Origin of the sequence: Undibacterium sp. 5I2, from assembly GCF_035019605.1 — a bacterium.
Classification (GTDB): Bacteria; Pseudomonadota; Gammaproteobacteria; order Burkholderiales; family Burkholderiaceae_D; genus Undibacterium.
The window spans coordinates 1-57,671 of record NZ_JASJVS010000008.1; the positions used below are offsets into that span (position 1 = coordinate 1).

50 protein-coding genes (1 of these 50 running past the window's edge) are annotated in these 57,671 nt (G+C 54.4%); 32 read left to right on the forward strand and 18 right to left on the reverse strand.

From position 1 onward, the window contains the following. Positions 1-314: 314 nt before the first annotated feature. Together serB and mfd are read right to left on the reverse strand one after the other, a co-directional pair. Complete coding sequence (gene serB / locus QN359_RS04725; RefSeq protein WP_322248519.1) at positions 315-1,172, reverse strand: phosphoserine phosphatase SerB; 858 nt, start codon at positions 1,170-1,172, stop codon at positions 315-317. Continuing rightward, the gene (gene mfd, locus QN359_RS04730) at positions 1,169-4,603 is read right to left on the reverse strand and encodes a transcription-repair coupling factor (RefSeq protein WP_322248518.1); all 3,435 of its coding nucleotides are present in this window, start codon (positions 4,601-4,603) and stop codon (positions 1,169-1,171) included. Before mfd ends, serB begins: the two co-directional genes overlap by 4 nt. 133 nt (positions 4,604-4,736) lie before the next feature. Between mfd and ispD the strand changes: the two genes are divergently transcribed. Genes ispD through QN359_RS04745 form a run of 3 tightly spaced genes read left to right on the forward strand, consistent with a single transcriptional unit; the run spans position 4,737 to position 6,257 of the window. Next, on the forward strand, positions 4,737-5,453 hold the full coding sequence (gene ispD, locus QN359_RS04735; RefSeq protein WP_322248517.1) for a 2-C-methyl-D-erythritol 4-phosphate cytidylyltransferase: 717 nt from the start codon (positions 4,737-4,739) through the stop codon (positions 5,451-5,453). After that, a complete protein-coding gene (gene ispF, locus QN359_RS04740) occupies positions 5,443-5,943 on the forward strand; it encodes a 2-C-methyl-D-erythritol 2,4-cyclodiphosphate synthase (RefSeq protein WP_322248516.1) in 501 nt (166 codons plus the stop codon). Before ispD ends, ispF begins: the two co-directional genes overlap by 11 nt. Positions 5,944-5,984: 41 nt before the next feature. Further along, positions 5,985-6,257 (forward strand): DUF4404 family protein, encoded by a 273-nt coding sequence (locus tag QN359_RS04745; protein WP_322248515.1) that lies wholly within the window; start codon positions 5,985-5,987, stop codon positions 6,255-6,257. 6 nt (positions 6,258-6,263) lie between these two features. Here QN359_RS04745 and QN359_RS04750 read toward each other — a convergent pair whose 3' ends face one another. Further along, the gene (locus QN359_RS04750) at positions 6,264-6,839 is read right to left on the reverse strand and encodes an SAM-dependent methyltransferase (RefSeq protein ID WP_322248514.1); all 576 of its coding nucleotides are present in this window, start codon (positions 6,837-6,839) and stop codon (positions 6,264-6,266) included. Positions 6,840-7,052: 213 nt separating this feature from the next. Between QN359_RS04750 and QN359_RS04755 the strand changes: the two genes are divergently transcribed. From QN359_RS04755 to QN359_RS04775, 5 genes are all read left to right on the forward strand, one after another. Then, positions 7,053-7,532: a peptidylprolyl isomerase gene (locus QN359_RS04755; RefSeq protein ID WP_322248513.1), complete on the forward strand. Its 480-nt coding sequence runs from the start codon at positions 7,053-7,055 to the stop codon at positions 7,530-7,532. 72 nt (positions 7,533-7,604) lie between these two features. Beyond that, positions 7,605-7,883, forward strand: a complete 279-nt coding sequence (locus QN359_RS04760; protein ID WP_322248512.1) for a DnaJ domain-containing protein — start codon at positions 7,605-7,607, stop codon at positions 7,881-7,883. After that, the gene (locus QN359_RS04765) at positions 7,880-8,476 is read left to right on the forward strand and encodes a hypothetical protein (protein ID WP_322248511.1); all 597 of its coding nucleotides are present in this window, start codon (positions 7,880-7,882) and stop codon (positions 8,474-8,476) included. Before QN359_RS04760 ends, QN359_RS04765 begins: the two co-directional genes overlap by 4 nt. A gap of 9 nt (positions 8,477-8,485) precedes the next feature. Next, complete coding sequence (locus QN359_RS04770; RefSeq protein ID WP_322248510.1) at positions 8,486-9,250, forward strand: hypothetical protein; 765 nt, start codon at positions 8,486-8,488, stop codon at positions 9,248-9,250. Positions 9,251-9,337: 87 nt separating this feature from the next. Next, positions 9,338-10,558: a hypothetical protein gene (locus QN359_RS04775; RefSeq protein ID WP_322248509.1), complete on the forward strand. Its 1,221-nt coding sequence runs from the start codon at positions 9,338-9,340 to the stop codon at positions 10,556-10,558. 54 nt (positions 10,559-10,612) lie between these two features. Here QN359_RS04775 and QN359_RS04780 read toward each other — a convergent pair whose 3' ends face one another. The 4 genes from QN359_RS04780 to QN359_RS04795 form a co-directional block, all read right to left on the reverse strand. Then, positions 10,613-11,491 carry a PhzF family phenazine biosynthesis protein gene (locus QN359_RS04780; protein WP_322248508.1) on the reverse strand — a complete coding sequence of 293 codons (879 nt, stop codon included), beginning with the start codon at positions 11,489-11,491 and terminating at the stop codon, positions 10,613-10,615. A gap of 103 nt (positions 11,492-11,594) precedes the next feature. Beyond that, positions 11,595-12,755, reverse strand: coding sequence for an iron-containing alcohol dehydrogenase (locus QN359_RS04785; RefSeq protein ID WP_322248507.1), 1,161 nt, complete (start codon positions 12,753-12,755; stop codon positions 11,595-11,597). A gap of 66 nt (positions 12,756-12,821) precedes the next feature. Beyond that, on the reverse strand, positions 12,822-13,574 hold the full coding sequence (locus QN359_RS04790; RefSeq protein ID WP_322248506.1) for an SAM-dependent methyltransferase: 753 nt from the start codon (positions 13,572-13,574) through the stop codon (positions 12,822-12,824). Positions 13,575-13,586: 12 nt separating this feature from the next. Beyond that, positions 13,587-14,216 carry a Maf-like protein gene (locus QN359_RS04795; protein WP_322248505.1) on the reverse strand — a complete coding sequence of 210 codons (630 nt, stop codon included), beginning with the start codon at positions 14,214-14,216 and terminating at the stop codon, positions 13,587-13,589. A 125-nt stretch (positions 14,217-14,341) separates the two neighbouring features. Here QN359_RS04795 and QN359_RS04800 point away from each other — a divergent pair, with 125 nt between their 5' ends. The 13 genes from QN359_RS04800 (at position 14,342) to QN359_RS04860 (ending at position 25,501) form a co-directional block, all read left to right on the forward strand. Continuing rightward, entirely contained in the window at positions 14,342-14,869 is a 528-nt protein-coding gene (locus tag QN359_RS04800) for a YceD family protein (protein WP_322248504.1), read from the forward strand. A gap of 120 nt (positions 14,870-14,989) precedes the next feature. Beyond that, a complete protein-coding gene (gene rpmF, locus QN359_RS04805; RefSeq protein WP_322248503.1) occupies positions 14,990-15,172 on the forward strand; it encodes a 50S ribosomal protein L32 in 183 nt (60 codons plus the stop codon). A 257-nt stretch (positions 15,173-15,429) separates the two neighbouring features. Next, the gene (gene plsX, locus QN359_RS04810) at positions 15,430-16,500 is read left to right on the forward strand and encodes a phosphate acyltransferase PlsX (RefSeq protein ID WP_322248502.1); all 1,071 of its coding nucleotides are present in this window, start codon (positions 15,430-15,432) and stop codon (positions 16,498-16,500) included. Further along, entirely contained in the window at positions 16,497-17,483 is a 987-nt protein-coding gene (locus QN359_RS04815; protein ID WP_322248501.1) for a beta-ketoacyl-ACP synthase III, read from the forward strand. The genes plsX and QN359_RS04815 overlap by 4 nt, the downstream gene beginning before the upstream one ends. 84 nt (positions 17,484-17,567) lie before the next feature. Continuing rightward, positions 17,568-18,500, forward strand: a complete 933-nt coding sequence (fabD, locus tag QN359_RS04820; RefSeq protein WP_322248500.1) for an ACP S-malonyltransferase — start codon at positions 17,568-17,570, stop codon at positions 18,498-18,500. Then, a complete protein-coding gene (gene fabG / locus QN359_RS04825) occupies positions 18,497-19,249 on the forward strand; it encodes a 3-oxoacyl-ACP reductase FabG (protein ID WP_322248499.1) in 753 nt (250 codons plus the stop codon). Before fabD ends, fabG begins: the two co-directional genes overlap by 4 nt. A 150-nt stretch (positions 19,250-19,399) precedes the next feature. Next, positions 19,400-19,639 (forward strand): acyl carrier protein, encoded by a 240-nt coding sequence (gene acpP, locus QN359_RS04830; protein WP_322248498.1) that lies wholly within the window; start codon positions 19,400-19,402, stop codon positions 19,637-19,639. A gap of 35 nt (positions 19,640-19,674) precedes the next feature. Continuing rightward, entirely contained in the window at positions 19,675-20,916 is a 1,242-nt protein-coding gene (fabF, locus tag QN359_RS04835; protein ID WP_322248497.1) for a beta-ketoacyl-ACP synthase II, read from the forward strand. Between the two features lie 87 nt (positions 20,917-21,003). Then, the gene (locus QN359_RS04840) at positions 21,004-21,474 is read left to right on the forward strand and encodes a hypothetical protein (RefSeq protein ID WP_322248496.1); all 471 of its coding nucleotides are present in this window, start codon (positions 21,004-21,006) and stop codon (positions 21,472-21,474) included. A 176-nt stretch (positions 21,475-21,650) separates the two neighbouring features. Next, positions 21,651-22,253, forward strand: coding sequence for an RNA polymerase sigma factor RpoE (gene rpoE / locus QN359_RS04845; protein ID WP_322248495.1), 603 nt, complete (start codon positions 21,651-21,653; stop codon positions 22,251-22,253). Between the two features lie 24 nt (positions 22,254-22,277). Further along, positions 22,278-22,934 carry a sigma-E factor negative regulatory protein gene (locus tag QN359_RS04850; protein WP_322248494.1) on the forward strand — a complete coding sequence of 219 codons (657 nt, stop codon included), beginning with the start codon at positions 22,278-22,280 and terminating at the stop codon, positions 22,932-22,934. Between the two features lie 5 nt (positions 22,935-22,939). After that, the gene (locus QN359_RS04855) at positions 22,940-23,944 is read left to right on the forward strand and encodes a MucB/RseB C-terminal domain-containing protein (RefSeq protein WP_322248493.1); all 1,005 of its coding nucleotides are present in this window, start codon (positions 22,940-22,942) and stop codon (positions 23,942-23,944) included. 93 nt (positions 23,945-24,037) lie between these two features. Beyond that, positions 24,038-25,501, forward strand: coding sequence for a DegQ family serine endoprotease (locus QN359_RS04860; protein WP_322248491.1), 1,464 nt, complete (start codon positions 24,038-24,040; stop codon positions 25,499-25,501). A 98-nt stretch (positions 25,502-25,599) separates the two neighbouring features. Here QN359_RS04860 and QN359_RS04865 read toward each other — a convergent pair whose 3' ends face one another. Next, positions 25,600-34,962: a hypothetical protein gene (locus QN359_RS04865; protein WP_322248489.1), complete on the reverse strand. Its 9,363-nt coding sequence runs from the start codon at positions 34,960-34,962 to the stop codon at positions 25,600-25,602. A 312-nt stretch (positions 34,963-35,274) separates the two neighbouring features. Between QN359_RS04865 and QN359_RS04870 the strand changes: the two genes are divergently transcribed. Genes QN359_RS04870 through QN359_RS04880 form a run of 3 tightly spaced genes read left to right on the forward strand, consistent with a single transcriptional unit; the run spans position 35,275 to position 36,941 of the window. Further along, on the forward strand, positions 35,275-35,526 hold the full coding sequence (locus tag QN359_RS04870) for a glutaredoxin family protein (protein ID WP_322248487.1): 252 nt from the start codon (positions 35,275-35,277) through the stop codon (positions 35,524-35,526). A 15-nt stretch (positions 35,527-35,541) separates the two neighbouring features. Continuing rightward, the gene (gene rnhB / locus QN359_RS04875) at positions 35,542-36,138 is read left to right on the forward strand and encodes a ribonuclease HII (protein WP_322248486.1); all 597 of its coding nucleotides are present in this window, start codon (positions 35,542-35,544) and stop codon (positions 36,136-36,138) included. Next, complete coding sequence (locus QN359_RS04880) at positions 36,135-36,941, forward strand: RNA methyltransferase (RefSeq protein WP_322248485.1); 807 nt, start codon at positions 36,135-36,137, stop codon at positions 36,939-36,941. Before rnhB ends, QN359_RS04880 begins: the two co-directional genes overlap by 4 nt. 75 nt (positions 36,942-37,016) lie before the next feature. Here the strand turns inward: QN359_RS04880 and QN359_RS04885 are convergent, their stop codons facing one another. Both QN359_RS04885 and QN359_RS04890 read right to left on the reverse strand, forming a co-directional pair. Beyond that, entirely contained in the window at positions 37,017-38,264 is a 1,248-nt protein-coding gene (locus tag QN359_RS04885; protein ID WP_322248484.1) for a hypothetical protein, read from the reverse strand. Between the two features lie 594 nt (positions 38,265-38,858). After that, entirely contained in the window at positions 38,859-39,701 is an 843-nt protein-coding gene (locus tag QN359_RS04890) for a pyruvate, water dikinase regulatory protein (RefSeq protein ID WP_322248483.1), read from the reverse strand. Between the two features lie 229 nt (positions 39,702-39,930). Here QN359_RS04890 and ppsA point away from each other — a divergent pair, with 229 nt between their 5' ends. The 3 genes from ppsA (at position 39,931) to QN359_RS04905 (ending at position 44,044) form a co-directional block, all read left to right on the forward strand. Then, on the forward strand, positions 39,931-42,348 hold the full coding sequence (gene ppsA, locus QN359_RS04895; RefSeq protein ID WP_322248482.1) for a phosphoenolpyruvate synthase: 2,418 nt from the start codon (positions 39,931-39,933) through the stop codon (positions 42,346-42,348). 259 nt (positions 42,349-42,607) lie between these two features. Then, the gene (locus QN359_RS04900) at positions 42,608-43,042 is read left to right on the forward strand and encodes an NfeD family protein (RefSeq protein ID WP_322248481.1); all 435 of its coding nucleotides are present in this window, start codon (positions 42,608-42,610) and stop codon (positions 43,040-43,042) included. A 51-nt stretch (positions 43,043-43,093) separates the two neighbouring features. Beyond that, positions 43,094-44,044 carry a stomatin-like protein gene (locus QN359_RS04905; protein ID WP_322248480.1) on the forward strand — a complete coding sequence of 317 codons (951 nt, stop codon included), beginning with the start codon at positions 43,094-43,096 and terminating at the stop codon, positions 44,042-44,044. 417 nt (positions 44,045-44,461) lie between these two features. Here the strand turns inward: QN359_RS04905 and QN359_RS04910 are convergent, their stop codons facing one another. Then, positions 44,462-45,574 (reverse strand): NADH:flavin oxidoreductase/NADH oxidase, encoded by a 1,113-nt coding sequence (locus tag QN359_RS04910; RefSeq protein ID WP_322248479.1) that lies wholly within the window; start codon positions 45,572-45,574, stop codon positions 44,462-44,464. A gap of 202 nt (positions 45,575-45,776) precedes the next feature. Here QN359_RS04910 and QN359_RS04915 point away from each other — a divergent pair, with 202 nt between their 5' ends. The 4 genes from QN359_RS04915 to QN359_RS04930 all read left to right on the forward strand — a co-directional run bounded on the left by QN359_RS04915 (position 45,777) and on the right by QN359_RS04930 (position 49,222). Beyond that, a complete protein-coding gene (locus QN359_RS04915; RefSeq protein WP_322248478.1) occupies positions 45,777-46,664 on the forward strand; it encodes a hypothetical protein in 888 nt (295 codons plus the stop codon). Positions 46,665-46,778: 114 nt separating this feature from the next. Next, positions 46,779-47,231, forward strand: a complete 453-nt coding sequence (locus QN359_RS04920; RefSeq protein WP_322248477.1) for a MarR family winged helix-turn-helix transcriptional regulator — start codon at positions 46,779-46,781, stop codon at positions 47,229-47,231. Then, positions 47,224-48,516: an MFS transporter gene (locus QN359_RS04925; protein ID WP_322248476.1), complete on the forward strand. Its 1,293-nt coding sequence runs from the start codon at positions 47,224-47,226 to the stop codon at positions 48,514-48,516. Before QN359_RS04920 ends, QN359_RS04925 begins: the two co-directional genes overlap by 8 nt. 67 nt (positions 48,517-48,583) lie before the next feature. Beyond that, the gene (locus QN359_RS04930; protein ID WP_322248475.1) at positions 48,584-49,222 is read left to right on the forward strand and encodes an NAD(P)H-dependent oxidoreductase; all 639 of its coding nucleotides are present in this window, start codon (positions 48,584-48,586) and stop codon (positions 49,220-49,222) included. A 72-nt stretch (positions 49,223-49,294) separates the two neighbouring features. Here the strand turns inward: QN359_RS04930 and QN359_RS04935 are convergent, their stop codons facing one another. The 7 genes from QN359_RS04935 to dapC form a co-directional block, all read right to left on the reverse strand. Then, positions 49,295-51,283 (reverse strand): ATP-binding cassette domain-containing protein, encoded by a 1,989-nt coding sequence (locus QN359_RS04935; RefSeq protein ID WP_322248474.1) that lies wholly within the window; start codon positions 51,281-51,283, stop codon positions 49,295-49,297. A gap of 124 nt (positions 51,284-51,407) precedes the next feature. Further along, entirely contained in the window at positions 51,408-52,310 is a 903-nt protein-coding gene (prmB, locus tag QN359_RS04940) for a 50S ribosomal protein L3 N(5)-glutamine methyltransferase (RefSeq protein ID WP_322248473.1), read from the reverse strand. Between the two features lie 7 nt (positions 52,311-52,317). After that, the gene (gene dapE, locus QN359_RS04945; RefSeq protein WP_322248472.1) at positions 52,318-53,445 is read right to left on the reverse strand and encodes a succinyl-diaminopimelate desuccinylase; all 1,128 of its coding nucleotides are present in this window, start codon (positions 53,443-53,445) and stop codon (positions 52,318-52,320) included. Then, on the reverse strand, positions 53,442-53,840 hold the full coding sequence (locus QN359_RS04950; protein WP_322248471.1) for a Spx/MgsR family RNA polymerase-binding regulatory protein: 399 nt from the start codon (positions 53,838-53,840) through the stop codon (positions 53,442-53,444). Before QN359_RS04950 ends, dapE begins: the two co-directional genes overlap by 4 nt. A 2-nt stretch (positions 53,841-53,842) precedes the next feature. Then, positions 53,843-54,985, reverse strand: a complete 1,143-nt coding sequence (locus QN359_RS04955) for a PilT/PilU family type 4a pilus ATPase (protein WP_322248470.1) — start codon at positions 54,983-54,985, stop codon at positions 53,843-53,845. A gap of 64 nt (positions 54,986-55,049) precedes the next feature. Further along, positions 55,050-55,877, reverse strand: coding sequence for a 2,3,4,5-tetrahydropyridine-2,6-dicarboxylate N-succinyltransferase (dapD, locus tag QN359_RS04960; RefSeq protein ID WP_322248469.1), 828 nt, complete (start codon positions 55,875-55,877; stop codon positions 55,050-55,052). Between the two features lie 65 nt (positions 55,878-55,942). Continuing rightward, positions 55,943-57,169, reverse strand: a complete 1,227-nt coding sequence (dapC, locus tag QN359_RS04965; protein ID WP_322248468.1) for a succinyldiaminopimelate transaminase — start codon at positions 57,167-57,169, stop codon at positions 55,943-55,945. A gap of 328 nt (positions 57,170-57,497) precedes the next feature. Here dapC and QN359_RS04970 point away from each other — a divergent pair, with 328 nt between their 5' ends. Continuing rightward, positions 57,498-57,671, forward strand: partial view of a hypothetical protein gene (locus QN359_RS04970; RefSeq protein WP_322248467.1) — the beginning only. Its footprint extends 423 nt past the window's final position; 174 of the gene's 597 nt are visible here — the first part of the coding sequence; its start codon is at positions 57,498-57,500; its stop codon lies beyond the right edge, outside the window.

Consider the following 57,671-nt stretch of genomic DNA (forward strand, 5'->3'; position numbering starts at 1 on the left):
TCTGCTGCTTGCAGAGCTTGGAACTGAGGAAGCATTCCAAGCTGCGTCTTGTACTTCGTTGCAACGTAGCGCGATGCTTTGCGCTCAGTCTGGTCAAACGAGCTTTTTCAAGCTCCGGCCTTGAGGCCGGGGTAATTGACGGCAGGCGTCCTGGTTAATGTGTGCACGCAATAGCTGGTCTGATGCTGCGGTGTCGCACTTCTCTTTCGCGCGCTGTGGCATTCAGTCTCACACAGATTGTGGACTGCTCGAAGTAAAAATAACATTCAAAAAATAACCGCGGTCATCATTGCCGAGCTTGCCGACGCTGTAGATTACTGCAAATTAAGCAAGCCATCGAGGCCGACGAAATTGAACGCCAGATCGGCCCGGGCGCGCACCACCGGTTTGGCGCGGAAGGCCAGTGACAAACCGGCGATGCCCATCATCTGCAAATCATTGGCCCCGTCGCCCATGACGATGGCAGCGCTGCTCGGCACCCCAAGTTCAGCACAGATGCGCGCCACGGTCGCCTGTTTTTCTTGGGCGTCGACGATACTGCCGATGACGCGGCCGGTCAGCTTGCCATCGGCAATTTCGAGCACATTGGCGTGCGTGAAATCGAGCCCCAGGCGCGCTTGTATGCGTTCGGTAAAGAAGGTGAAGCCTCCCGATACCAGTAAAGTTTTCAAGCCGGCTTGGCGCGCCGCGGCGAGCAGGGTTTCGGCGCCAAGCGAGAGCTGCAGACGTTCATCGTAGACACGTTGCAGGGCCGTGGCATCGAGACCTTTGAGCAGGGCGACGCGACGGATCAAACTTTCTTGAAACTCCAATTCGCCACGCATGGCGGCTTCGGTAATTTCTGCCACTTGCGGCTTCAAGCCCTGCATGTCGGCGATTTCATCGATGCACTCTATCGTGATGAGGGTGGAATCCATGTCCATGGCCAGCAGTTTGAACTCGCTCAGTACCAGCGGCTGCTGCAATACACTCAGATCGACCGCCGCCGCATGGCAGCGTTGCTCGATGTCGGCGCGCAGTGCTGCAGTCAGTTGCACGCCATGCAGACGCATCGCGTAGTCATTGAGTACTTCGCAGCGGCTCGCGGCGCACTCAGTGGCAATGGCCGCTGTCAGTGCGCTGTAGTTGCGGTGCGGCTGTAAGGATTGCAGAGTCAGTTGGCTGGTAGTCATGAATGTAAAGCTTTAAGGGTGAGTTTGAGTTGCGCGACGCGGCTGGCCAGATCGGGCATGTTGGCGGTGATGCGCAATTTATCCTGGCCGTTGAGTCGAATATGTTTATTTTTTTGTACCAGCTCGATGATGCGCATCGCATCAATCGGTGGTTGTGCTTCAAATTGCAGCGTCGCGGCCTCGCCATGGGCATCGATTTTCAGGATGCCCAAGGGTTTCGCGGCCACGCGCAGTCGGTGCGTTTCCAGTAAGGCCTTGACTTGCTCCGGTAATTTGCCGAAGCGGTCGATCATCTCTTCTTGCATGTCATCGATGGCGGCGGCTTTGCTGCAGTTAGCCAGACGCTTATAGATCGATAAGCGTTCATGGACGTCACCGCAAAAGTCGTTCGGCAGCAGTGCTGGAATATGCAAATTAATTTCAGTGGTGCTGGCCAGCGGCGCGGCGAGATCGGGTTCTTTGCCATTTTTCAGGCACCGCACCGCTTCGCTGAGCATGTCGGAATACATTTGAAAGCCAATTTCATGCATTTCCCCCGATTGATTGTCGCCCAAGACTTCACCGGCACCGCGGATTTCCAAGTCATGCATGGCGAGGTAAAAGCCGCTGCCGAGTTCTTCCATTTGTTGAATCGCTTCGAGTCGACGACCGGCTTGTTTGGTCAAACTTTGCACATCGTGAACCAACAAGTAGGCATAGGCCTGATGATGCGAACGACCGACGCGGCCGCGCAGTTGGTGTAACTGTGCAAGACCGAACTTATCGGCGCGGTGCATGATGATGGTATTCGCGGTAGGGACGTCGATACCGGTTTCGATGATGGTGGTGCAGAGTAAAATATTATGACGCTGGGCGACGAAGTCACGCATGACTTTTTCCAGATCACGCTCATGCATCTGACCATGTGCGACCACCACGCGCGCTTCCGGCAGCAAGGCTTCCAGCATGGCTTTGCGGTTTTGTATAGTCTCGACTTCATTGTGCAAGAAATACACTTGGCCGCCGCGTTTGAGTTCGCGCAGACAGGCTTCACGAATGACCGAGTTGTCTTCGCTGCGCACGAAGGTTTTAATGGCCAAGCGTTTCTGCGGTGCCGTGGCGATGATGGAAAAATCGCGCAAGCCTTCCAGCGCCATGCCCAGCGTGCGCGGAATCGGCGTGGCGGTGAGCGTCAGGACATCGACTTCGGCACGCAAAGACTTGAGCGCTTCCTTCTGACGCACGCCGAAACGGTGTTCTTCATCGATGATGACTAAGCCTAGACGCGAAAATTTGACGTCGGCCGACAGCAATTTATGCGTGCCGATGACGATGTCGACGGTGCCGTCGCCCATGCCCTTGATGGCCAGATTGATTTCCTTACCGCTGCGGAAACGTGATAACTCGGCGATTTTGACCGGCCAATTGGCAAAGCGATCGGCAAAAGTTTGCGCATGCTGCTCGGCCAGCAGCGTGGTCGGGGCCAGAATCGCTACCTGTTTGCCGCCCATGACGGCGACGAAGGCGGCGCGCAGCGCCACTTCGGTCTTGCCGAAACCGACGTCGCCGCAGATCAGCCTATCCATAGGCTTACCAGACACCATGTCATCGATGACGGCGCGAATCGCAGCAGCTTGATCGGGCGTTTCTTCGAAGCCGAAACTATCGGCAAAGGCTTGGTAATCTTTGACTGAATAATCGAAGGCATGCCCAAGGCGCGCCGCGCGCCGGGCATAGAGATTGAGCAGTTCGGCGGCGGTATCGCGAATTTGTTGCGCCGCCTTGCGCTTGGCTTTTTCCCACTGACCGGAACCGAGACTGTGCAAGGGCGCGTCTTCCGGGGCGGCACCGGAATAGCGCGATATGACGTGCAATTGCGCTACCGGTACGTAGAGTTTGGTATCTTTGGCATATTCCAGATACAGGAATTCGGTATCGCCTTCACCCAGATCCATGCTGATCAAACCCATGTAACGGCCGATACCGTGGTTGCTGTGTACCACCGGGTCGCCGATCTTGAGTTCCGACAGGTCGCGCACCATATGCTCGACTTCGGTGGGCGCTTCTTGTTTTTTACGGCCGATGCGCTTGCCGCTGCCGGCATACAATTCGGCTTCGGTAATGAAGATGCTGCTCTGGCCCAGTTGGAAGCCGCTGTGCAGTGGCGCGACGCCGAGCATGAGTTTGGCGTCGCCGGTGATGAAATCAGCATAGCCCTCGCACAGCGTGGGCTGGAGATTGAATTCATTGAAATACTGTTGCAGCGTTTCGCGGCGGCCCAGGGTTTCGGCACAGATCAGCACGCGCGCGGCATTCCCGAGCAGGAAGGCGCGTAAATTTGTCAGCGGATCATCGGCGCGGCGGTTGACGGCGATGTCCGGTAAAAATGCCGAGATCTCTGAGGCTGCTGCGCCTTTTTCTACTGCTGCGACGGCCCAGCGTGCACGGCCTTTGAGTGCCGTGAAAAAATCTTCATCGCGTAAGAACACGGTTTCCGGTGCCAAGACCGGACGTTCGCGGTCGGCTTTGAGAAATTGGTAGCGCGAACGGGTATCGGTCCAGAAGCGCGCAATCGCATCATCGACATTGCCGATCAGCGCAAAATGCGGTTCGGCCGGTAAATAATCGAACAAGCTGGCGGTGTCATCAAAAAACAGTGGCAAGTAATATTCGATGCCGGCCGAAGGAATGCCATTGCTGATGTCTTTGTAAATCGATGAGCGCGACGGGTCGCCCTCAAAACGCTCGCGCCAGCGACTGCGAAAGGCCGTGCGCGCCGCTTCATCCATCGGGAATTCGCGACCTGGCAGCAACCGCACTTCCGGTACCGGATACAGTGAGCGCTGGGTATCGGCGTCGAAAGTGCGGATCGATTCGATGGTGTCGCCGAACAGATCAAGCCGGTAAGGCAGTGGCGAACCCATGGGGAACAGATCGATCAAGCCACCGCGTACCGAATATTCACCGGGTGACATGACTTGATGGACGTGGCCGTAACCGGCTAAAGTCAGTTGGGTTTTCAGTTTGGCTTCGTCGAGCGTGTCACCTTTTTTGAAAAAGAAGGTGTAAGCGGCCAGAAACGCCGGTGGTGCCATGCGCAAGAGCGCGGTGGTGGCCGGTGCCAGCAAGACATCGCAATTACCGTTTTGAATTTCATACAGACTGGCCAAACGTTCCGACACCAAATCCTGATGTGGAGAAAAAGCATCGTAGGGCAGGGTTTCCCAGTCCGGCAGCAAATGACAGCGCAATTCAGCATTGAACCACGGTATTTCTGCCAGTAAACGCTGGGCGTCGCCTGGGTTGGCGACGAACACCGTGAGCATGCGCTGCTGGGCTTTCAATGCTGCCGCCGCTGTCGCTAAAGCGTAGGCGTCGGCAGAGCCGTGCAGCAGGGGAAGGGCCAAGCGTTGGCCTGGTTTGGCGAGAGATTGATTGAAATCGTATGACATTGCGTCTGAAAATGGGGTCCGGTGACAGTGGCGAGGTGCGTAACAGGCTCAGCAAGGCAATACGCGGTTAAAATGATGGTCTCATTATAAACGAAGGGGCTGTTGGCGTTGCGCCAGCCTTGATAACTGATTCATGACACCAGCTTTGCCCTCAGCGGCCCGCTATATCGCCCTCATTCCAGCCGCCGGCGTCGGTGCTCGGATGGCTGCGGCATGCCCCAAGCAATACCTCGATATCGCCGGTCAAAGCATGTTGCAGCATACGGTCAATGCCTTCTTGGCCAGTCCGGAGATCAGCCATACCTATGTCGTGGTCAGTCCCGGCGATGCGTATGTTGACACGCAGTTGGCCCCCGCCGAACACTTGACGTTGCTGCGCTGTGGCGGGGCCACGCGCCGCGATACCGTCAGTAACGGCCTCGCGGCCATCCAGGCGGCCGCTGCCGATTGGATACTCGTGCACGATGCCGCCCGCCCCGGTGTGCACCGTGGCTTATTGAAAAAATTAATCGACGCCGTCGGTAATCATGCCGTCGGCGGTTTGCTGGCTTTGCCGGTGGTCGATACCGTCAAGCGCGTGCGCGACGGCCGGGTCGAAACGATTGCGCGCGACGGCTTGTGGCTGGCGCAAACGCCGCAGATGTTCCGTTGCGCTTTGTTGCAGCAAGCGCTGGCGCAGGTCGAACAGGTCACCGACGAAGCCAGTGCGCTCGAAGCGGCCGGCTATACGCCGCTGCTGATTGCAGGGCATGCCTGCAATCTGAAGGTGACGGTGCCGAGCGATTTGCTGCTGGCGACAGAATATTTGAAATTACACCGTGAAAACGAAGGAATGTTTGATGAAAAATAAGATGCTGCCGTTTCGTATAGGGCAAGGTTACGATTGCCACGCTTTGGTTGGCGGACGCCGCCTGATTATCGGCGGGGTGGATATTCCACATAGCACCGGTTTGCTCGGGCACTCCGATGCCGATGTGCTGTTACATGCGATTACCGATGCGATTTTCGGCTCGGCCGGTCTCGGTGATATCGGTCGTCATTTTCCTGATACCGATGCAAATTTTGCCGGGGCCGATTCACGCGTTTTGCTGCGCGCAGCAGTGCAGCGTTTGCATGCGGCCGGTTATGTGATCGGTAATCTCGACGCCACCATCATTGCCCAGGCGCCGAAAATGGCCCCGCATATTCCGACCATGGTGGCCAAGATTGCAGCCGATTTGCAAGTTGAGCCGGAACAGGTCAATATCAAGGCTAAGACCAATGAAAAGCTCGGCTATCTCGGGCGCGAAGAGGGCATTGCTGCCGAGGCGGTCGTGTTGGTGTTGCGCGCCACCGAGTGAGGCGTGACGAATTGGATGATCAACGGTAATCGGAGAAAAAAATGGAACGAGAAAGCTTAAAACAATTACTGAGCCAATTGCATGCAGAATTGGCCGATGGGGCGGCGGTTGACGGTGAACTCCAAGCTTTGCTGGTCAAGCTCAATAAAGACATTGTCGACGTGATCAATGCCACGCGCATTCCCGATGATCCGGTGTATTCGGCCTTGAGCGAACGTTCGATCGCCTTGTCGGCGCAATTCGCCGCCGAGCATCCTAAGTTGGAGCCGGCCTTGCGCGAGTTGGCGGCGATGCTGGCGAAAATTGGCGTCTGAAGAGGCTCAATCGAACTGAAATTCCACCGGCGGTTCGTCACCGGCCAGTGCGCCTGAATTGACTGGCAAGCCTTCGCCGGCGCGTACCAGCGGGTCGGCGTGTTCATACACATTCGGGCAGCCGGTGGCAGCGATCAGGGCTTTGACGATGCTGACTTTCCAGGCGTCGACGGCGGCTGACTGAAATTGACAAACCAAATAACCGGGGGTGCTGCCGTAATGATCGACCAGTAAGCCGGGCAAGTGGTCGGCTTCGGCATGGATCAAACGTTGCGCTGCCAAGGCGCCGCTTTTCGGTGCGCGCGGTTTGGCCAAGGCGGCTTGGACACGGCGCTTGATCATGGCATGGTCGATCGCTTCCTTTTCATCGAGACTCCAGATGCGCGCGCGGATCTGCGATTTCGGGCTCCAGCCGGCACGTGCCAGGAATTGGCCTGAAGAAGAGCGCACCAGAGCGGTACCGCCCGGTTTGATTCTTTCTTCGAATTTACCATCGATGCGCGCGATCGCGGAGAGGTAAATCCACGGCTGTCCGGCCAGCACTGCCTTCTCTTTGCCTTGTTGAATAGTAATGATCAGCATTGCTGCTCCTGTCTGGGGTGGGGAGGAAGGCTGCGGAATATACGCTGTTTGCTCAAAACATGCTCGAAAATTTTTCATTTCAGTGCGGTTTTGAGCCGATATTGTGGCGCTCATGCTGCAGTTTCGGCGCGCTCTGTTACAATGCGGCTTCAGGCCAGCAGGCCCGATGTATCCCTGCGCCGCTCCTATGCTCATTACTTATCTTACATTGCCATGCAAATTACTCCTAATTCCGTTGTCAGCCTGAATTACTCTATGTTCAATGCCGAAGGCGCAATCATCGATCAGAACCACGAGCCTATCGTGTATCTGCATGGTGGTTACGATAACATTCTGCCAGCCGTCGAAGCTGCCTTGGATGGCAAGCAAGTTGGTGACAAAGTGTCGGTTACACTGACGCCGGAACAAGGCTTCGGTGAAATCGATCCGACTGCCGTGCGCGAAGAGGAAATCGGCGTGTTTCCACCCGATATCGAAGTCGGCATGATGTTTGAAACACGTGATCCGGAAACCGAAGAAACCATGCAGTTCCGGGTTATTTCCATCGACGCCGGCATCGTTACTGTCGACAGTAATCATCCGCTGGCCGGCATGACCATCCGTTTCGATGCTGAAGTGCTCGAAATTCGTGCGGCCAGTGATGAAGAAGTGGTACACGGCCACGTCCACGGCGAACACGGTCATCAGCACTAATTTTTTCCGGCGGCAGCACGCTGCTGTCGCCGGCTTTGCTGCATGGCATCGGCATGGCCGGAGAAAAAGCCCATGAAAGATCATTATTTAATTCTTGGCATTGCGCCCAATGCGACGCTGGCCGATATCAAAAAAGCGTTTCGCATCAAGGCGGCTGAATTTCATCCCGACCGCAACGCTTCCGAGCTCGCCCCCGAGAAATTCCATGCCGTCCGTCAGGCCTACGAAGTGTTGTCGGATGATGCGGCGCGTGCTGCCTACGATGAAAACCGACGCCGCAACCTGCTCGATGACCCGTTGGCGACGGCGGGCGAAATTTGGCAGCATTATTTATCAGGAGTATTGCAGTGAAATTATCGCGTTTTTTTGAAGATTTGATGTCGGTGTACAACGCTGAAATCGAAGATCTCAAGACTGATTCCGAAGGCAAGAACGTTCTCAAGACCAGATTGCGCGAAAAAGGCGAGCAATTGCCTTTGTTGCTGCCGATGATGAGCACGAATCCGGAAATGCTGGCCTCGGCCTTCCATCTCGGTTTCATCTTCATGAACCCGCTGGCACTCGAGGCCCTGACTGCCAAAGAAGGCAATCAATTGCCGAGCTGGAAAAGCTTGGCGGCGGCGGTCAAGCTCGAACCTTGGGCCGAAAATTTGGCCACTGTCGTGCTCAAACATGTAGGTGGCGACCAATTCCTCGTCATCGCGGCGGCGCTGGAATATCTGCAACGCGGCCATCAGGCACGCAAACACAGTCCCACCAATACTCTGGAAGATGACGAAGATCAGGATGCCCATGATGCCGATGGCGAACTGAAAGAAAACGGCGACCTCGATGGGAATTACGGGCGTCATGGCCGCGACGATGGCGACGATGGTGATGACTACGATCTTGATGAAGCCGGGGCCGACTGGCTGGCTGAGCAAGGCTTTGACCGTAAAGAATAAGGACACGCGATGAGCTTGTTACCCGCATTAATTGAAGCACAAAGTCTGATTCAAGCCGGCGACATCGCCGCTGCCGAATCAGCGCTGGCGAATATCGCCGAAACCGAAGGCGATAAGGCCTTGGTGGCAGCACTCGATAGTTTTCCACCGAAAGATTTATTGGCGATCATCCGCGAATATGACGCCTCGAAAGAATCCTTGGTCAATCTGGTGGTAACACCGGAGCAGTTTGCCCAAGCCGTGGTGCTGGAGCGCCGTTACGGTGATCAAACCCACGAACAATTGCGTGGCATGGTCAATTCCGTGATCTTCCGCGATGGTGCTGATCCGGCTGAATTTCTGTATGAAATCGCCGAAGTTGAAGGCGGCTACGATGCCTTGGTTGATTATCTGCTCGATCGCACGCAAATGGTCGAGCACTTCTATCGCTATGCTACCTTTGACCTCTACGAGTACGGCGATGGTGCCAAGACCGAGGCCTTGGAAGACGATTTGATGACGATCGGTCGTGATCGTAACGAGGAAAGCGGCCCGCCTTCGGATATGGCGAATCTGGAAGACCGCGACTGGATGCAGGTTACGTATATCCTGCGTTACGAATTGCCGGAAATTTTCCGCGAAGTGTTAATGAAGCTGCGCGCGCGCTATCAAGCTTATCTGGCTAATTTACAGCAGGATGAGCTTGAGAGCTTGGTCGCTGAGCCGGAAGAAGATGAGCGTCCGAAGAATAATGACGATGGTGACGACAAGGATGATGAGGAATCAGCGCTGTAAGCTGCCGCACTTGTGCCACATTGTGTTTGATCATGCCGGGTGCGTACTGCTTTGCCCGGCATTTTTTTTGAGATTTGTAAAGCGACTATGGCCGACACTACTTACGACCTTGCACTCAGTGATCAACGGCCGTTTTTCGAAACGGCCCTGCGCCACGGCGTGCGCCAAGCGATCATTCCCAGCAGTAAGCTGACCGCCATGCAGAGCGAAGCGCCCAAGGGCATCGTGCAAATTGCCACTGCCTTCGGCAGTCCGTATCTGCGGCCGGAAATTGAAGCAGCGCGTAAGCGCATCGTCAATCTGGCCAGCTTGTACCTGATCGAAACCAGTGGCGGCGAGCTCGATGTCGCGGCCAAACTGATCCGTGACAACACCTTCCTCACGCTTTCGCGCGGTGGTTCCGGCTTGCTGAAAGCTTTGTTTGCTTTACCTGAATATGCCTTGCTCGGGCGTGCAACCAAGGGGCCAGTCGAAGACTTTTTGGAAGTCTGGTCGCTGCGTGATAAACCGTTTGATTATCGTCAGGCGTTGAAACAGCGCCGTCTGAATGCGCTCGAAATCGAAGCCGGCTTCTGGTTCGGCGAATTTCTCGGGGCCACGCGCGAGCAATTGCGCGAAGAAGATGTCGAGGCTTCCTCGGTAGTGCGTTCCGGTTTGCTGCTGCTGATTTACGGTAATGATGAAACCCGGCTCGACAATCAAGTCGAATTCGCCACCCTGCTCGAAACCATCCGCAACTTGCCGGCCATCCGGCGCAAGCAGGCTTTGGCGACGGTGGATCTGAGTGATATTCCAGCCGCGTTTGCGGAGCTGGTCGCGAGCATGCTGGCAGAAATCAAGGCGCACGATTTACCCTTGTTACAAGATAAAAAAATTCCGCTCGACAAATTGGTGTTCGCCTTAAAAGATCAATACTACTTCGGCCATCACGATATCGATGATACCTCGGCGTATGATGCCTTAGTCTCGAAGGAGTGGACTCGCCTGACTAAGGGGCAGACCGATGTCGACTCGCTGATGACACTGTTTCTGTGCATCGCTGCTGGCGTTGCACCAAAAACCAGTATCAGCGAACGCGCTGCCAAAGCCTTGGTCAAGCAATTGCGCGAACAAGGCTTCGAGCCGGCGCGTACCAGTGCTTGGATCGCTGCGTCGGCACCACATGAAAAGCAAGAAGGCTTGCTGGAAGATTGGAATAACTTCATCGAGGAAGCGAATAATTATCTGCTCGATGATTGGGATGTCAATTACAGCGGTGCGATGCGCTTTTTGTCGCTGCATTGTCATTTGCTCAGAGCCGCAAAATAAGCCGGTAAGGAAGGCGCGTAGTGTATCTGCGCCTCCTATCCCTGAGCGCAAATTTCAGACCAACAAGCTGCCGTCTATGCAAGTCACGGCTTGGCCGCCGACGGTGATGCGCTCGCCAGTGATTTGCAAGCGTATCTGGCCGGCCCGGCCCAAGATCGCCCCTTGGCTGGCACGCAGTGCGCTGCCACCTGCTGGTACTTGGCCAGTGTGGCGCAGATACACGGCGACGCCGCCATTGCCGCTGCCGCAGACCGGATCTTCATTGACGCCGGCCGCCGGGGCAAATGCGCGCACTTCAAAATCGGCCGGACTGCCCTCTGGAGAGGCACCGAAAATCACGACACCGCTGCGCTGTGCGGCGCTGTCTTGGCGGCGCATGCGTTCAAAATCAGGGCGGCAAGCCAGCACACTGGCGGCATCCTGGCATTGCGCCACGATCCAGCGCGGGCCGATATCGATCAGCAGTGGTGGGCGTGCAGCCGCGCAGGCGATGCCGAGGGTGTCGCCGAGTTCCTGTATCTGGTCGGCGCTGAGCGTGCTGATCTGCGCCGGCGGCAAATCAAAGGCAATCCACGCCGGGCCGTCGGGCTGCAGGCTGATGCTTAGACGTATCAAGCCGGCGCTGCATTCTTGCACTAAGATGCCATTTTTAGCATGGATCAGACCGGCTTCGAGCAGTGCGTGGGCCGTGCCTATGGTCGGATGGCCGGCGAACGGCAACTCACTGTGCGGGGTAAAAATCCGCAGACGATAATCGGCGGCGGCATCACTGGCCGGTAATACGAAGGTGGTTTCGGAGAGATTGGTCCAGTTGGCGATTTGCTGCATTTGCGCATCAGAGAGGCCGCTCGCATCGAGTACCACGGCGACCGGATTGCCTTTGAAACGGGTTTGGGTGAAGACATCGACTTGCTTGTAGCGGTAACTGCGCATGCAAAAAACTCCTGATAAAAAAACGCGCCGAACTTCGGCGCGTTTCATCATACTTGGTTTTGCTTTGCGGCACCATCTGTCGCCGCGCTGTTGCAAACTCCTGTTACAAACTCAATTCCAGTACGGCGCGGCTGACTTCCAGTGTTACTTCGCGCTGCTCGCCGAGTGCGATCATGCGATGCTCGCTCAGTGCGGCCAACACGGCCGGTACATGGCTGGCATCGACGGAGTAATCGCGCAAACGGGTTTTGACGCCCATTTGTTCGAAGAAGTCTTGAGTTTTGGCAATGGCGGCATCGATGCGCGTGTCTTCGTCGCCGTCACGCAAATTCCAGACGCGTTCGGCATATTGCAGCAATTTCGCGCGTTTCGATAATTTACGCACGCGCATCATGCTTGGCAAAATAATGGCCAAGGTTTGCGCATGGTCGATGCCATGCAAGGCGGTTAATTCATGCCCAATCATATGGGTGGCCCAGTCTTGTGGCACGCCGGTAGCGATCAAGCCATTGAGGGCCATGGTGGCACACCACATCAGATTGGCGCGGACATCGTAGTCTTCCGGATTAATCAGTGCTTTCGGGCCTTCTTCGATCAGGGTTAGCAGCAAGCTCTCGGCGAAACGGTCTTGTACCGGCGAATTCACCGGGTAAGTCAGATACTGTTCCATCACGTGAACGAAAGCATCGACCGCACCATTGCCGACTTGACGCACAGGCAAGGTGTAGGTAGTCAGTGGATCGAGTACGGAAAATTTCGGAAAGCAGTGCGGGCTGGAAAAGGCCATCTTGGCTTTGATCGATTTGCGCGTCACCACGCCGCCGGAATTCATTTCCGAGCCAGTAGCCGGCAAGGTCAGGACGCTGCCGAATGGCAGGGCGCGCGTGATATTGCTGCCACGTTTTTCCAAAATCGCCCATGGCTCGGCGCCTTCGAACAGCGCTGCAGCGGCGATGAATTTGGTGCCATCGATGACGGAGCCGCCGCCAACTGCGAGCAAGAAATCGATATGACCCTTGCGGATGATTTCGACTGCCTGCATCAGCGTTTCATAGCTGGGATTCGGTTCGATACCAGTGAATTCGGTGACGCTGCGATTGCCGAGTGCAGCCATGACTTGTTCAAACACGCCATTTTTCTTAATGCTGCCACCACCGTACAAGAGCATGACCTTGGCATCGGCCGGGATTTGCTGATTCAAATCGGCAATGCGACCTTTGCCGAACAGGATATGGGTAGGATTGTAGAAATTAAAATTGAGCATGTGTAAGTTCTCCCTAAAGACCCATCTTAGCGCAATTTGGCAAAAGCGACCGGCCGTGCGTTTTTTTTAGTTGGCCAAGAACAAGAATACCGTCGGTTTTTTATGGAAATCCGGCGCTTGTTGCTTGCTCAAAGCTTGTTTCCACTCGGCGGCACTGCGGGTTTGTATCGATTCTGTGGCCAAGCTCAGATCGGTCGCGACGCAGAGCAAGGTGCTCGGGGCGCAGTGCGTGGCCAGGGCTTCGAGCATGGCGATGTTGCGATACGGGGTCTCGATCAATAATTGCGTCTGTTGTTCCTTGCGCGAGCGTTCTTCGAGTTCTTTGATGCGCTTGGCCCGCAGCGCCGCATCGGTAGGCAGGTAACCGTGAAACGCAAAGCTTTGGCCATTGAGGCCGCTGGCCATTAAGCCCAGCAGTAGCGAGGAGGGGCCGACCAGTGGGCGTACGCGAATGCCACGGGCATGCGCCAAACGCACCAAATTGGCACCAGGATCGGCCACCGCTGGTACGCCGGCTTCCGAGATGAGTCCGACATCATGGCCTTCGAGCAATGGTTGCAGCAAGCCTTGCAGGGCTTGGGCTGGCGTGTTGACATTGAGTTCGGCAATCGAAATTTCTTGCATGGGCAAACGCAAGGGGTGTTGTTGATGCAGAAATTTCAGATAAGCGCGCGTGGTTTTGGCATTTTCAGCAACAAAATGTCCGAGTTGGGACGACATCGCTTGCACGGTAGCGGGGATGATGCTCGCCAATATGTCTGCTGCTTGGGTATCGTTGTCGCCGAGTGTATTGGGTATGAGAAAGAGGGTGCCGGTCATGAGAAGAGGAAATTAATTGAAAAAGCGCACGCCTGCGGCGCGCAACATATCAGTCAGTGCAATCAGTGGCAAACCGGTCAGGGCGGTTGGATCATTGCTATCGATGCCAGCCAGAATGGCGATGCCCAAGCCCTCGTTTTTCGCACTGCCGGCGCAATCATAGGGTTGCTCCAAGCGCAAGTAAGCGTCGAGTTCAGCGTCGCTGAGATCGCGAAAGCGCACGCGCGTGAGCAAATCGGCACTCTGCAGCGCATATGGAGCGTCACTGCGGGTATCGAGCAGGCAGAGGGCAGTATGAAATTCGACTTCGCGGCCGCGCATGAATTGTAATTGCTTTAAGGCGTTTTCGTGATTGCCCGGTTTGCCTATCTGTATCCCGTCTAGGGTGGCAACTTGGTCGGAGCCAATGATTAACGCTGCGCTGTCATGGCCGAGCTGGGCTGCGATCGCTTCGGCTTTTTGGCGCGCTAAGCGCAGCGCGGTGTCGGTAGGGGTTTCGCCGGGCAAGGCGGTTTCGTCGAGCTCGGGCGCCATGCTGGTAAAGGGCAGTTGTAAGCGTGCCAGTAATTCACGTCTATAGGCGGAGCTCGAGGCGAGTATCAGGCGGGCATGGGGCTTGCTGGAGGGCTTACTTTGTGGCATATTTGAAAATTCGGCGCGAAATCGCGCAGCAGTATGGCCCGAGGGCTGAAAAAAAACGGCGTGGCCTTTGACTAACAAGGGCGAGTGCTGTTATTATCGCAGGTTTTCTGGGTTCAAATAATCCTATGCAAGCTTTTGTCATTGATGCGTTCACGTTTTGCCGGCTCGAAGAGCAGCGTTCGGGTAGTCTGCCGATAGCTGATCTGCCCCGTGTTGCGGTCGAAAGTGTTGGCGCAGAAGGCGCTGGCCTGACTTGGTCTTTGTCCGGTGGTAAGGATAAACTTGACCATGCCAAGTTGGTGTTAGCTGTCAATGGCAGTGTGCAGTTGATGTGTCAGCGCTGCTTGACGCCGTTTGCATTGGAAATTGATTCAGAATCCATATTGATACTCGCCAAAAACGAAGCCAGTGCCGATGAAATTGACGCATTGCTCGATGATGACGAGGTTGATGTAGTAGTAGGTAGCAAATCATTCGATGTCATTGCTTTGATAGAAGATGAGGTGTTACTCGCAATACCCCAATCGCCCAAACATGCAGTATGCCCGGATGTCTCGTTGGCTTTTGCAAATTCTACTGCAGGGCTTGACGCAGAAGGCGGTAAAAAAGCTTCACCGTTTGCCGTTCTGAAGAAAATAAACGGGCGTACCTAGTGGCATTATTCTGAAAAAACACTCAGGTCGAAGTATTGTTAGGGATTCTTGACTTGCGGTCAGTGTCGCAGTCAGGTGTGTAAATTTTTAGAAACATTTTTTGAAGTATTAGGAGTTATCATGGCAGTTCAGCAAAACAAAAAATCCCCATCCAAGCGCGGTATGCACCGTTCGCACGATTTCCTGACAGCACCACAGTTGGGTATCGAGCAAACTACTGGTGAAACACATCTGCGTCACCACATCAGCCCTAACGGCTTTTACCGTGGTCGTAAAGTATTGAAAACTAAGAACGACGAGTAATCTCGATTCTTGTTAAAAAAGCGGCGTGACGAGTCTTGTACTTGGCGCCGCTTTTTTTTATACGTTTTTTGCAGAGGGTGCGCAGTACGCGCATGCTCTGCCATTGCTTTTGAATCGATCACCAAAGCAGTCGCGATGTATTTCGAAGAAAGAGCGGTTTTTTTCAAGTAATCATTGCGTTTTGGCAATGAAATTGAATTAAATCAGCACACTGTTTGGTACACTAACTGTTTCGGATAGAAGTGTCGCAATACCACATGACAATAAAAATTTCCATAGACTGCATGGGCGGAGATCACGGGCCTGCAGTTGCCGTGGCGGCCGCTGTCGCCTTTGCCAAACGCGAACCCGATGTCGAATTTCTGTTGGTAGGTCTGACGGCTGTGATTGAAGCGGAATTGAAAAAAAATCACGCCTCTGCCCACACGCGCATGCACATCGTGCACGCCTCTGAGATGGTGGCGATGGATGATCCGATTGAAGTCGCTCTGCGGCGCAAGAAAGATTCATCGATGCGTGTGGCGATCAATCAGGTGAAAGATGGTCACGCGCAAGCTTGTGTATCGGCTGGCAATACCGGTGCCTTGATGGCGGTGTCGCGCTATGTGTTGAAAACCTTGCCTGGCGTCGACAGGCCAGCGATTTCCGGCATCTTGCCGAACCAAAAAAATCTCCCTACTTACATGCTCGATCTCGGTGCCAATGTCGATTGCGAACCGCTGCATTTGCACCAATTCGCCATCATGGGCTCGGCCTTGGTCTCGGCCTTGGAAGGCAAGGAACGGCCGACGATAGGCTTACTCAATGTCGGTGAAGAAGATATCAAGGGCAATGATGTCGTCAAAAAAACCGCGCAGTTGCTGCGGGCCGATCACGAGCGTGGCTTGATTAATTTTTACGGTAATGTTGAAGGCAACGATATTTTCAAGGGCACGACCGATATCGTCATCTGCGATGGCTTTGTCGGCAATGTTACCTTGAAGGCGGCCGAAGGCATGGGACGCTTTGTCAAAACGACTTTTACCGTAGCCTTCAAGCGTAGTCCCTTCACCATGCTCGGTGCGCTGATTGCCCGCTCGGCCTTGAAATCGATCTCGGCCACCATGAATCCTTCCAACTACAACGGCGGTTGCTTGCTCGGGCTGCGTGGTTTGGTCTTCAAAAGCCATGGTGGTGCGGACAAATACAGTTACGAATGGGCGATACAGCGCGCCTTTGATGCGGCCAAAAACGACTTGCTGGCCAGAATCTCCGCGTCGATGGCGAAATTGATGCCGGTCGCCGTACCGCTTGATAACCATGAACTTACAGTACAGAAGATCGCATGACTTTTTTCAGTAAAATTATCGGTACCGGCAGTTATCTGCCGCCAAACAAAGTCAGCAACCAACAACTGGCAGAACAACTCGCAGCAAACGGCGTGGAAACTTCCGATGAGTGGATCGTGTCGCGCAGCGGCATTTCCTTTCGTCATTATGCCGATGCCGATATGCGCTCCAGTGATTTGGCCGTGGCAGCCGCCCGGCAAGCATTGGATGCCGCACAGTTGCAAGGCAATGACATTGATTTGATCATCGTCGCGACCTCAACGCCAGATTTCCTCGGTGGTTTCCCCAGCACCGCCTGTGTGGTGCAAAATAAATTAGGCATCACCAACGGTGCGGCGGCGATGGATGTGCAGGCCGTCTGCAGTGGCTTTATGTATGCCATGGCGGTGGCTGACAGCATGATTAAATCCGGTGCCCACACCAATGTCTTGGTGATCGGCGCGGAAGTGTTTTCACGCATACTTAACTTTGAAGATCGCACCACCTGTGTGCTGTTCGGTGATGGTGCCGGTGCCGTGGTGATGTCGCGTTCCGACCAGCCCGGCGTATTGGCCACCAAGCTGCATGCCGACGGCAGTTACGCCCATATCTTGTGCGTGCCTGGCAATGTGAATAAAGGCATACTCGACGGCAGTGCGTATTTGTACATGGATGGCCCGGCGGTATTCAAGCTGGCCGTTTCGCTGTTGGAAAAGGTTGCCAATGAAGCCTTGGAAATCGCCGGTTTACAGGCACAAGATATCGATTGGATGATTCCGCATCAGGCGAATATCCGCATCATGCAAAGTACCGCGAAAAAAATGCGCATGGGCATGGATAAGGTGATTGTGACCGTCGATCAGCATGGCAATACTTCGGCCGCCTCGATTCCGCTGGCGCTCGATTGTGCGGTGCGTGATGGGCGCGTCAAGCCCGGACATAAAATATTGCTGGAAGGGGTAGGCGGCGGCTTCACTTGGGGTGCTGCCATCGTTGAGATGTAACAGTGTGCGCAGTATTGCGCGCTGCACTGAGAACGGCCGGGCAGGCTATGCTGCGGCCGCTTGTTAATAGACATAGATAAAAATATGAGCCAATTCGCATTTGTTTTTCCCGGTCAGGGTTCGCAAGCCATCGGCATGCTCAACGGTTTTGCCGGCAATGCCGTGGTCGATCAGACTGTGGCGGAAGCCTCGCAAGCATTAGGTTTTGATTTGGCCAAGTTGATCGCCGAAGGCCCGAAAGAGTCGCTCGACCTGACCACCAATACCCAGCCCGTGATGTTGACGGCCGCCGTCGCTTGTTATCGCGCCTGGCTGGCCGCTGGTGGTCCGCCACCGACGCTGGTGGCTGGGCATAGTCTCGGCGAATACTCGGCCTTGGTAGTGGCTGGCGTGATCGCCTTTGCCGATGCCGTGCCGCTGGTGCGTTTTCGCGCGCAAGCAATGCAAGATGCGGTACCGGTCGGGCAGGGCGGCATGGCGGCTATTCTGGGTTTGTCGGATCAAGATGTGCAAGCAGTTTGCCTGGCCGCGGCCCAGGGTGAGGTGGTTGAGGCGGTGAACTTCAATGCGCCAGCCCAAGTGGTGATTGCCGGGCATAAAGCCGCAGTAGAGCGCGCCTGTGAGTTGGCCAAAGCCAAGGGCGCCAAGCGCGCTCTGACTTTGCCGGTGTCGGCACCGTTTCACTCCAGTTTGCTCAAGCCGGCCTCGGATAAATTGCGTGCCTATTTGGCGACGCTGAGGTTTTTGCCGCCGACCATAGCGCTGATCAATAATGTCGATGTGGCGATCGAAACCGACCCTGTGGCGATCAAGGATGCGCTGGTACGTCAAGCGGCCAGTCCGGTGCGTTGGGTTGAGTCGGTGCAAAAAATGCAAGCCAGTGGTGTCACACATTTGATAGAATGCGGTCCGGGCAAGGTCTTGGCCGGCTTGACCAAACGTATCCATCCGGATCTGAGCGGTGAAGCCATGTACGATCAATTGACACTCGATAAAGTTTTGGGAATGGTAAAATGACGCAGAAATTAGCAAATCAAGTTGCCCTCGTGACCGGTGCCTCGCGCGGCATCGGCAAGGCGATTGCCATGGCACTGGCCGAGGCCGGTGCCAAGGTCATCGGTACGGCCACCAGCGCTGCCGGTGCACAAGCAATTTCCGATTATCTGGAAGCCGTGGCCCCTGGTTGCGGTAAGGGTGTGGCGCTGAATGTGACGGATGTGGCTGGTTGCGGTGCGCTGGTCGATGCCGTGCAAAAAGAATTTGGCAGTTTGTCTATTTTGGTGAATAACGCCGGTATCACGCAAGATCAGTTGGCCATGCGCATGAAGGAAGAGGAGTGGGATAGTGTCATTACTACTAACCTCAATGCGGTGGCGCGCCTGTCACGGGCAGTGTTGCGCGGCATGATGAAGGCCAAGCACGGACGCATTATCAATATCACCTCGGTGGTCGGTTCTTCCGGCAATCCGGGGCAAATGAATTATGCTGCCGCCAAGGCTGGGGTAGCCGGCATGAGTCGCGCCTTAGCGCGTGAAATCGGTAGCCGTAATATCACCGTCAACTGCATTGCACCGGGCTTCATCGATACCGATATGACGCGCGCCCTGACGGACGAACAAAAAACCGCAATTTTGCAGCAAATTCCTATGGGTAAGCTCGGTCGTCCGGAAGATATTGCCGCTGCGACCGTGTTTTTAGCCTCGCCCGATGCGGCATATATTACCGGAACCACGCTGCATGTGAATGGCGGTATGTACCTGGCCTAATTGGTTTTGTGGTAAATTGCCAGTCTTTTCTCTGGAATTAGCCGGAGTTGCGACTGGGAATTGAGAATATGTTCTTTTTGCCTGCAAACCTGCTAAAATGCGCGCACTTTCTGTAAGCCCTTATTTTTGATTTTTTCACTGGAGATACACATGTCCGATATCGAACAACGCGTTAAGAAAATTGTCGCTGAACAACTGGGTGTGGCTGAAGCTGACATCAAAATCGAATCCTCTTTCGTTGATGATCTGGGTGCGGATTCCCTCGATACAGTTGAATTGGTGATGGCCCTCGAAGACGAATTCGAAATGGAAATCCCTGATGAACAAGCAGAAAAAATTACGACAGTGCAACAAGCTGTTGACTACGCTACGGCGCACGTCAAGGCGTAATTCTTTACCCCGTTTTTCAAACCCAGGAGAAGCGCTTGAGTCGTACGCTTAAACGTCGTGTCGTAGTCACCGGACTCGGTTGTGTCTCACCAGTCGGCAACACTGTTGCCGCTGCATGGGAGGCGGTCAAAGCTGGTCAGTCTGGTATTGCTACTATTACTAAGTTTGATGCCACTCCGTTCACCACGCATTTTGCCGGTGAAGTGAAGGGTTTCAATGTCGAAGAGTACATGCCGGCAAAAGATGCTCGCAACATGGACAGCTTCATCCACTTCGGCATCGCTGCCGGGATGCAGGCTTTCCTTGATTGTGGCTTGCAGGTAACTGAAGAGAATGCTGAGCGTATCGGTGTCATCGTCGGTTCCGGCATCGGCGGCTTGCCGCTGATCGAAAACACCAAGGAAGTGCTGATTGAACGCGGTCCGCGTCGTATCAGCCCATTCTTTGTGCCGGCCTCGATCATCAATATGATTTCCGGTCATCTGTCGATCAAATACGGTCTCAAGGGACCGAATCTGGCGATCGTGACTGCGTGTACTACGGGCCTGCATTGCATCGGTTCGGCGTCACGGATGATTGAGTATGGCGATGCCGATGTGATGATTGCCGGTGGCGCAGAGTCGACCATTTCTCCTTTGGGGCTCGGTGGCTTTGCTTCTGCGCGGGCTTTGTCTTCGCGCAATGATGATCCGGCTACCGCTTCCCGACCGTGGGATAAGGACAGGGACGGGTTCGTACTCGGTGAAGGTGCCGGCGTGATGGTGCTGGAAGAGTATGAGCATGCCAAGGCACGCGGTGCACGTATCTATGCCGAGGTGATCGGTTTCGGCATGAGTGGCGATGCGTATCACATTACCTCGCCAAGTATGGATGGACCGCGCCGCAGTATGGTCAATGCGCTCAAAAATGCCGGTATCAATGGCGATCAGATTGATTACCTCAACGCGCACGGTACCTCGACGCCGTTGGGTGATAAAAATGAAACCGATGCGATCAAGGCAGCATTTGGTGCCGATGCTTACAAGCTGACCGTCAATTCCACCAAATCCATGACCGGGCATTTGCTCGGTGGTGCAGGCGGTTTGGAAGCCTTGTTCACGGTGCTGGCTTTGTATAATCAAATTTCGCCGCCGACGATCAACATCTTCAATCAAGATCCTGAATGCGATCTTGATTATTGCGCCAACATTGCGCGTGATATGAAGATTGATTACGCGATGAAAAATTCGTTTGGCTTCGGTGGAACGAATGGTACTTTGATTTTTGCTAAGGTCTGAGTTTTAGCAGCGCGCTAAACTGTCTGCAAAAAAGCACTTCGCTTCCCGCTGGGAACGAAGTGCTTTTTTTTGTTTGAGACAATGATCATGAGTATCGCACTGCAAATCCGTCTTGAGGCTTCGCGCCGCTTGCGCAACTGGCTGCTGTTGGCCTGTGCGCTGGCTTTAGTCAGTGTGCTGTTGTACTTGGCGCACTGCTACTCCGGGGCCTGCCACCGCTGGCCCAGTGCCGCCTGGCTGAGTCTGCTCGTGCCGGTGCTGGCTGGCGTGCAACTGCGGCGCTTTTGGCGCCGACAGACTCCGCTGGTGCTGTGTATTGATGCAAAAGGGCGAACATCGTTGTATTTTATATACAAAAATGGTGATTTCAGTCCGGCGGTGCCGGTCAGACTGGCGCCGCACAGCATTTTTTGGAATAGTTGTCTGGTCGTGCATTGGCTGCTGCCCGATGATACGCATCTGTGCCGCATTATTTTGCCGGACGCGCTGACAGCGGGCAGTTTTGCGCGTTTGCGTTTAAGTCTGTTATGGATACAGCGGCAGCATGAGCTTTGGTAATTGAAGAAAAGCGAGGAAAAGCGGGAACTTTTTTGACAACAGCGACTCTATGAAGCAGACAGTGGTGATGGTCGCGCTGCTAAGCCTAAGTTTTAAGCTATTTTGCACAGTTTTTGCAGCGACCGACATCCAAACACACAGAGCCGTTAAAGGTAGAAAAATACAGGGATGATTGAGTGACGACAGAGCGCGAGATAGACCATCTTTTGGTCGAGCGCGTGCAGCGTGGTGATAAAAAAGCATTTGAGCTTCTGGTTTCCAAATATCAAAGGAAACTGATGCGGCTCGTGTCTAGGCTCGTCTATGATCATGCCGAAGCGGAAGATGTTGTGCAAGAAGCCTTTATCAAAGCGTACCGGGCGCTACCTAATTTTCGCGGTGACGCGGCGTTTTACACTTGGCTCTATCGAATTGGCATCAATACCGCGAAAAACCACTTGGTCACGCAGGGGCGTAAAGCGCCGACCTCGACCGAGGCCGACGTCGAACTGGCCGAAACTTTTTCTGATGCCGACGGACTAAGAGATATCAACACGCCGGAATCACTGTTGGCCAGCAAGCAGATCGCCGCTACCGTCAATGCGGCCATGTCGGCTTTGCCGGAAGAATTGCGCAATGCGATTACGCTCAGAGAGATAGAAGGATTAACTTACGATGAAATTGCGCAGGTAATGGTATGCCCGATAGGCACTGTACGCAGTCGGATATTCCGCGCCCGTGAAGCCATCGCTGAGCGTTTGCGTCCTATACTCGGGACCAATCTCGATCAGCGCTGGTAAGCGGCGTGCACTAACAAATATGATTTGAACAGCGCTATCTTGGTAGGAAAAATGAAGAACGACACCTCAAAAAACGAAACTATTTCTGCCCTTGCCGATGGCGAGCTCGACGACGCTGCCATCGCTGCATTGCTGTTGCAGATGGATGAGACCGATGACCGCGCATCGTGGGACCACTGCCATTTGATCGCGGATGCCTTGCGATCGGACGACTTGGCCTTCGAGATGAGCAGTGATTTCAGTGCGCGCTTTGCTCAGCGTTTCGCCAGTGAACCGATATTGTTGATGCCGCATTTACATCAATCGGCAGAACTGCCACGCGCCGCCAAAGCCTCGTTTTTCCGTTCGTATATGGCCGTTGCCGGGGCCAGCGCAGCGGCCTTATTGGCCTTCGTACTGGTGCCGCAATTACTGCATCTCGGTAGTTCTCCCGAGCTGCAAGCCAGTCGCAGCGCCACCCCGACGACGCCAGTGCAACTGGCATCGGCCTCCTTGGTGGCGGCCGATACGATGCTGCTGCAAGCGCAAAACGAGGCGGCCCAGCAGAATGCCGAACGTGAAATGCTGCGCGACCCGCGTATCGACAGCTATCTGATCGCACATCAACGTTTTTCACCTGATATCAGCAATGGCGCGGCGTATGTGACGCATGTGCAGCTGCGTTCGGCGGCGGAGAAATAAGTATTATGCGTGTGTATCGTATGGCTTTCGCCTTGGTGTTGCCGATTTTGATCGCCAGCCTGACCGTATCAGTGGCTTTTGCACTGGAAAATCAGGAAGAAAAACGTGAGATGCAAGGCGTCTTGCGCAAGATGCAAGCGTCGGCGCAGCGCCTTAATTACGCCGGCACCTTTGTGTATCAGCAAGCCAGTCAGATGCGCACCTCGCGCATTACGCATCACGCTGATGCCGCCGGTGAAATTGAAAAACTTGAAATACTCGATGGTCGGCCGCGCGAATATTTGCGTCGTAACGAGGAGGTCAGTTGTTATCTGCCCGATACCAAAACCATACAGGTAGAAAAAAATGTCACGCAAGAAGTATTTCCAGCCCTGCTGACACAAAATGCGCAAGCTTTGCCAGACCTGTACCTGATCAAAAAGGCTGAGGTGGCGCGTGTGGCCGGCTTGGAATGCCAAACCTATCTGCTCGAACCACGCGACGGCGCACGCTACGGTTATCGCCTGTGTTCCGAGAAGCAGTCGGGCTTGTTGTTACGCGCCCAGACGGTGAATGCCAAGAATGAAGTTATAGAACAAATCGCCTTCACCCAAATCAGTATTGGCGATGTCGATAAAAATAAATTGAAACCGAGTTTTCCAAATATTTCGCAATGGCATGTTGAAAATTTGACGGTTGAGTCCAATATTCATTCAGGCTGGCAAGTTACGTCGGTGCCCAATGGGTTTAAAAAAATCAAGGAAATGAAACGTTTGATCGCGACTGCGGCCCCCGGCCAGCCCGGGGCGGCACATCCGGTGATACAGATGATTTTTTCCGATGGTTTGGCCACGATCTCAGTTTTCATCGAACCCGATCATGAAAATCGCAGCGAAGGTAGTCTGCAACAAGGGGCGATGACGATCATGGCGAAACGCCAGGGCCATTATTGGCTCACCGTGGTCGGTGAGGTGCCGGCGGCAGCGATTCATCAGGTGATGAATTCGATAGAATACAAAACCAAGCCTTAAATTCTGAATCCGGAATCCTGAAGTGTATGGAAGAGTGTTGAAGTGTCCTGAAGTTTCTACCAACCAAACTGTCAACAGTTTAAGAGTGAGGCTATGAAAGCAAATCCTATTTTCCCCGCAGAAAAAATTCTCGCGCGTCTGATCGTCAGTCTCTGCATTGGCGTCAGCGCACCGCTGGCCTTAGCAGCGCCGGCAGCCGCAGCAATGGTAAGTGGCTTACCCGACTTTACCGAGCTCGTCGATAGAGCTGGCCCGGCCGTCGTCAATATTCGTACCACTGAAAAATTGTTGTCTGGTGCAGGCGAAGTTAGTTCCGATGACGCGCAGATGCAGGAATTTTTCCGGCGCTTCTTCGGTGTCCCTATGCCTAAACAAGCACCGGCACCACGCGGCCGTAAACCGGCACCGGAAGAAGAAGTGCCGCGCGGAGTAGGGTCGGGCTTCATTCTTTCCGCCGATGGCTATGTACTGACCAATGCGCATGTGGTGGAAGGGGCCTCGGAAGTCTACGTCAAGCTGACCGATAAGCGCGAATTCAAAGCCAAAGTCATCGGCAGCGACAAGCGTACTGACGTCGCCGTGCTCAAAATCGAAGCAAGCAAATTACCCAAGGTAACAATCGGCGACTCCGATAAAATCCGTGCCGGCGAATGGGTGATTGCGATCGGCTCGCCATTTGAACTCGACAATACGGTTACCGCCGGTATCGTCTCGGCCAAGGCGCGCGACACCGGTGATTTTCTGCCTCTGATTCAAACTGATGTTGCCGTCAATCCCGGCAATTCCGGCGGTCCGCTGATCAATATGCGTGGCGAGGTTGTCGGTATCAACTCGCAGATTTACAGCCGCTCCGGCGGCTATATGGGGATTTCCTTCGCCATTCCGATTGACGAAGCCATGCGCGTAGCCGATCAACTCAAAGCTTCGGGTAAAGTTACCCGCGGCCGTATCGGTGTGCAGATCGGTGAGGTCTCGAAAGAAGTGGCGGAATCTTTAGGCTTGCCGAAGGCACAGGGTGCCGTGATCGCGCGAATCGAAGCCGGTTCACCGGCCGAAAAAGCCGGTTTGCAGGATGGCGATGTGATCCTCAAGCTCAATGGTGCGGCAATCGAGAAATCCGGCGATTTGCCGCGTATCGTCGGTGCGATTGCACCGGGTGCCAAGGCCAGCATCACAGTTTGGCGCAAGGGTGCGGTGCGTGAATTGCCGATCACGGTAGCGGAAATGGAAGCGGATAAGCCAGTACCGAAACCAGGTGATAAAAAGAATAAGAAAGAGCCGGATAATCTGCTAGGCTTGGCCGTTACCGATCTCAATGAAGCGCAAAAGAAAGAGCTGCAGTCGGGTGGGGTGGTGATCGAAAATGTCGATGGTCCCGCTGCTGCGGTTGGTTTGAAGGCTGGCGATGTGATTCTGATGCTCAATAACGTCAGCATCAAAGATGCCAAGCAATTCAATGCGATGCTTGCTAAACTCGATGCCAAGAAAGCGGCCGCATTATTGGTCAAACGTGGTGATATCTCGCAGTTCATTCTGCTTAAGCCACAAGCGCAGTAATTCGAGTACTTTCAATGCCCGTCGCTGTGTTTGCAGCGGCGGGCATCTTTTTTTTGCAGCGCCGATGGGTTCAAACCATCGGCCCACGCTTGGCAGTATTATTGGTCGTTGGACTCCAGGTCAGCCGTTTCTACTGGGCGCTGCGCCGATAAGTCTTCGACCGCGTCGCTCTTCGCGAAGCTCACCCATTGATTATCCAATGCCCCCGCACTGCTGTCGCCATTTTCCAAGAACAGGTAGCGGCCGGGCAGGACTTCGTAGCTGCGGACGGTTTCTCGCGGGGCCTTGACCGGTAAATTCACCAAGCTGGCTAATTCCTGGGCGAAGCCATTTGCGCCGCTGCGACTACTGAACAGGCGGATGCTTTCGGCACCACTCTGGGCCAACATGGGCGCAGTCAAGCCGGCCAAGGTTTCGGCAGTGTAGCTGTGCGCACCAGATAAGCTACCGCGAAATTGCGCGCTCTTGCCATCGCTGTCACCGATCAAATTCAATCGTATCGTGCTCGGATCTCCCGTTTCATCCAAAAAGTACTCGAAGCGATAGTCGAGATGTGCGCTGATCGTCGCGCTGTTGGCCAGTTTTTCTGCTTCCGACCAGGCATCGATGCTGCTACGCAGATCGTTACTGTAAACCCGGCGTGCCGTTGCCACAATACCGCTGTCGGGAGCGTCCGGACGGACGGCCATCGCATTGCTCGGGCCGGCCTGATTGTCGGCACGCGCTTGTGCCGTTCCATGGCGCGCCACATTGCCTTCGATTTGCTGTAAGAATTTGTCGTGGAGGGCAGAGAGCCCACCGACTTCCGGGATGGCGTCGAGCGTATGGGAAATGCCGACCAAGCTGAGCTGGCCGAATAACACGTTGCCGGCGTACGGAATCCCGTCGCCTTTAATGAGAAAGTTGCGTACGCGCGAAGCCGCATGTTCGAGCGCCGAGCTGCTGCCGAGTCGGTTCAGTAACTCGTGCTGGATCTCGCGACCGAATTGGGCTGGGTTGAAGGCCGTACACGCCACGGCTTGTTGTGGTGTTGATAACTGCAAGGCTGCATACGCCGCTTCGCCGCCTCCTTTGGAGTGACCGATGAATTTCAACGGGCCATACGTTGCCAATTCAGGAAAGCTGCTGCTGCCTACGGCTTGTCGCAGTTCTTGGGCTAACTGAGCGGCTTGCTTGTAGCTGGCCGGGGTCCGTCCCAGCAGGGCATTCTTGGCATTGGCACCGTATTGCGTCCATGTTATGCCGCGATTCGCCCAGGTGCGTTTAGTCAGATCGCCACCGTAGCTTTGACCGCTGGTTGAACCACCGAACACCAGACGCAGTTCGCGCGTTTCAGCATTGTTAAACACATAGGCGACCAGACCGGTTTTGCTATCGACCATCAGACCGCTGGCGGGATCGAATTCCAATCGCATGCGTTCTGCCAGATAGGCGCTCAGCGCGGTATCCGTGCGCCATTCTGGTAATCGACTCAAATCACCTGAATACGGATAAGCAGCCAGCCGTGCTTCGGTCAGTAATTGCTGGCCTGCACCTTCGCTAGCCCAGTCGAACTGCGTTTTACTATAGACAAATTCACGGCCATTCATTTTTTGAACGTTATTGAAGCAATATTTTTCCAAACCTGGTACGGGCGCACGTTTGAAACGCGTGGCTTGATTTACCAATGTGAGCGTCAAAACGGCTTCGTGTTCTTCGTGGGTTTCGTGCAGATCCAGATTGACACCGGGTGCGAGCGCGAACACCAGCCGGCCGCGCTGCTGTTTTTCATTCACAAACACTAAGCCGGCGGCACGGTCTTCGCTGACATTGGCCTCCTCTTCACCCAGCGACAAGTGCTCATTGGGTAAGCGCACCTGATACACGAAACCGAGTGGCATACTGCGTAAATTGAACAGCATATCGTTTTCTCCCTCGATGCTGTTATTGCCAGCCGGGTGGCCTACCCATTCAGCGGGGATGCGCACGCCGATTGCGCCGGGATTGACTTCGATGAGGGTGACTGGCACCGGCTGTGCCAGTTGCGGCAGCGTGACCTCGCCCGATCCCGGTGAAAACCAAGGCGCTGCGTGACCGGCAGGCGAAAAACGCACACCAACATCAGACATCGTACCCATTGGGATCGGGGTGCTTGTCTCGTCCCAGGCCACGCTCAGGCCAGTCAGTTGGTCAATGCGGTAGGGCTGGCCGTGATAGCTGAGCCCCGGCACGAGCGCGGTGTTGGCGGCCTGAGCGAGTAAGCGAGCTGGGTCGCTGTCAGCGGTTTGCAGACGCGTTTGCACGACATCGTGTCGCTTGAAGATGACTTCGTTGAGTTGCAGTTCGAAAGGCATCTGCCATTTAAGATGGATTTCTCCTTGCTGCGCATGACGCAAAATAAGTATATTGCCGCGTTTGTTGGCAGACCAATCTTCCCAACGCCGTGCATGCAGAGTCAGCTTGCGATGGCCTCGGCGCGGCTTGACGTTCAGCTCCACTTTGCCGGCAAAGCTGTCGGGGATATGTACGGTCTCGTTGTGCAGCGTCGTGATCTGCCAGATTTCATCTGCCGCCGGGTGGACTTCCAGGTAGCTGTTGAGATGGGCATCACGACTACTCTCCTGGGTTGGGGCCAGTTTAAGCACGCCTTTGCTGTTGGCTTTGCTGACGCTGTACTCATGGACGATTCCTTGCACTTGACCAGCTTGCAGCAGCAGCATATCGCTACTGTTGCGGTGGTAGAGTCGGTGTGCCCCGGCTGCGCTTCTGCCGCGGTAGTCGATGTGGCCGTAACGGAATGGTGCGGGCAAGATGCTCCATTGTTCGCGCAGCAGGCCGTCCGGCTGGCGCTCGCTTTCGAGCAAGAAGTTGCCGTGTGCACTGCGCAGCAACAAGACCCCACTCGGTTGATGATTGCTGGTCAGCAGCATTTTCGGCATTTTGCCGATCGCGTTCAGTTGCCGGTAGACCGCTTTGGAAAGCGTATACCAAGGGCTAGACTGTGACGCATGGCCGCCGTTGATCGCGTCGAGAATGTCGGTCGCGTTGTGGTGGTGGTAAGCCTGCACCTCATACTGCTCGCCATTGAGTTTGCCAAATAAAGCCAGGCCGGCTTGATTGTCAATATAGCGGGCCGCATTCGGATGAATGAAGTAAGCGTGTTCGGGTGTGCGTGCCACACAGTATTGCGCTGAAGTGGTGCTGCAAAAACTCAGCGGATTGCGGTCAGACGGCGTCGCCGGTGTCAGTTCCATACAGCGCAATAGCGCTTGGTAGGGCATGGTGCTGCTGACTTTGACGCGCTCTATCAAATAGCCGGAGCGGGCCATTTCGTAATGATGAAAATCGACTTGACCATCGTTGTTGATGATGCGCTCGGTGTAGGGGTTTCCTTTACTTAAACTCAGATAGTGTTCGATCAAGGGCTTCATGGCGAGGACGCGCAAGACACCGAAAGAACTGTCGGGAGCGAATTGAATCCCGTAAAAGCGCAACAGTTGCCCCAGGCTAGGCGGATTATCCGGGGCATGCAGTGGCGGCGGCAATAAGCTGCGCAACTCTTCGGCTAATTGCAGCGGCTGATGGATGAAGCGGCCTAGCTCGCTACGCAGCGTGCCTGGTGCGGGATTACGCTCGGCAGCTTGCTGCATGTTGGCAACTTCAGCATCGATTGCTTGCAGTACTTGCGCGCTGAGGAAGGCGCGCAGGCGGGCGCTTTCTGCCGGATTGGCATCGCGCCCAGCATGCTCGGTGATGACATAAAAGCCCACGGTGACGCCGTCGGCATTGCGTCGTCGCCAGTAGGCTTCTTTGATCATTGACAGTTCCTCACCGTTATACCGCCACAAGGGGCCACGTTCGCGGTGAAATTGCCAATTGCCTTGGCCCAGACCAATTTTCTCAAGAAAGCCGCCAGGCATCAAACTCTCGACCGGATTGAGTGTCGCCAGATCAATTTGCTGCGCTTGTTCCAAGGTGTCGAACGGCTCGCCGCTGACTTCCCAGCGCAGTAAACTATCGACCTGTTCGGTGCGACTGAAGAATTCGTATTGCCGATCGCGCCCGACGAAGTGCAAACCGCGACTCAACAGTTCCGGCATGATGCGCAATTGGTGGTAGTCGGTATCGAAGAAAGCGATGTGCCGGCCCGAGGTAATCAGTACCCGCTTATCAAAGCGGACATGACGCTGCTGTTTTTTGACTTGCATCAGTTCTTGCGCACCAGGCATGTGCTCTGCCGGATAATCGAGTTGCTCGACGCGGGGGAAAAAATCGCCAGCCTCTATGCGGTAATGTAACTTGACTTCGACCGCTGTGTCGGTGAGCGTGACAGTACGATTTCCCGATAGCACATAATTTGATAACAGGGTCTGCGCCTTTTCGATCAAGCTCGCGCACGCGTCGAGATCGATGGCACTCATGGTGTTATTGTTTTTTTGCTGCCATTGGCCGTAGTCCTTTTTGCCACGGCGGTCTTCGGCCAGAGTGCGCAGCGCGTAGTGCTCCATAATTTCCAGGCTGCGATAGTCACCTTTTGCTGCGCGTACCGCGCCTTGGAAGTTGACTTCGTCGTGCAGCGGGTAGCGGATGCTGAGATGGAGTGCACCCTCGGTCGAGAGGCGCGATCGGTGATCGGTGATATCTTGTCCTATCTGCTCTCGCAAGCTCGGAATGATACGTCCGAGTATCGCCCCATAGTCGAGCGCCAGCGCTCGGACTGCCATGAAGCGTTGATATTCTTGCGCAGCAAGTGGCCGCGGCGCTTGTAATGGACCATCGTAGTAGTCAAAATAGAGGGAACTGGCATTGCCCGCGTTCTGCACCAGAATATTGCCGAGCAAAGGAGGCGCATCGCCATCGGCATAGTGCTGATATCCCTGTGGGATAGGACGTGCCAAGTGCTTGGGCACTTCAAAACCGCTGGTGTTGGGATGCATATAATCGTAGCTAGGCAGCTTGCCCCAGGCTTTCGGTTGGCCGATTTTCCAACCGACCGAAGCGGCATTCCATTCCAGTGGATAGCGCACGCCGTCGTAGACCATGTCACTGGGCAGATCAACAGATTGCTCGTCAGCATAAAGTGGGAATTCCAAGCTACGATCGAGATTGCTTTTAAAATTTTGGTATTCGGCACTGAAATGTGCCAGTAAGGCGTCACGGTAACTATCTGGATAGCCCATCAGGTACCCGCCTGAGTGGGCCATTGAGTGGTGGGCAATAGGGAGTCCTATTTCTCCGCCCTGGTGTTTCTCCTCGGAAATGCGGGCAAATTTGGCAACCGTAGGGAATTCGATTTTTAAGCCCCATTGTTGCGCCTCGTGGCTGCTGGCCGTACTGATGGTTTGATAGAGGGAATTCTCAGGAAGCAAGCCGCGGACATAATCATAAGCAGGTAATCCATTAATTTTCACCAGTTTATCCATCAACACGCCGTCAGAGTCGGTATGCTCGAAGCGGTAAGCCATGGCTTCTTCCGTATCGCGACGCGATGCTGACACATGCTGCAGGCGGATGGTGAGCTTTCTGGCTTGCTCGGGATCGCTGACAAAGGCAATGGTGGCTGAGCCATCGCCGATGGCCTTGGTATCGGTGCTTAAACTGAGCAAAAAACCGGCACCAGCTTGACTGCTTAAGACATAGCCCTTGGCTTCGGCATTGAGTGCCACGAAAACGCGATGCCCGGGATCGGCGGCGCGATTGTTGAGCGTGACGGTGAGGCGTTTGCGCTGTGATTGCTGCGGCGGTGGCAACAGGTAGAGCGCCACCGGGCCGGTGCGATCAAATGTATAGCTGAGCTTGCTGTCGACGCCCATGTAATCGTAGTCTTCTATCATCCAGTTGCCGTCGCGAACAGGAAATGTGTTTTTGTAAGCGCTGTTTTCCCAATTCAGTAATTCAGCATCCTTCCTCAGTGCAAAAGCAATTGCCATGGACTTTTTCCATTGCATTTCCAAAGCGGGCACGAGTGAGGCGATCACGGTCACTACCTTGCCAGTGGGAAGTGGCGTCTCGTAAGGTGCTTGGGTGGTGCCGGTAATATTGCTTAATGGCAGTGCTTGATTCGGCGTGAGCTTTTCTCCTCCCAGGGTTTCGCCGACATCGCGGTAGGGGGATGGCGGCGGTTTGGCGTAGGCCGATGCCGCCCACATAATGAGGTATGGCAGCGCTGCCCAGCCTTCCAGACTGCCGCCGCGGAATACCTTGACTTCTCCCGGAACGCAAGCCAGTGCTTGGTCGCTGATATGGCAGGCGGAGACAGGAAACAATTTTGAGCTTTCCCATACGGTCGAATTACCGACTTCCAAGCTCGTATTGCGAGCGAATAAAGGCGCTTGGTAGGCATCCCAGTTTTGCTTGAGCTTGCCGATGGTGGCAGCCGATTTATCACCAAGCGCCCGATGCTCGCCGATTTTTTCGACCACATAGCTCAAGCCTTGCACCAGCATTGCCGGCAAACGCAAGGGCGGAAATGCCAGGCTGGCGATTTGCAAGCCCAAGGCCAAGTTGTTGAGTCCTAATTGCAGACTGTATTCCAAGCGTTGTGCAGCAGTCAGCTTGTCCGATAACAGCAGGTCGATCAGTCTGACATTGTCGATCATTGCCGCACTGATTTCGACGGTCCCCAGAGCGCCGCCCAGGCCTCTGGCTAACGCTTTGAGGAGGGTGACCTGGGCTAGGCTTGCTTTGCCGGCGGCCCACGCTGCGAAACATTCATTGTATTCCCACACCGCGCCCATAAAGCCGGCCAACTGTCCGTACTGACCGCGCTGGGTATCGCTGAACATTTCCTGCGGTCCTTTCAGTATGCCCTCGACAATTTCATTGGCATTCATCGCACCGCCGACACCGTTCATCGCTCGGCCTGTACCGCGCAGTACCTTCCCCGCTAACTGTTTGTGCCAGCCAGCGCCTTCGTAGCCATTGGCACGGATCAGTTGGCCGAAGTGCTCTGGGCCTATCGTTTTGCTTAATTTGTTGCCAATTTTGGTGAGAAAGGTGAGCGTGAATTGCATTTTTCCCACTTGCTCGACACGCTGGAGTCTGGCCCCTTGCTCGCTGGCGGAGAGCAGTACTTCGGCGGCCTTCTGGGTTTGGCCCCATGGATCGGCGGCATGCTGACTGGGGTGTAAAGTCTCGGCTTGCAATAATTCCCAGGCTGGGTCGCCGAGCTGTTTTTCTTGCTCGGCCGGCCGGCTGCGCTGCGCTTCCGGGTCCATCAGGCAGGCTTGCCGCGCTGTGACGCTGGTGAATAATTGACTCATGATAGCGGCACTCAGTACTGGGCCGGCCATGCCTGCATTGCGACCGGCGCTCAGCATGGCTGCTGCGGCCAATGCACTGGTGGCAGCAGTAGTGGCACTTGCGATAGTCGTCAGCGTTGCCGCGCTTGGCGTACTTGCCACAGGGCTAGCAAGGCTGGGCGCGACGCCGTCGATCTCACGCCAGGCACTGATGCTATGTTCCAGTGATGGCACGCGAGCACTGATCACTTCCTGCGGCAGCAGGACTTGCTGTCGGTGTGCCTGGTTGGCAGCGGCACTGTGAAGGCGCGCCAGTTCGGTGATGTAGCCGTTTGCCTCCAGCAGCTCAGCCGAAGAGAACGTGTTTTCTTGACGGGCTTGCCACCAGCGCTGCTTCAATTGGTCGATTATTTCAGCTTCGCTTGGGCTCGACGTGTCGGGGTGGTGGGTGCTGCGCCAGGTATTGTCGGCCGCTTCTCGCTCACGCTGCCAGTCGGTTTCCAGCGCGCCGGCATGCTGCCAGCGCTGGAATGAGGCGAGAGCATCGCCTGCCAGCGCGAGTGCCCCTAAGCCTGTCTTGGTGCGGGTGTCGATGCGTTGTTCGTGGTCTTGCTGTGCTTGCCGCTGTTGCTGCGCCAATTGTAAGGTGTCGTGCAGCAGCAGCGGTGGCAGGATGGGGTACCATTGCCCCTTCAAATTGCGCATGGTGTTGCTGGCCGCGTGGCGCAATTCATGAATGCAGGCGGCGCGCGCATCGATTTCTTCGAGGGCGGTGAGCCATGGTTGTAGCAAGCGCAGGCACTGGACGGCATCGAGCGTAGGCGGCTCGCTCGGCGGCTGTGCTTCGCCGCGCACGCTGCTCGCGTGTTGGCGCTGCCGTGACATCGCTAGGCTCACCAGATCGGTTAAGTCGGTGACACTGGCCTTGAGTAGCCGGCCTAAGGCGCTATGCTTGCGCAGCCCGGCTTGCTGTGCAAGCAGGTTGTTCGTCAGCAGTGGCTGATACTGTTGCCTTAGCTGAATGAGCATTTCTTTGCTCAAGGCGCGACAGGCAGCGGCAGCAGCGGCGCTGAGCTCCGGCGTCGCGTCGGCTTGTTCAAGCAGATCTTCATCGACCAGAGTCTCGACTTGTTGGCAAAATGCATCAATTCTTTCGTGCTGCCGTAGGCTCGCCTGCGTGCCTTCAAAGACCGGCCGCATCGAATAGAGCAGGCGTGCAAACCAGCCCGCTTGCTCGCGAGGTGCCAAGCCGTCGAGCAGGCTACGCGCCGGATGCGTGCTCGGCAAGGCCCGCAATGCCTCTGCGGCGTTGCTCATGCATGTTTTTAAACATGGATGCTGAGGGTCCAGAACTTGCGGCGCAAAATTTTCCGCACGCTCTTCTTCGGGTTTCTCATTCAGGATAGGCACGGCAGTGGCAAGCAGTTGCGCAGCCAAGGCGGTGGCGCGCTGTTCGGCCCAGAACCACCATTCTTGCGGGCCGTGCCAATCTGCTTCGCTCAAGCAGGACGGTTCGGCACTTGCGTATGCCGGGTTGTGGCTCGCGCTGGGAAGATCAGATTGCGTCCTTGGTTTGCTGAGCGCTGCGTCGCGGCCGATCGCTGCTTGCTCGGCCAGTTCCGCTGCGAAAAAAGGGGTGAGCTGATCCCAGTGCTGCGCGACATAATCCCACACCTGTTGACGTGCTTTATTTATGTCGGTGTCGCTGCCGCTGTGTCCAAGGCCACGCACCAGGGCGCGGTAGAAGCAATCGCCGTCGGCGCGCACATCGCACCAGCCGTGCTCGTCGAGATAGCGGTAATGATTTTGATTGATACGCAGTAAAATCACGTCGTCGCGTCGTATATTCAGTAAGCCGGCGAGGCTGGCGTTACCCATGTTCTGCTGGTCGGCGTCAAACCGACAGGTACGCCATTGCGCAGGCAAGCGGCCTTGCTTCGTGCTGTTGAGCGTATCGAGAAGAGCCGCATTGCTGGAGTCGGCACGCCATGTCAGCAATTGTTCTGCCAAGTGCTTGACGTCATTTTCTTGATCGACATCGAAAATCGTTAAACCGCGTGAGGGATCTGGCCACATCTCGGTGCGGACTGCAATTTGCGGGATGATGTCGCCGGCGGCATGATGCCAACTGCCGGTGCGGAGAATGTCGTGCTTAGCCTGTTGCCATAGCGTCGATGGCAGTGATGTTGCTTGGCACGCAGTCGCCGCCTGTGGCGTGTGATGCACTTGTTGCAAGCGCATTGGTAGTATTCGATGGACAGGTGTCTGGCAGATTGAAGGTGCCGGTGCGCGAGTGGGGCAAGCGGGGAGAAGGCGATGAGGAATTGGCATGAGAAATGTCTACGGTTAACGAGGGGAATGCAAATTGCTGGCTTCGATACAGCGTGCTTGGCTGGCTGGCTGGTTTTTATACTACTGTGCAAGAGTTTGAACTTACTTGCATAAAACAGCTATTTGCAGCGGACCAAAAAACCGCGCAATTTTGTGTGTATAAAATGCAGACGGCGGCGGTGCGCGCCTTATAATGAGCTACCTTTTTCAAACCTATGCGCCATGACCGTGTTTACCCTTTATTCGCGCAGCTATTGCCATCTGTGCGACGACATGCTCGCGCAGTTGCAGACGTATCGCAGCGCGTATGCGTTTACGGTGCAAGTGATCGATGTCGACGGCGATGCCGAATTATTGAATCGATACGATGAGTTGGTGCCCGTGCTGATCGCTGCCAAACCTGGTCAAGCAGCACGCCAAATCTGCCATTATTTTCTCGACACGGTCGCACTCCACAATTTTTTTGCGGCTTGACCGCCTTTTTATCTCATGCAAGATACTTTTGATTTATCTCATTACGCCGGCGAACTGATTTGCGGCGTCGACGAAGCCGGACGTGGCCCCTTGGCTGGCCCGGTGATGGCGGCGGCGGTGATCCTCGATCCGGCCCATCCGATTGCCGGCCTGCGCGACTCGAAAAAACTCAGCGAAGTACGGCGTGCTGCGCTCGCTATCGACATCAAGCAGCATGCGCTGGCTTGGGCGGTGGCGGAATGCAGCGAGCAAGAAATCGACAGCATCAATATTTTGCAGGCCAGTTTGCTGGCCATGCGCCGTGCCGTCGAAGCCTTGGCCATGCAGCCGACGCTGGCGCTGATCGATGGAAATCGTTGTCCCGTGATGGCCGTGCGTTCCGAGGCCATCGTTAAGGGTGACGATAAAGTGGCGGCTATTTCGGCTGCTTCGATACTGGCAAAAACAGCGCGCGACCAGGCCCTGTTGGCCTTGCATGAACAGTATCCGCAGTATGCGTTTGATCAGCACAAGGGTTACCCGACCGCCTTGCATTTGGCGCGTTTGCGCGAGCATGGCGTGTCACCCGTGCATCGCTTGTCTTACGCACCAGTCAAGGCTTTATTAAAATGAAAATCATTACTTCGCGCGACAATCCGGTTTATAAAGAATTAAAATTGTTGGCGACCAGTTCGCAAGCGCGCCGCAAAGCCGGCCGTACACTGCTTGATGGTGTGCATTTGTGCCAAGCTTACGGTCAGCATCTCGGTGCCCCCGCGCTGTGTATCGTCTCCGAAGCGGCGCGCGACGATGTGGAAGTGCAGGCGCTGACAAGGCATTGTCTGGCAAACGCGGTACGATGTTTGTGCTTGCCGGCCGCCTTGTACAACAGCATTTGCCAAGTCGAGAACGGTGTCGGCATCATGTTTGTGATCAGCACGCCGACCCCCTCATTGCCGCCGCAATTGGATCAGAGTGCGGTATTGCTCGATAATTTACAAGATCCCGGTAATCTTGGTTCGATTTTGCGCAGTGCGGCCGCAGCCGGTATCAAAAATGTCTTTTGCAGTCCAGGTACGGCGTTTGCGTGGTCGCCGAAAGTCATGCGTGCCGGGATGGGCGCACATTTCTTACTCAATATATTCGAAAACATCGACTTGGCGGCCTGCTTGGCACAGGCGCGGATTCCGGTGCTGGCCACCAGTTCGCACACCAGCACGACGATTTACGATGTCGACCTGCGTGGCGGTGCCGTGTGGTTGTTCGGTCACGAAGGGCAGGGTGTGGCAGCAGAGTTGATGGCGCTGGCTAGTTGTACAGTGACGATTCCGCAGCAAGCGGCAATTGAATCACTCAATGTCGCCGCCAGTGCAGCAGTGTGCTTTTTTGAACAAGTCAGGCAGCAGCGCACGGTGGGTTTTTCGCAGGCGATTTAAGTTGTTTTGCAGGTCGAAGAGGGGCCAAGCAGCCCCTCGCGGTTCTTATTTGCCTGATGGTGGCAGTAGCAGCCCTCAGTGTTGGTGCGCTCGCTGTACTTGTTGTGCCGCTGGCGCGACGCCGTCGGTCTCGGCACTAAAGTGTGGGAATGCGAGACCACGGTACACTTCCTTTGGCACCAAGACTTGCTCTTGGTGTGCTTGGCGGTCAGCCGCCAGGGTAACGCGCGCCAGTTCTTTGGTGTAGCCGTCTACCTCATTGAGCAGAGCTGACGAGGGCCGGCTTGCTTGACTCTGCAACCAGTTCAGCTTCAGTCGCTCAGCCATTTGAGCTTGGTTTTCTTTTGGCGTGTAAGGGTGGAAAGTGTTGTGCCAGGCATTGCTGGCCTCTTCTCGCTCATCCTGATAGGCAGTTTTCACCGCCACGGCAGACTGAAAGCGCTGTGCGTACGCGAGGACATCAGCGAAGTAGACCAGATACGTCAAGCCCCATGTGACGATGCTGCTGGTGCGCTCTTGCTGTTCTTTTTGCTTCTGCCGATTTTCGTGTGCTAATTCTAAGGTGTCATGCAGCAGCTCCTGTAGCTCGCGGGGGCATTTGTCCTTCAAGGTGTGCTTGGCTTTTCTATCCACGTTTTGCAATTCAGGGATGCAGGCGGCGCGCTCTTTGATTTCGTTGAGTGCTGTCAGCCATGGTTGTAGCAAGCGCAGACACTGGCCGGCATTGAGCGACTCGTGCGACATCGTCAAGATCAGCAGATCGAGCATGCTGATGGCACTGGCCTCGAGTAGCGGGGTCAAGGTGCTGAGCTTTTGCGCTGCTGCGGCTGCTGCGTTGGATTTGTTTTTTTGGAATGATAGATGTTGTGGGTATATCTGGTTTTTTAATTCTGAGACCAAGGCACGACAGGCGTTGGCGGCAGCGGCGCTGAGCCTCGGTGGCGTATCGAGATTTGTGCGTGGCGCCAGATTGAAAAGCATATCGACTTGTTGGCAAAATCTAGCGATTTTTTCGTGCTGCTCTCGGCCCGCCTGTTCGGCATCAAGGGCCGGACGCAAGGAATACAGCGCGCTCTCGATCCAGCCCGCTTGCTTGGGACGTTCCAAGCTGTTGAGCAGGGCACGCGCCGGGTCATCGCTCGGCAATGCCCGCAGCGCCGCTGCGGCATCGGTAAGACGTTTCAGCAAAGTCTTATCCTGAGGATTCAGAAGTTGTGGCGTAGAATTTTCCACGCGATCTTCTTCGGGTTTGTCAGTCAGTATAGGCACGGCAGTGGCCAGCAGTTGCTCAGCCAAGTAGGCGGCGCGCCGTTCCCCCGACATGGGTTCTTGCGAGTTGTGCTGAGCTGATTTGCTCAAATCGAATGGTTTGATTGTTGAGTTGAAGGGCGCTGTCGTAACATGCGGAATGAGTATACAGGGTGTGCAGTTGCCAGCGCTCGCCGCTGGCTTGGCCTGTTCTTCCACGAAAACATGGCCATCCTTGCGAGTCGCAATTTGTGTCGTAGCATCCCAATTGCCGGCTGTGGGAACGGATGGCAGTAATGCTACATGATGCATTTCTTGCAAGCGCGATAGGGTAGCGTTGCCGCGGGGCGTGTGGACTACAGGTGTATCCACGTGAGTGGGGCGGAGAAGGGGAAAAGTAATAGGTGGCATAATAAACCTCTGGCGTTGAACAAGGGAAGGCAAGCTGACTGGCTTCGATTGAGCTTGCTTGACTGGTTTTTATACTAATGCGCAAGAGATTGTATGAACTTGCAAAAAACCGCCATTTGCCGTCTGCCGATTACACCTGAATCCGACAGACTACCGGGCGACCGCTCGCGATTGTGCCACAAGCGGCGATTCAATGAGGCCATGTCGGCCCCAGAGTCGCCGCCTGCTTTTTTGTACAATTCAGGTAACCGACAGGGATCAGTAAATCTTTGGATCTGATTTAATTTCCTGCAAAACCGTGGTGGCGATTTCTTCGATTGATTTGGTGGTCGATGAGAGCCAGCGCACCCCCTCGCGTTTCATCATTGCTTCGGCTTCATTGACTTCGTAACGGCAGTTTTCCAAAGACGCATATTTACTGCCGGGACGCCGCTCATTGCGAATTTCCGATAAACGTTCCGGTGCGATGCTCAGACCAAACATCTTGGCGCGGAATTGCGGCAGCGCCGATGGCAAAATACCACGCTCAAAATCATCGGGGATCAAGGGGTAATTCGCCGCCTTGATTCCGTATTGCATGGCCAGATACAGGCTGGTCGGCGTTTTTCCTGAGCGCGATACGCCGACCAAGATCACGTCGGCGGTCGCCAGATTCTTATTCGATTGCCCGTCATCGTGGGCGAGTGAGAAATTGATCGCCTCGATACGATTTTTATACTCTTCTGAATCGGCAATATTGTGGCTGCGTCCTACCGTGTGGGTCGATTTGACTCCCAACTCTTGCTCCAGGGGAGCGACGAAGGTTTGAATCAAATCCATGTGCAAGCCCTTGGATTTGAATACCACATCGGCCAATTCGGCCTTTACCAGTGTAGAAAAGACAATGGGACGACTGCCATCGCTGGCAAAGGCATCATTGATGCGGCGCACGGCGTCGTGGGCCTTTTCTACGGTGTCGATGAAGGGCACGCGAATTTGCCGAAATTTCAGGTCAAATTGGGTCAGTACCGAGTGGCCGAAGGTTTCCGCCGTGATGCCAGTGCCATCGGAAACAAAAAAAACGGTACGGTTGGCTTCCGGTAATGCTTGGGTTTCTGGCATATTGTTGATCTGTAGGTAAGGAAAAATAAGTGAAAAATATTTACATATCGATGTAACAAAAAAGATAGCAAATTCTTTTGCTGCTTAGGTAAATAGTGCAAGACACAATGTAAAATGCTGCAACAGCAGTTCATGCGTCACCTGCAACAAGAATAACAAAAAAAATGCTGGATACGAAGCAACACCGCATTGAATAGCAAAGATTTCTTACCATCATAAAGAGGTTGTTATGTCCAACGCAGCAATTACTGAAGCAACTTACGTTGCCTCGTTTGAGCATCTACGAATGACGGATGTGGAGTCCGTCGGCGGAAAAAATGCTTCTCTCGGCGAAATGATCAGTCAACTCGCCAATGCCGGAGTCCGGGTACCGGGTGGTTTTGCCACTACCGCTCAGGCTTTCCGTGATTTTCTTGCACACAGCGAAAATGGCGGCTTGCCATTGGCTCAGCGTATCGCCGATCGTCTGGTCGACCTCAATATCGACGATGTCAAAGAATTGGCACGTGCCGGCGCTGAAATTCGTCAATGGATCATAGAAACGCCATTTCAGCCGCGTCTGCAGCAAGAAATCGAGGCGTTTTACGTCAAATTGGTGGCAGATTCGACAGCAGAAATGTCGTTTGCCGTTCGTTCTTCGGCAACCGCAGAAGATTTGCCGGATGCGTCATTTGCTGGTCAGCAAGAATCTTTCCTGAACGTAGTGGGTATCGAGAATGTGCTCGAAGCCATGAAGCACGTGTTTGCTTCACTCTACAATGACCGCGCAATTTCTTATCGCGTGCACAAGGGTTTCACCCACGCCGAAGTCGCCCTGTCTGCCGGTGTGCAACGCATGGTGCGCTCCGATCTCGGTGCTGCCGGCGTGATGTTTACCATCGATACCGAATCGGGCTTCAAGGATGTGGTTTTCATCACTTCCAGTTATGGTCTGGGCGAAACCGTGGTGCAGGGTGCTGTCAATCCTGACGAATTCTATGTCCACAAGCCAATGTTGGAACTGGGTAAATTGCCTGTGATCCGTCGCAATATCGGTTCGAAACTGATTAAAATGGAATTTACCGGCGAAGCCAAAGCCGGTCGTTCGGTGAAAACCGTCGATGTACCGGTGGAAATGCGCAATCGCTATTCGCTCAATGATACCGAAATCGTCGAATTGGCCAAATATGCCGTCATCATCGAGAAGCATTATGGCCGTGCCATGGATATCGAATGGGGTAAGGATGGTCGCGATGGCAAGTTGTATATCTTGCAAGCGCGCCCGGAAACTGTCAAATCGCAACAAAAAGCCACCGATGCGCAATTGCGCTTCAAACTTAAAGGCAGTGGTACCGTGATCACTTCTGGTCGTGCCATCGGTCAAAAGATCGGTGCTGGCCGTGTGCGTGTGATTCATGATCCCTCAGAAATGGAACGTGTTCAACCCGGTGACGTCTTGGTTGCCGATATGACAGACCCGAACTGGGAACCGGTCATGAAACGCGCCGCTGCCATTGTGACCAATCGTGGCGGCCGTACTTGTCACGCAGCAATTATTGCGCGTGAACTGGGCGTGCCAGCCGTAGTTGGTTGCGGTAATGCAACTGATTTGCTGAAGGATGGTACTTTGGTCACGGTTTCCTGTGCCGAAGGCGATGAAGGTAAAATTTACGATGGCTTGCTGGAAACCGAAGTCACCGAAGAATTGCGCGGAGAATTGCCGAAATTGCCGTTGAAGATCATGCTCAACGTCGGCAATCCACAACTTGCCTTCGATTTTCAATCGGTACCGAATGACGGTGTTGGCTTGGCGCGCTTGGAATTCATCATCAATAACAATATCGGCGTCCATCCTAAGGCGATTCTCGAATATCCGAACATTGATCCGGATCTCAAGAAAGCCGTTGAATCGGTTGCGCGTGGCCATGCTTCACCGCGCGCCTTCTATGTCGACAAATTGGCTGAAGGCATCGCCACCATCGCAGCTGCTTTCTGGCCTAAAAAAGTCATCGTGCGCTTGTCCGACTTCAAATCCAATGAGTACAAAAAACTCATAGGCGGTTCACGGTATGAACCCGATGAAGAAAACCCAATGCTGGGTTTCCGCGGTGCGGCGCGTTACCTGGCAGCTGATTTTGCTGAATCCTTCGAGATGGAATGCTTGGCAATGAAGCGCGTGCGCAATGACATGGGTTTGACCAATGTGGAAATCATGGTGCCGTTCGTGCGTACCTTGGGTCAAGCTGAAAAAGTCGTCAATTTGCTGGCCAAAAACGGTTTGCAGCGCGGTGAAAACGGTTTGCGCTTGATCATGATGTGCGAAGTGCCATCGAATGCTATTTTGGCTGAAGAATTCTTGGAATTCTTTGATGGCTTCTCCATCGGTTCCAACGATTTGACCCAGCTCACCCTCGGTCTCGACCGCGATTCCGGTATGGAATTGCTGGCTGCCGATTTTGATGAACGCGATCCGGCCGTCTGTGCCTTGTTGTCCAAGGTCATCGCCGCATGTCGCAAACTCAATAAATATGTCGGTATTTGCGGTCAAGGCCCATCGGATCACCCGGATTTCGCGGAATGGTTGATGAAGCAAGGGATAGAGTCGATTTCACTCAATCCTGACTCGGTCATCGATACTTGGCAGAAACTGGCGGCGGTGAGCAAATAAGCTTGTAAGCTTGCTGTAATGAGGGATGCATCTAAGAAACGCGACAACGAAGCCCATCGTTGCCGCGTTTTTTTTCCGCTTAACGGTCGCTGCAAGTGGCTGGAATAGGGCTACACTGAGAGGGCTTCGGCAGGGCGGATGGCGCTTCCTCAGATATAGTGTGTAAATGCAGTGCCGATTACCGATGTCAATCATGTTTTGATAATGCAATATGTATTTGCGAAAACATACAACTAATAACTAATAGGATGGAACGCAAATGACCCCGTGGATGATCTGGGCGACGCTCGCCGTATTGCTGGTGATAGTAGAATTATTTACCAGCACTTTTTACTTGCTGATGATTGCGTTTGGTTTTGTTGCCGGGACCGTGGCCGCCTTCGTCGGCATGTCATTGCCCTGGCAATTATTGGTGGCGGCCGCAGTGGGCAGTATCGCCACCATTGCCTTGCATAAGAGTCGCTACGGTTGGAAAGGCAATGCTGATGCCAGCAGCGATCCGAATGTGAATATGGATATAGGGCAAAGTTTGCAGATATCCGAGTGGCGCGATGCCGGACACGGCACTTATCTGGCGCGTGCCATGTACCGCGGCGCGCAGTGGGATGTGGAATTGCGCCATACACGGCCAGACCCCGGTTTGTACACGATAGAGCAAGTGCAGGGCAGCCGCTTGATTGTCAGGCCGGCTTAATCCAGGGAAGCGCACGAAGTATTATTTTTTTAAATAACAACAGGTGGAATTATGGAAAATTTAGGCAGCGTAGCCGTTCTTATCTTGATTTTGGCTATCGTATTTGTAGTGAAAACAATTAATGTTGTGCCTCAACAGCATGCTTGGGTGGTTGAGCGGCTTGGCAAATATCACAGCACACTCGGGCCCGGACTCAACATCGTCGTTCCTTTCATCGATAGAGTTGCCTATAAGCATATATTGAAAGAAATTCCACTCGATGTGCCACCACAGGTATGTATTACCCGTGACAATACGCAACTACAAGTCGATGGTATTTTGTACTTCCAAATCACCGATGCCATGCGCGCCTCGTATGGCTCGTCGAACTATATCGCTGCCATTACCCAGTTGGCGCAGACTACCTTGCGTTCAGTAATCGGTAAGATGGAGCTCGACAAAACCTTTGAAGAGCGTGATCACATCAACACAACCATCGTCAACGCCATCGATGAATCGGCGGCGAACTGGGGTGTCAAAGTGTTGCGTTATGAAATCAAAGATTTGACGCCACCGAAAGAAATTTTGCATGCGATGCAGGCGCAAATCACCGCCGAGCGAGAAAAACGCGCCTTGATCGCTGCTTCCGAGGGCCGCAAACAAGAGCAAATCAATATTGCTACCGGCGAGCGCGAAGCCTCGATCGCCAAGTCCGAAGGTGAAATGCAAGCGTCGATCAACCGTGCCCATGGTCAGGCTGCCGCCATCTTGTCGATTGCCGAAGCCAGCGCTGAAGCGATCCGTAAAACGGCTGCAGCTATGCAAGAGCCGGGTGGTGCGGATGCCGCGAATCTGAAAGTAGCCGAGCAATACGTGGCCGCTTTCGGTAATTTGGCCAAGACCAATAACTCCATCATCATCCCAGCCAATCTTGGCGACATGGGTGGTTTGATTGCCACGGCCATGCAAGTCGTCAAATCACAGAAAGTCGCCACTACCGAACTGCCACGTCGTCCGGTCTGAGGCTGATTGCCTGAACAATTTAATGGATCGTCGCAAGCGACGATGGAAAAGACTCTGGAAGGGGTTTGCATCCCCTCTCATCGCGTCGCTCCTTCGTCGCTCACCGGCCAAAAGAGGCTGTCGCAAAAGCCTGATGGAAGCTTTTTTACACATGAAACACCGCATACCGCGTCATTCCCGCATGCTTTTGGCGGGAACCTAGTGTCGTTTTCAGCGCTGAAAACAATATAATATCTGGCATTTTCAGTTAACCACGAACGCCGCTGGGTTCCTGCCAAAAGCGCGCAGGAATGACGTGGCCACCAGTTAGGGTAATGATACCGACTCAATACCCTTTTGCGACAGCCTCTGAAGGCCGGGATTTCAAACCCTAGTCAGATTTTTGTTAAAAAAGCGCGGATTAAAATCCGCGCTTTTTTAACGACCGCCCATGGCGGCGGTACCAAACAAGGCTTTTTGATCGCGTGGTTGCGAACGCCAGTATTGCGGCGGAGCATCGACGCTGGCACCGAGTGCCGCCGCCGCTTGCCAAGGCCAGTGTGGGTTGTAGAGAATCGCCCGGGCGATGGCGACCATGTCGGCTTGTCCATTGGCGATAATGGCTTCGGCATGGCTGGCCTCGGTAATCAAGCCGACCGCAATCACCGGCATGCGGCAAGCCGCTTTGATGGCAGCCGCAAAATCGACTTGGTAACCGGCTTGCAGCGGAATTTTTTGCTGCGGTGATAAACCGCCACTCGATACATGAATGAATGCACAAGCGAGTTCTTGCAAAGCTTGTGCAAATACTATGCTTTGCTCCACATCCCAAGCGCCTTCCACCCAGTCACTGGCAGAAATACGTATGCCGAGCGGGTAATCGGCCGGCAGTGCCGCTTTCATCGCTGCAAACACTTCCAAGGGAAAGCGCAAGCGATTTTCTAAGCTGCCACCATATTCGTCGCTGCGCTGGTTCGATAGCGGCGATAAAAATTGATGCAGCAAATAGCCATGGGCTGCGTGTAATTCGATGGCATCGATGCCAAGAGCCTGTGCGCGCACAGCGGCGACGACGAAGGCTTGTTTTACTTCCAGCATATCGGCTTGCGTCAGTGCGCGTGGCGGGGTTTCTTGCGCGCCGTGCGGCAAGGCAGACGGCGCTACAGTTTCCCATCCGCCGTCCGCTGCGGCGATCAACTGACCACCCTGCCAAGGTATCTGACTTGAGGCTTTGCGCCCGGCATGAGCCAGTTGTATCGCTATCGGCATGGCCGAATAGCGCCGCAACGAAGCCAATAGCGGAGCCAGCGCTGCCGCGTTGTCTTCCGACCAGATACCGACGTCGCGCGGCGAGATACGGCCGCGCGCTTCGACTGCCGTTGCTTCGATGATAAGTAAGCCGGCACCCGATTGTGCCAGACTGCCGAGGTGCATCAAATGCCAGTCGCTGACGTTGCCGTCATGGGCAGAGTATTGGCACATCGGTGCGATCACGATGCGGTTCTTTAAATTCAGGGGGCCGAGGCGAATAGGGGAGAATAGAGCGCTCATGCTGGTCTTTCAGGTAAGGGAAGGAATGCGCATGATCATAAACGATATTCGCCAAACCGATCGGCGCACTATTTTGACGTCGCGCCAAGCTTCGATACGGCGGTGCCAAAATGGTCGAAATTTGAAAGTGGTGGATAGGACTGTTGTGAGAAATTAGTATTTCCTGATGACAACTCATCCTAGCCTTTTGTGCGAGTTTGCTATGCCCAGCCCTCTTTCTTCCAGCGCGGCCACCTCCCCGCTACACCACGCCAGCCGCTTGCTAGCCGCTATCGATCATACTATGCAGCAACTCAGGCATGCCAGTAATGTATCGGCAGCTGTTTCGCCTTCTGCTGATCCAGCGCCGACGCTCGACATTGTGATTGATCTCAATGGCAATCTATCTCCTCGGCTAGTGGAGGCGCGTCCAGCCAGCTTGCCACCACAGCAGGTGGCATTACATGAGTTATATTTGAGTTTTGCCGTCAGGCCGCAAAATTTGACGCAATTCCAGACCCTGATGCAGCGTATCGCTGCGGTCTGTGCGCCGGCGCTGGCAGAAGACTTGGGGGAGCTGGCGCGGTATGATTTTGCTCGCAATGTGCTGATGTTGAACGAGGCGCTGACGCCCGAATTGTGCCGCGATGCGCTGAATGAATATACCTTGGCGGCGCAACCATTTTCTTCGATCTTGCTACAATTGCGTCGCAACTATGCCTACCTGCTCGCCCGTGAGGTGGCCCTTCCTGTGGCTGCCGAATCGGGGGCACTCAGGCGCGCCGAAGCGGATATAGCGAGCTTGACGGATCTCAATGTTGGCTTGCGCAGCCCGATTATTGCCGATGTGCTCGATACCGCGCGTCAGACCGTGCGCCAGCAGCGCTTGATGTTGATTCTTCATTTGAGTCAGATGTCGTCGCCAGCCGATGCTGGGCCAGCACGGACTCGATACAGACTTGTGCAGTCATACGAAGTGCTGAAATGGTTGCGCTCGACTGCGCAAACCGAGCAACAGCAGCAATCCTGGCATGCGCGTGTGGTCGAATTTTCCGAAGGGGCCAGGTTGGCCTACCCTGATTTTTCCGAGCATTTTCCAGAGCGTTATTGAAGCGGCTGACCAGTCGGCGATGGAGCAAACAGACGCGATTACTTTTGACAGGGCGTTTGCTTTGCCGTACTATGCATATGCATCTTTGCATATACATAGAGAAAGCCGCCCAAGATGCACAGCTTATGCACTTGTTCCAAGCTACGCCAACTTACCCGCAAGGTCACGGCGATTTATGATCATTACTTGGCCAGCCAAGAAGTGAGCATAGGGCAATACGCCTTGCTGGCTAAAATAGGTCGGATCGGACCGATCGGGGTGATTCCCTTGGCCCAGTTACTCGACATGGACCGTAGCACTCTCAGTCGCAATCTGAAACCCTTGATCGCCATCGGCTGGATTGCCACCGTTGACCTGCCGCTGGCGCAATTAGTGAGCAAGCGTTCATTCGGCGTCGTCTTGACCGCTACGGGTGAGAGCAAACGCGCCGCGTGCGAACCGCGCTGGCATGCCGCCCAAGCCCATATTATTGCGCTCATGGGTGAAGCCCAACACTTGCAATTGGCCGAGGTAATCGGTAGCGCCAATAGCCAACTCGATGCCTTTACCGGAATTGTCCATGAATAAACTACGGCTGGCCATCGCGGCACGCACTCGCTTCAGCTATGCTTGGATTGTGGTGGCAACGGTCTTTCTGGTCTTGCTCGCGGCCGCCGGTATCCGCGCCACACCAGCGGTGATGATTTTGCCACTGGAGCATGAATTCGGCTGGAGTCGCACGACGATTTCCTTCGTCATCTCGGTCAATATTGCGCTTTATGGTTTGGTCGGGCCGTTTTCTGCCGCCTTCATGCAGCGCTATGGCATACGGCCGATGGTGCTCGGTGCCATCAGTCTGTTGGCGCTCGGCACACTCTTGAGTACCTTCATGACTTTGCCTTGGCATATGATGCTGGCTTGGGGTGTGGTGGTCGGTGCTGCCAGCGGCGTGGTCGCCAATACCTTGGCAGCGACGATCGTTGGGCGCTGGTTTGAGACGCGCCGCGGTTTGGCGATGGGTTTGCTGACTGCCAGTGCGGCAACCGGACAGATGGTATTTTTACCGCTGATGGCGTATGTGGTTGGGCAATACGGCTGGCGTCCGGTGGCCTTGATGGTAGCCGCGGTGGCGGCGACGGCGATTCCTGTGGTCGCCTTGCTGTTGCCGGAGCGTCCGCAGGATCTCGGTTTGCAGCGCTATGGACAGAGCGAAGAGTTGCCGCCTGATGTAATCAGCAAGGCTAATCCATTTGCGATTGCGATCAATTCCCTGAAGCAAGCAGTCAAAGTCCGCGATTTCTGGCTGCTGTTTTTCAGTTTCTTTGTCTGTGGCATGAGTACCAATGGTTACATCGGCTCGCATTTCATTGCCATGTGCAGCGACTATGGCATTTTAGCCGTCGGTGGCGCGGCAATTTTGGCCAGTATGGGCATACTCGATTTAGTCGGCACCACGCTGTCGGGCTGGTTGTCGGATCGGTATAATCCACGCGTATTGTTGTTCTGGTATTACGGCTTGCGTGGTGTGGCTTTGATTTTTCTGCCGCAAGCTTTCGGTTTGAGTTATTTCGGTTTGCCGATATTCGCTATTATTTACGGCTTGGATTGGATCGCTACTGTGCCACCGACTGTGCGTCTGGCCAATGATGTATTCGGCCGCGCGGCAGCACCGATCGTGTTTGGTTGGGTTGTTGTTGGGCACCAATTGGGCGCAGCCAGCGCCACCATGCTGGCTGGGTTCATGCGTAACAGTTTGGGTAGTTACACGCTGTCATCGATGTTGATGGGGGCCGCTTGTCTGATCGCCGCCGTCATGGTCTTGCGTATTGATGGCAAACAGTGGGCAGCAATAAGCCCAGCACCAGCAACATAATGTTTTTGCAGTACCCTTTGCCACTGCGCCGCACTGGCATCAATTTATCTCACCTAGAAAGGTTTTCATGAGCGATTTAATTCAGGCATTGAAATGGCGCTACGCCACCAAAAAGATGAACCCGGCCAAGGCTGTTCCCGAGGAAAAATTGGCACGTATTCTTGAAGCCATACGTCTGACTGCCACTTCCAGCGGCTTGCAGCCGTATGAAGTCATCGTCGTCACCAATGCCGAGGTGCGTGAGCGTATTAAACCGATCGCTTGGAACCAAGCGCAGATCACCGATGCCTCGCATGTGCTGGTATTTGCTGCATGGGATAATTACACGGCCGAACGCATCAATCACATGTTTGATCTGACCAATGAAGTTCGTGGTTTCAAAAATGAAGGTTGGGAAAATTATCGCGCCATGCTGTTGGCAAATTATCCAACACGTGACGCCGAAGTGAACTACCAACATGCTGCCCGTCAAGCGTATATCGGTCTCGGTACCGCGCTCATCGCCGCCGCCGCGGAAGAAGTCGATTCGACGCCAATGGAAGGCTTCGACCCGGCTGCGCTCGATGAAATTTTGAATTTGCGTGCACGTGGCTTGCGCAGTGTCGTGATACTGCCTTTGGGCTATCGCGAAGAAGATAAGGATTGGTTGGTGAGCTTGAAAAAAGTGCGTCGTGAAAATCCGGAATTTATTTCTGAAGTGAAGTAATTTCGCACGATACATTAAAAAAAGCTGCCAATTTTCGCTGGCAGCTTTTTTTTTGCAAGGCGCGGTGCCGAATTAACTGACCGCTTCCAAATACTCTTGTTGCTCAAGCCAATCGGCTTCGGTACTGTTGAGCTCTTTCACCAAATAGGCTTGGTCGAGCAGCAGTGCCTTGAGTTTTTCTTTGTTTTCATCGTTGTAAATGCTGCTCTCTTCGAGTGCGATGGCCAGCGCTTGTTTTTTTGCATTGAGCTTGGCTAACTCTTCTTCCAAACGTTTGATGCGTGTTTCTATCGGCTTGCGTGCTGCAGCCAAACGCTGACGTTCGTCGGCGTCACGCTTGCGTTGTTCTTTGTCATCGACTTTGGCAACAGGAATCGTCTTCGCCAGCGGCAGGCTGTCTTCCTTGGCCTTGCTTTTTGGCGGCAGCGCTGGCGTCGCGTCTTTTTGCAATTTGTTTTTGAACAGCCAATCTTTATAATCGTCGAGATCGCCGTCAAATGGCATCAGCTTGCCATCGGCGACGATGATGAATTCATCAGTGGTGGCGCGCAGCAAATGGCGATCATGCGAGACCACCACCAAGGTACCTTCAAACTGTGCCAGCGCATCGGTCAGTGCTTCGCGCGTTTCGAGATCGAGATGGTTGGTCGGCTCATCAAGCAGCAGCAGGTTAGGGCGTTGCCAGACGATCATCGCCAGTGCCAGACGGGCTTTTTCGCCACCGGAGAAGGGCGCGATCGGGCTCGTTACCATGGTGCCAGGGAAGTTGAAGCCGCCGAGGAAATTGCGCAGTTCTTGTTCGCGCACATTCGGTGCGATATGCGCCAAATGCCACAAAGGCGATTCATTATGGCGCAGCATTTCTACCTGGTGCTGGGCAAAGTAACCGATCGACAAGCCTTTGCCGGTCTGCATCACGCCTGACAGCGGGGCGATGTCGCCGACGATGGTTTTGATCAAGGTCGATTTGCCGGCGCCATTGACACCCAAGAGACCGATACGTTGGCCGATTTGCAGCGAAAATTTAACATCGCCAACGATGCGGCGTTCAGTGAAACTGTGATCGGTGGCCGATTCGACCCGATAGCCGCAATCGACATCTTCCATCACCAGCATAGGATTGGGGGCGCTCAGCGGTTCGCGGAACTCGAAAGAAAATTCGGCAGCGGCCCGCAGCGGGGCCAACTCTTCCATGCGTGCCAAGGCTTTGATACGGCTTTGCGCTTGCTTGGCTTTCGAGGCTTTGGCGGCGAAACGGCTGATGAACGATTCCAAATGGGCGCGTTTGCGGTTTTGCTTTTCTATCGTGCCGGCGGCCAGTATCAGTTGCGCAGCACGTTGGCGTTCGAAGGCGGAATAATTGCCGGAATAGCGTTTGAGCTTGCGTTCATCGATGTGGACGATGACATTGGTGACGCCATCGAGGAAGTCGCGATCATGGGAAACGATGATCAGGGTGCCGGCATAGCGTTTGAGCCAGTCTTCCAGCCAGATGATGGCATCGAGATCGAGATGGTTGGTGGGTTCATCGAGCAGCAAGAGATCAGATTTGCACATCAGCGCTTGCGCCAGATTCAGGCGCATGCGCCAACCGCCGGAGAAGCTGGCGATAGGACGGTCGATATGGTCGAGCTGAAAGCCCAAACCTATCAATAATTGTTCGGCGCGCGAACGTACCGTGTAAGCGTCGGCATCGGCCAAGTGGCCATACAGCTCGCCGATGGCGATGCCGTTTTCATAAGTTTCTTCTTGCGCTTCGAGTGCCGTCAATTCAGCTTCGAGGCGGCGCAGGGTGACGTCGCCATCGATGGCGTAATCGATGGCCGAGCGATCGAGCGCCGGGGTTTCTTGGGCCACATGGGCGAGTTGCCACTTGGCTGGGAATTCTATGCTGCCTTGATCCGGATGCAATTCGCCGCGCAACATTGCGAACAGACTGGATTTACCGGCACCATTGGAGCCGATCAAGCCGATTTTATCGCCAGGATTGAGGGTGACATCGACGCTGTCGAATAAAGGCTTGATGCCACGGGCGAGGACGACTTGTTGCAAACGTATCATATGAGCTTAAAAAAAGAGGGTGGCAGGGCGGCGCATTTGCTGCGGTGGCCCACCGTGAATCGGTAGCATGAAAATAAAAAACGGGCAAAGCATGCGTTTGCCCGTTGTACTACAATTTTACAGCTTATGCGCGGAACGCGGCTAATTGGCTTGCTTCGACTAGAAAAACCATGTCGTCACCGGCGCTGGTAGAGAGCCAAGTCAGGTTTAATTCGGGGAAGGCGGCTTCGGCAAACGCGCGTTCGTTGCCGATTTCCACCATCAGATAGCCATTTGGCGTCAGACGCTCGGCCGCCCCGGCGACGATGCGTCGCACTAAGTCCATCCCATCCTCGCCACCGGCCAGCGCAATCTGCGGCTCGTGTAAGTATTCTTTTGGCAATTTCCCCATCGAATTGGTATTCACGTAGGGTGGATTGGTGATGATCAGATCGTATTTTTTGTCTGGTACATTGGTGTACAGGTCAGACGCGATCAAGCTGATGCGGTCTGCAAGTTCATAGGTGGCGACATTGCGCCGTGCCACTGCCAGCGCATCTTCGGAAATATCGACGGTGTCGACATGGGCATGGGCAAACATATCGGCCAACATAATCGGCAGACAGCCGGAGCCAGTACACAGTTCGAGAATGTTGTTGATGTCATCGGGGTCGCTGACCCAAGGCGAGAAATGCTCAGGGATCAGTTCGGCGATGAACGAGCGCGGCACGATGACGCGTTCGTCGACGTAAAAGTTATAGCTGCCCAGCCAAGCTTCGTTAGTAATGTAGGCGGCCGGTACGCGATCCGAAGCGCGTCGTTCAATTACGCGCAAGACGGCGTCGATTTCTTGGTTCAGCAGTCTGGCATCGAAAAACGGCTCGATTTTATCGAGTGGCAGTTTCAGCGTGTGCAGAATCAGGTAGGCGGCTTCGTCGAGCGCATTCGCGCTGCCATGACCGAAAAATAGTTTTTCTTCGGTAAACCGGGTCACCGCATAGCGCAGTAAATCGCGCGGGGTTTGGAAAGTCGTTGCAGGGGTCGTCATGTCGGGCTTAGTTAAGTAAATTTTCCAAAGTGCGGCGGTAAATGTTTTTGAGCGGGTCGATATAACGCAATTCGATGTGCTCATCAATTTTGTGAATACTGGCGTTGGGTGGGCCGAATTCCACTACTTGCGGGCAGATTTTGGCGATGAAGCGACCATCTGAGGTGCCGCCCGTTGTCGACAAGGTGGTCGTCACGCCGGTTTCGGCTGCAATCGCGGCGGCCAAGGCGTCGCTGAGGGCACCTTTAGGCGTGAGGAAAGCCTGACCGCCTATGGTCCACGCCAGATCGTGTTTGACACCATGTGCATTCAACAGCGCAACCACGCGCTGTTGCAGGCTTTCGGCTGTGCTGGCGGTGCAAAAACGGAAATTGAAATCGACCACGGCTTGCCCTGGAATGACATTCGAGGCACCGGTGCCGGCGTGGATGTTGGAGACTTGAAATGAGGTCGGCAAGTAGTATTGGTTGCCTTCATCCCAGACTTCGGTCGTTAACGCCGCCAAGGCCGGTGCCAGCGCATGAATCGGATTGTCGGCCAGTTGCGGATAGGCGATATGTCCTTGTATCCCGTGCACGGTCAGTTTGCCCGACATGGTACCGCGGCGGCCGTTTTTGATGGTGTCGCCCAGTACATCGACCGAAGTCGGTTCGCCGACGATGCAATAGTCGGGCAACTCGCCGCGCGCCTTGAGGCGTTCGCACACCACCACCGTGCCGTCGATGGCCGGGCCTTCTTCATCACTGGTGATGAGAAAGGCGATGGAGCCACGGTGTTCCGGTTGTGCGGCGATGAATTCTTCGCACGCGACCACGAAGGCAGCGATCGAGGTTTTCATATCGGCTGCACCACGGCCGAATAACTTGCCATCTCTATGGGTAGGGGTAAATGGTGCCGATTGCCATTGCGCCAGCGGACCGGTCGGTACCACGTCCGTATGGCCGGCAAACACCACCAAGGGGGCCGTGCTGCCGCGCCGCGCCCATAAATTGGTGACCTCGCCGGAAACAATGGTTTCACACACGAAGCCCAAGGGTTCCAATAAGGCGATCAAATTGCGTTGGCAACCTTGGTCCAGCGGGGTGACGGAGTCGAGGGCGATTAATTGCTCGGTCAGAGCGAGGGTTTTACTCATGATGGTGTTCCAAAAATACCGGCGAATTGCGCTGCAGAGTAGCCCACCGAGACATGTTGGCTGCCTGTCTTGTCGGACATGTCGAGCAAAGGCCGTTTAATCAGTGTTGGCTGGCTGCTGATGAGCGCGATCGCCGTAACCGGGTCAGCGGCGGCGGTTTTTTGTTCGGGCGTCAGGGCGCGCCAAGTCGTGCCTTTTTTATTGATCAGCAGCTCAAGCGGCACAAATTTCAGCCAACTGGCGATGTCGGCCGCGGCTGGCGGGCTTTTTTTCAGGTCGTGAAACACCACCTCGATGTCGTGCTCGGTCAGCCAAGCGCGCGATTTTCTGACGGTGTCACAATTAGGGATGCCGTACAAATGTATGGGCGCGATGTCAGTGTGCTTACTCGTCATGGTTAAAGATTTAAAGTGAATTCGGTAAATGAGGCTTCTTCTTTCAGATCCGGTTCCGCCACTGGCAGTGGTGCCAAACTGCTAGCCGCTTCATTATTGAGCAGCCACAGCAGGTTGTTGGCCGAGTCGGCGTTGGCCAAGCCTTCTTCTTTCGTGATCAAGCCATCTTTGATCAAATTCATCAAAGCGCGTTCGAAGGTTTGTGATCCTGGCGATAAACTCTTTTCTATCGCTTCCTTGATCTGAAAAATATCGCCTTGTTCGATCAATTCCGATACATACCGCGTGTTGAGCATGATTTCGATCGCTGGACAACGCTTGCCATCGATGGAACGGATCAGACGCTGAGAAACGATGGCGCGTATCGACGAAGACAAATCCAACAGCAAGGCAGTCCGATTTTCCATAGGGAAAAAGCTGATGATACGGTTGAGTGCTTGGTAACTATTATTCGCATGCAAGGTTGCCAACACCAGATGCCCTGATTGGGCGTAGGCGATGGCGGCCATCATGGTCTCGAGATCGCGGATTTCACCGATGAGTATGCAGTCTGGCGCTTGGCGCAGCGAATTTTTCAGTGCTGTTTTCAAACTCTCGGAATCGCTGCCGATTTCGCGTTGATTAACAATTGATTTCTTGCTGCGGAACAGGTACTCGATCGGGTCTTCCAGCGTCAAGATATGGCCGGTGCGCACCTCGTTGCGATGGTCGAGCATGGAGGCGATGGTGGTTGATTTACCCGAACCGGTCGCGCCGACCACCAAGATCAGGCCGCGCTTTTCCATGATCAGTTCAGACATGATAGGCGGCAAGTTCAAGGTACTGAGCTTGGGAATATCGCCGGGCACGAAGCGAAACACTGCCGAAATTGTGCCGCGTTGGCGAAATGCCGACAAACGGAAGCGCCCGATGCCGGGCGCGCCGATGCCGATGTTGAGCTCATTTTCGCGTTCTAATACTTCCAGATGCTCAGGCGAAACTACTTCGCTCAGCAAGGAAAAAATATTCGCCTGATCCATTCTTTGTTGATTGATCGGCAAAAGATTGCCGTTAATCTTAAGATGGACAGGCGAATTTGTGGCGAAAAACATATCGGATGCGTGTTTTTCTTTCATTAACTGAAACAAACGTTCCATTGCCGCCATCATCGTTCCTTGCGCCCACGTGGGGCAATGAGTAAAAGTATCCGCGTATTACAAGGTGAGCGACTTATACGCCGCGCAGCAATTCATTGATACTGGTTTTGGAGCGCGTCTGCGCATCCACGCGTTTCACGATGACGGCGCAGTACAAGCTGTGGCTGCCATCGGCCGACGGCAAATTACCCGACACCACCACCGAGCCGGAAGGGATGCGGCCATAGCTGACTTCGCCAGTGGCGCGATCATAAATTTTGGTCGATTGGCCGATATACACACCCATGGAAATCACCGAGTTTTCTTCGACGATGACACCTTCGACGATTTCCGAGCGCGCACCGATGAAGCAATTGTCTTCGATGATGGTCGGGTTGGCTTGCATCGGTTCAAGAACGCCACCAATGCCGACGCCGCCGGACAAATGTACATTTTTGCCAATCTGTGCGCAAGAACCGACGGTCGCCCAGGTATCAACCATCGCGCCTTCATCGACATACGCACCGATGTTGACATACGAAGGCATGAGCACAACGTTTTTAGCGATGAAACTGCCGCGACGTGCGACGGCCGGTGGCACCACGCGGAAACCGCCGGCAGCGAAGTCGGCCGCGGTGTAATTGGCAAACTTGCTTGGCACTTTATCGAAAAATTGCATATGCTCGCCGGACGGCATGCAAATATTTTCTTCCAAGCGGAACGACAGCAGCACGGCTTTCTTGATCCATTGATTGACGTGCCAACTGCCGTCTATCTTCTGCGCTACGCGCAGCGTGCCATTATCGAGACCGGTCAGAACCTGTGCCACGGCAGCGCGGATGTCGGCTGGTGCTGCTTTTGGCGTCAACTCGGCACGTTGTTCCCAAGCTTGGTCAATGATTTGCTCTAATTGTTGTGTCATGATAATTTTTTCGAAAAATGTTAAAAATAAAAGCCTTGCTGCGGCGCCGGAATGGCACCAGTTGTTTATTCGCTTGTCAAACCTTTGCAAAACGCAACAATACGCTGCGCCGCCTCCAAGCACTCGGCGGTATCGGCCACCAGTGCCATACGGATGCGCTTGCTGCCCGGATTGATGCCATGCGCCTCGCGCGCCAAGTAACTGCCTGGTAAAACCGTGACGTGATATTGCTGATACAGGCGGCGCGCGAACTCGGTATCGCTGATGCCGCCCAATCCATCCACCTTAGCCCACAGATAAAACGCGGCATCAGGCAAATTGACTTCGAGCACATCTTGCAGCAGCGGCGTGATTTGCGCAAATTTTTGGATATATTTTTCACGATTTTCAATCACATGCGTTTCATCATTCCAAGCTGCGACCGAAGCGGCTTGTATCACCGGGCTCATGGCGCTGCCGTGGTAAGTCCGATAGAGCAAGAAATTCTTGATGATTTCGGCGTCGCCAGCGACAAATCCCGAGCGCATGCCAGGCACATTCGAGCGTTTCGACAAACTCGACAGGGTAATCAAACGCCGGTAATCGTCGCGCCCGAGCAGGCGCGCGGCTTCAAGGCTGCCGAGCGGGGCTTCGGCTTTGAAATAAATTTCCGAATAACATTCGTCGGCTGCGATCACGAAACCATAGCGATCGGACAAAGCAAACAATTCTTTCCAGTCGTTGAGCTTGAGTACCGCACCGGTGGGATTGCCAGGTGAGCAAATGAACAATAATTGCACCCGCTGCCAGATATGCTCGGGAATGCTGCTGTAATCAGGGGCAAAATTACGCTGCGGATCGGCATTGGCGAAATACGGTTCAGCCCCGGCCAAGTAGGCTGCACCTTCATAAATTTGGTAAAACGGATTGGGACACAGCACCAACGGCGCAGTATTGCCGGCTTGTTCGGTATTGACGATGGTCTGAGCCAAGGCAAACAAGGCTTCGCGCGAGCCGTTAACGGGTAAAATTTGTGTCGCCGGATCCAGTGCCGGAATCGCGTAGCGGCGCGCCAACCACTGTGAAATCGCGCTACGCAAAGCTTCCGAGCCGGCCGTCGAGGGATAGCTGGCCAAGCCACCGAGATGGTCGCGCAGCGCTTGTTTGATCAATTCCGGCGTCGGGTGCTTCGGTTCGCCCAGCCCGAGGCTGATCGGGCTGTACGCCGGATTAGGAGTAAGATCGGCGAAGAGTTGCTTGAGCTTTTCAAACGGATAGGGCTGCAATTTGGCAAGGTGTGGATGGAAAGTCATCTTTTAGTCTGGTAAGCGTCGCAGGCGCAGCGAAAAAATTGGCAAGACGCAGCTTCTGCGCCTACCATAGGATCAAAATATAGATTGCCAATCGAGACCGCGCCCACAGCGGTCGACTGACAGTCCCGTATTATAAGCTGATGTAGCGGGTGAGTCATTGCTGCCAGTGCAAGGAATTGGTCCCAATGCATCTTTTATTCCAAGCTTAAGGTAAAATCCGGCTGAGCTTGATACAAAAACGCACACAGCTTTACATGTGGGTGCTAGGCACGATTTGTCATATCAATTAGACTGCGCCACTTGTGTGGCATTTGAACTGAGAAAACCAATGAAAAAAAGTAAACTGAGCTTGTTGACTGCCTGTGCCGCCGGCGCACTGTTGCTGGTCGCATGTGGTGGCAGCTCTACCAATACCGTGATCGGTGGCACGGTGACCGGTTTAGCCAGTGGTACGACGGTCAAGTTATATAATAATCTGACCAATTCGGCCGTAATCAGCAGC

What these genes read in the sequence shown, in the direction of transcription:
- serB (WP_322248519.1), bottom strand. Translation starts at nt 1,172, where the DNA reads ATGACTACCAGCCAACTGACTCTGCAATCCTTACAGCCGCACCGCAAC.
- mfd (WP_322248518.1), bottom strand. Translation starts at nt 4,603, where the DNA reads ATGTCATACGATTTCAATCAATCTCTCGCCAAACCAGGCCAACGCTTG.
- ispD (WP_322248517.1), top strand. Translation starts at nt 4,737, where the DNA reads ATGACACCAGCTTTGCCCTCAGCGGCCCGCTATATCGCCCTCATTCCA.
- ispF (WP_322248516.1), top strand. Translation starts at nt 5,443, where the DNA reads ATGAAAAATAAGATGCTGCCGTTTCGTATAGGGCAAGGTTACGATTGC.
- QN359_RS04745 (WP_322248515.1), top strand. Translation starts at nt 5,985, where the DNA reads ATGGAACGAGAAAGCTTAAAACAATTACTGAGCCAATTGCATGCAGAA.
- QN359_RS04750 (WP_322248514.1), bottom strand. Translation starts at nt 6,839, where the DNA reads ATGCTGATCATTACTATTCAACAAGGCAAAGAGAAGGCAGTGCTGGCC.
- QN359_RS04755 (WP_322248513.1), top strand. Translation starts at nt 7,053, where the DNA reads ATGCAAATTACTCCTAATTCCGTTGTCAGCCTGAATTACTCTATGTTC.
- QN359_RS04760 (WP_322248512.1), top strand. Translation starts at nt 7,605, where the DNA reads ATGAAAGATCATTATTTAATTCTTGGCATTGCGCCCAATGCGACGCTG.
- QN359_RS04770 (WP_322248510.1), top strand. Translation starts at nt 8,486, where the DNA reads ATGAGCTTGTTACCCGCATTAATTGAAGCACAAAGTCTGATTCAAGCC.
- QN359_RS04775 (WP_322248509.1), top strand. Translation starts at nt 9,338, where the DNA reads ATGGCCGACACTACTTACGACCTTGCACTCAGTGATCAACGGCCGTTT.
- QN359_RS04780 (WP_322248508.1), bottom strand. Translation starts at nt 11,491, where the DNA reads ATGCGCAGTTACCGCTACAAGCAAGTCGATGTCTTCACCCAAACCCGT.
- QN359_RS04785 (WP_322248507.1), bottom strand. Translation starts at nt 12,755, where the DNA reads ATGCTCAATTTTAATTTCTACAATCCTACCCATATCCTGTTCGGCAAA.
- QN359_RS04790 (WP_322248506.1), bottom strand. Translation starts at nt 13,574, where the DNA reads ATGACCGGCACCCTCTTTCTCATACCCAATACACTCGGCGACAACGAT.
- QN359_RS04795 (WP_322248505.1), bottom strand. Translation starts at nt 14,216, where the DNA reads ATGCCACAAAGTAAGCCCTCCAGCAAGCCCCATGCCCGCCTGATACTC.
- QN359_RS04800 (WP_322248504.1), top strand. Translation starts at nt 14,342, where the DNA reads ATGCAAGCTTTTGTCATTGATGCGTTCACGTTTTGCCGGCTCGAAGAG.
- rpmF (WP_322248503.1), top strand. Translation starts at nt 14,990, where the DNA reads ATGGCAGTTCAGCAAAACAAAAAATCCCCATCCAAGCGCGGTATGCAC.
- plsX (WP_322248502.1), top strand. Translation starts at nt 15,430, where the DNA reads ATGACAATAAAAATTTCCATAGACTGCATGGGCGGAGATCACGGGCCT.
- QN359_RS04815 (WP_322248501.1), top strand. Translation starts at nt 16,497, where the DNA reads ATGACTTTTTTCAGTAAAATTATCGGTACCGGCAGTTATCTGCCGCCA.
- fabD (WP_322248500.1), top strand. Translation starts at nt 17,568, where the DNA reads ATGAGCCAATTCGCATTTGTTTTTCCCGGTCAGGGTTCGCAAGCCATC.
- fabG (WP_322248499.1), top strand. Translation starts at nt 18,497, where the DNA reads ATGACGCAGAAATTAGCAAATCAAGTTGCCCTCGTGACCGGTGCCTCG.
- acpP (WP_322248498.1), top strand. Translation starts at nt 19,400, where the DNA reads ATGTCCGATATCGAACAACGCGTTAAGAAAATTGTCGCTGAACAACTG.
- QN359_RS04840 (WP_322248496.1), top strand. Translation starts at nt 21,004, where the DNA reads ATGAGTATCGCACTGCAAATCCGTCTTGAGGCTTCGCGCCGCTTGCGC.
- QN359_RS04855 (WP_322248493.1), top strand. Translation starts at nt 22,940, where the DNA reads ATGCGTGTGTATCGTATGGCTTTCGCCTTGGTGTTGCCGATTTTGATC.
- QN359_RS04860 (WP_322248491.1), top strand. Translation starts at nt 24,038, where the DNA reads ATGAAAGCAAATCCTATTTTCCCCGCAGAAAAAATTCTCGCGCGTCTG.
- QN359_RS04865 (WP_322248489.1), bottom strand. Translation starts at nt 34,962, where the DNA reads ATGCGCTTGCAACAAGTGCATCACACGCCACAGGCGGCGACTGCGTGC.
- QN359_RS04870 (WP_322248487.1), top strand. Translation starts at nt 35,275, where the DNA reads ATGACCGTGTTTACCCTTTATTCGCGCAGCTATTGCCATCTGTGCGAC.
- rnhB (WP_322248486.1), top strand. Translation starts at nt 35,542, where the DNA reads ATGCAAGATACTTTTGATTTATCTCATTACGCCGGCGAACTGATTTGC.
- QN359_RS04880 (WP_322248485.1), top strand. Translation starts at nt 36,135, where the DNA reads ATGAAAATCATTACTTCGCGCGACAATCCGGTTTATAAAGAATTAAAA.
- QN359_RS04885 (WP_322248484.1), bottom strand. Translation starts at nt 38,264, where the DNA reads ATGTCGGGGGAACGGCGCGCCGCCTACTTGGCTGAGCAACTGCTGGCC.
- QN359_RS04890 (WP_322248483.1), bottom strand. Translation starts at nt 39,701, where the DNA reads ATGCCAGAAACCCAAGCATTACCGGAAGCCAACCGTACCGTTTTTTTT.
- ppsA (WP_322248482.1), top strand. Translation starts at nt 39,931, where the DNA reads ATGTCCAACGCAGCAATTACTGAAGCAACTTACGTTGCCTCGTTTGAG.
- QN359_RS04900 (WP_322248481.1), top strand. Translation starts at nt 42,608, where the DNA reads ATGACCCCGTGGATGATCTGGGCGACGCTCGCCGTATTGCTGGTGATA.
- QN359_RS04905 (WP_322248480.1), top strand. Translation starts at nt 43,094, where the DNA reads ATGGAAAATTTAGGCAGCGTAGCCGTTCTTATCTTGATTTTGGCTATC.
- QN359_RS04910 (WP_322248479.1), bottom strand. Translation starts at nt 45,574, where the DNA reads ATGAGCGCTCTATTCTCCCCTATTCGCCTCGGCCCCCTGAATTTAAAG.
- QN359_RS04915 (WP_322248478.1), top strand. Translation starts at nt 45,777, where the DNA reads ATGCCCAGCCCTCTTTCTTCCAGCGCGGCCACCTCCCCGCTACACCAC.
- QN359_RS04920 (WP_322248477.1), top strand. Translation starts at nt 46,779, where the DNA reads ATGCACAGCTTATGCACTTGTTCCAAGCTACGCCAACTTACCCGCAAG.
- QN359_RS04925 (WP_322248476.1), top strand. Translation starts at nt 47,224, where the DNA reads ATGAATAAACTACGGCTGGCCATCGCGGCACGCACTCGCTTCAGCTAT.
- QN359_RS04930 (WP_322248475.1), top strand. Translation starts at nt 48,584, where the DNA reads ATGAGCGATTTAATTCAGGCATTGAAATGGCGCTACGCCACCAAAAAG.
- QN359_RS04935 (WP_322248474.1), bottom strand. Translation starts at nt 51,283, where the DNA reads ATGATACGTTTGCAACAAGTCGTCCTCGCCCGTGGCATCAAGCCTTTA.
- prmB (WP_322248473.1), bottom strand. Translation starts at nt 52,310, where the DNA reads ATGACGACCCCTGCAACGACTTTCCAAACCCCGCGCGATTTACTGCGC.
- dapE (WP_322248472.1), bottom strand. Translation starts at nt 53,445, where the DNA reads ATGAGTAAAACCCTCGCTCTGACCGAGCAATTAATCGCCCTCGACTCC.
- QN359_RS04950 (WP_322248471.1), bottom strand. Translation starts at nt 53,840, where the DNA reads ATGACGAGTAAGCACACTGACATCGCGCCCATACATTTGTACGGCATC.
- QN359_RS04955 (WP_322248470.1), bottom strand. Translation starts at nt 54,985, where the DNA reads ATGGCGGCAATGGAACGTTTGTTTCAGTTAATGAAAGAAAAACACGCA.
- dapD (WP_322248469.1), bottom strand. Translation starts at nt 55,877, where the DNA reads ATGACACAACAATTAGAGCAAATCATTGACCAAGCTTGGGAACAACGT.
- dapC (WP_322248468.1), bottom strand. Translation starts at nt 57,169, where the DNA reads ATGACTTTCCATCCACACCTTGCCAAATTGCAGCCCTATCCGTTTGAA.